This window comes from Cryobacterium sp. RTC2.1 (assembly GCF_035018685.1).
In the GTDB taxonomy this organism is placed as follows: domain Bacteria; phylum Actinomycetota; class Actinomycetes; order Actinomycetales; family Microbacteriaceae; genus Cryobacterium; species Cryobacterium glucosi.
In genome coordinates, this window is the sequence record NZ_JASJXJ010000009.1 from 1 (window position 1) to 43,797 (window position 43,797).

A 43,797-nucleotide genomic window follows, 5' to 3' on the forward strand; every position below is an offset into this window, starting at 1 on the left:
GTCGGCGAGCCGGATGCGGCCGGGCTCGCGGCCGGGCTCGCGGCCGGGCTCGCGGCCGGGCGGTGCCTGCTCCGGACGGCCCCCGTCGCCCTCGCCCTGCTCGACGACCCCGTGGCGCTCGCCGAGGCCGCGCGGTTGGTGTCGTCCGTGCGCGGCACCGCGCTGAACCGCACCGCACCGACCGACTCGGGACGCCCCGACGCCGACCCGGGCGCCGGCGACGCGGGCGTCCTCTTCGCGCTCTCACTCCGCGTGGCGGTCCTCGAGGGGCGCCTCGATCCCCGGGCCGGGTTCGAGACCCTGCCCGCAGAGGCGCGTGCCGCCTGGGAGGCCCACCTCGCCGCGGCCGGGCGGGGCCGCACCGTCGACGTGCAGCGTGTGGGTCCGGTCGGCTGGATTCTGCAGGGCGCGTGGGCGGTCCTCGGCGACGCGGGCGCCGTGGATGCTTCCCGCGTCGAACCGGTCATCTCCGCTGCCGCGCACAGCGGTGCCGATCCCGCCAGCGTGGCCGCCGCCGGCGCGCTGCTCGCGGGACGGTGGGGACTCGAGGCGGTGCCGGCCACCTGGCGCCGCCGCCTGCATGGACGGCCTGACCTGTTCGGCATCGACCTCGTGCGTCTCGGGATGCTGTCCGCCCGGAGCGAGGTGCCGCACGATCCCGACGACCCGGCCCGGATGGACGTGCTGCGCTGAGGTTCGGTAGCGCTGAGGGTCTGAAGCGCCCGGGGTTTTGTAGACTCGACTGGGCTCCGCTCGCCGAATTCCCTGGGCGTCCCTCGAGAGGACAGCAGTAATGAGCCTGATCAGGCTGAATGACGTCAGTGTTCGATTCGAGAAGACGCAGATCCTGCGCGACGCCTTCTTCCGGCTGGAGCCGGGCGACCGGGTCGGCCTGATCGGCAAGAACGGGTCGGGAAAGACCACGATCCTCAAGCTCATCCTCGACCAGGTGGCACCGGACTCCGGCACCGTCACGCTCGAGAGCGGTGTCTCGATCGGGTACTTCTCGCAGTTCTCCGAACTGGACGGCTCCTCCACCATCACCGAGGTCCTGCACGGCCTCTTCGCTCCGATCAAGGCCATCGAAGCCGAACTCGCGTCGATCGACGCGGCCATCGCCGTGGCCACGGACTTCGACGCCCTCCTGCACCGCCAGGCCGAACTGTTCGAGGACATGGACCGGCTCGGCGGCTGGGATTACCCGCGCCGGATCGACACGGCACTCAGCACCCTCGGTTTCAACGAGGCCCACCGCGTCTGCGCGATCGACGAGCTCTCCGGCGGCTGGCGCAACCGGGCGGCGCTTGCCAAGATCCTGCTCGAGGACCCCGACGTCCTGCTCCTCGACGAGCCCACCAACTACCTCGACGTCGCCGGCGTCGAATGGCTCGAGGCCTGGTTCCGGGACTTCCACGGCGCGGCGATCATCGTCTCGCACGACCGGAAATTCCTCGACGCCGTCGTCACCCGGATCATCGAGGTCGAGAACTTCCACCTGCACGAGTACCCCGGCAACTTCGGCGAATACGTCATCCAGAAGCAGTTCCGGCTCAAGACGCTCGAGCAGCAGTTCGTGCACGAGTCCGAGCTCCTCGCGTTCGAGTCCGAGGGGATCTCCGACCGCAGGGAGGCGGCGAAGGCGGCGAGCCGCACCCTCGACGGCCAGCTGGCGCAGATCAAGAAGGCGAGGGCGCCGCGCCCGGTCGACCAGATCATCACGGAGATCTATCGTGGCCTGCACGTGAAGGACGTGCTCTGCCGGGTCGAGGGCCTCAGCAAGTCCTATGGCGACAAGGCCCTGTTCTCCGACCTGAGCTTCGAGGTCCGGCGCGGGAACAGGATCGTGGTGCTCGGCGCCAACGGCAGCGGCAAGACGACCCTGCTGCGGGTTCTCGACGGCGAGGAGATGGCCGACTCCGGGTCTGTGACCTGGGCGGGCGGCATCGCGCCGGTCTCCTACAACCAGGTCCTCGCCGAGCTCGACGAGAAGGACACCGTCACGCACGCGGTGAACGCCATGCCCGGCAGCCTCGCGTTCACCGCGACCCGCAAGTCGGTGAACCGCTTCCTCGCGATGTTCCAGTTCTCAGAGGCCGACCTCAAACAGACGATCGGCAACCTGTCCGGCGGGCAGAAGGCGCGCGTCGCCATGGCGCAGTGCCTGCTCTCCGGGGCTTCGGTGCTTCTGCTCGACGAACCGACCAACCACCTCGACCTGTCGAGCACCCAGGTGATGGAGCGGGCCCTCGTGCACTTCCCCGGCGCTGTCGTCGTGGTCAGCCATGACCGGTTCTTCACCGACAAGATCGCCAACCGGTTCCTGGTCTTCGGCAGTGAGGCCGCGGAGCCGGGCGAGATCGAGGTCAGGGTCGCCTGACCCCGCCGGAAACGACCCGCTTACATCAGGCCGAGCGCCCCGAGGGCGAAGCGGATGGCCGGGGCGATGTGGGTCGAATACGCAGGAGTCATGTGCACGGTGTCGTACTTGGTCGGAATCGTGCCCGCGAACGCCGGGCAGGCGCCGTTGTAACAGCTGAACGGCAGCGAGGACACGAAGAAGCTGCCGGATCCGTTTAACGCACTGGTCGCCGCCGCGAAGTCCTGCCAGGCCTGGTCGATGCCCGTGTTGCAGTTCTGCGGGCTCGACACCGGCGAATAGCACTGGCCGAGGCTGGCCCCGAGGGGCGGCGGTGCGAGGTAAACGATCCGGCCGGCGGCGTTGTACACGGCCGCCTCCGCGGCCGTCGACGCGACGAGGGTCTCCGCGGAGAGGGCGGTCCGGTCGGGCGTCTTGCCGAGCGCGTATGCGTTCGAAATCACGACGAGCCGCGGGTTGTCGGCCACGATGCGCTGGGCGACGTCCTGTTTGCGCTGGGGGCAGGCATCCATCACGCCGGCGCCGTCGTTCTGCACGGGCACGGCCGTGAACCGGCAGCCGTACAGGCCGATCGTGGTGATCTTCCACTGCCCGTTGCTGCCCTCCGCGATCGCCTTGAACGCGGGGGCATAGGCAAGGGCCGTCGAGTCGCCCACGAGGTACATGTGATTCGGGGCGTCCGAACTGCCCCAGGTGCAGCCGTCGAAGCTCGGCGTGCTTCCGACATCGAAGCAGCCCCTGGCCGGGTTGTTCTTCGACGTCGTCGCGATCGCGTCGTCGAGGGTGGGGGAGAGGTTCCCCGGCCACTCGGTTGACGAGGCAGCCGCGCCGAGATCCGCCTGCAGCTGGGCTGTCGGGTCCTCCACCGGGCCGGGCGCCGCGATGGGTGCTGCCGGGGAACTCGTGCCGTGCAGGGTGACCTGGGCGCTGACACCGATCACGGTCGCGATCACGAACAGGCTCAGCCCGGCAAGAATGAACTGGGAGCCGAACTTCTCCCGCCAGGTGCGCCAGGCGAGGCGGCTGGATTCCGCTGAATCGCCGAACCGGTGCAGCCACGGTGACCGGTGCAGTGGCTGCTCGATGAGGTAGTACGACACGATCGAGAGTGCGAGGATCATGCCGAGGATGACCTGCACGCTGAGCGTGGGGTCGGCCATCAGCAGGAACACCATCACCGGGAAGTGCCAGAGATACAGCGAGTACGAGAGGTCGCCGATCCAGACGCTGAGCGGGTTCGTGAGCGGGAACAGGTAGTGCTGCGGGCCGGTGATGCCGCCGATGATCACGAGGGCGGTCGCGGCGACGGGGACGGCTGCCCAGGGCCCTGGAAAGGCGAGGGCGTCGTCGATCAGGAAGAAGCCGGCCAGGATCCCGAGCAGTCCAGCCCAGCCGAGGAGCCCGCGCAGGGCGACGGGGATCCGGGGGAAGACCGGGGCGGCCGCGGCGAGCAGGGCGCCGACGCCGAGCTCCCACACCCGGGAGAACGTGGACAGGTAGGCGGCGGACGGCGTGGTCGCGCTCTCACCGAGGGCATGACAAAAAGACACGACAATGACGACGACCATCACCAGGCCGAGGACCACCCTGCCGCGGCGGGCGCTCCGCAGGCGCTTCGCGCCCACGGTGAGCACGAGGAGCACCACGATCGGCCAGACGAGATAGAACTGCTCCTCGACCGAGAGCGACCAGTACGGCTGCAGCGGCGAGGCCGGGTCGGTCGCATGGAAGTAGTCCGTGCCGATGGCCGTGAAGTGCCAGTTCGCCGCGAAGACGAAGGCCCAGGCGGCATCCCAGAGCGTGGAGAGCGCCCGCGTGGTGTTGAACAGGAAGTGGGCGAGGACCGCCGTGGCGACCAGTACGGTCACCGCGGCCGGAGCGATCCGCCGGATGCGCCTGGCGTAGAAAAGCCGGAGCGAAATCGTGCCCGTCGTCTCATGGTCGCGGAGCAGGATCCCGGTGATCAGGAATCCCGAGATGACGAAGAAGATGTCCACGCCGATGAAACCGCCGGTCGGCCACATGATCACGTGGTTGAGCACGACCGCGACGATGGCGACGGCCCGCAGCCCCTGGATATCCCGGCGCACGGTGGTTTCGCGTGGCGGCGCCGGAGCAGGTCGCTCGGTCTTGAGTGTCGATGTCACGGGTCTCCCTGGTTCTGAATGCCCGGGGAGTTTACCGGAAGGATGTGTCATCGCGGATGCGTGCGCGGCTCCCGGAACGCGCGCGGACTCAGGAACGCAGCGCCAGGGCGAACGGGAGCACCGCAGAGGTGCCCGCCCGGCGCAGCAGCCGCCCGGCGACGGTGAGGGTCCACCGGCTGTCGGCGAGGTCGTCGATCAGCAGGACCGGCTTGCCGGCGAAGGGCGCCAGGGACGCGGCGAGTTCGGGCCCGACCTCGAAACGGTTCCACACCGCGGCGAGGCGATAGGCGCTGTTCCCGCCGCTGCCGCCTGCGGGCCCGCCGCCGACGAGGTCCAGGGAGCCGAGCCAGGGCAGGCGCCCGGCCTCCGACAGGGCGCGGGCGACCGAGGCGACGAGAAGCGGATGCCGCCGCGACGGCATGCTGATCACCGCGGCCGGTCGTTCGTCCCAGTTCCAGTCGGCGAGCACCCGTACGCAGGCGCTTGTCATCGCGGCGGTCGCAGTGGCATCCGCCGCCTGGACTGCGAAGAGGTCACGGAGGGGTCCGCCCCAGCCGAGGTCAGTGAGCCGGGCGAGGGCGCGGCCCGGGGCGAGACGCTCGCCAACCGGGATGTTGCCGCGCACGTCGACCCCGAGGCTCGCGACCCCGGTCGGCCACTGGGCACGGGGTTCGAGTTCCACGCCGACCCGGTCGAGCGAGGCGGCGGCTGCCGAGGCCGCCGCCACGGCGACGTCGGACGGGTACCATGCGGTCGTGCAGGTGTCGCACCGGCCGCAGGGCACCGCGGTGTCGTCGTCGAGGGCGCGCTGCAGGAACTCCATCCGGCAGCCGGTCGTGCGTTCGTAGTCGATCATCGACTGCTGTTCGGCGAGCCGGGCGGCCGCGATGCGCTCGTAGCGCACCTGGTCGTAGACCCAGGGCTGCCCGGTCGACACCCAGCCGCCGGTGACCCTGCGCACGGCGCCGTCGACGTCGAGGACCTTGAGCAGCAGTTCGAGGGGGGACCGCTTGAGGTCGACGCGCGCCTCGAGCGCCGGCGTCGAGAGAGGGCGACCACCCGCGTCGCCGAGGGCGCCGAGCACGGCCTCAGCCTTATGCTCGCTCGGCATCGACGAGGTCGCGAAGTACTGCCAGATCGCCTCGTCCTCGATACCGGGGAGCAGGAGCACGTCGGCGTTCTCGGTCGCGCGCCCCGCGCGACCGACCTGCTGGTAGTACGCGACGGGGGAGGAGGGGGCGCCCAGGTGCAGCACGAAGCCGAGGTCCGGCTTGTCGAAGCCCATGCCGAGGGCACTTGTGGCGACGAGGGCCTTGACCTCGTTGCGCTTGAGCATCCCCTCAGACTCCTCGCGTTCCGCGGTGTCGGTCTGGCCGGTGTACGCGCGCACGGCATGGCCGGCCTCGCGCAACAGGCGCGCGGTGTCCTCGGCCGCTGAGACGGTGAGGGTGTAGATGATGCCGCTGCCGGGCAGCTCGTCGATGTGGCTGAGCAGCCAGGCGAGCCGGGCTCGCGAGTCGGGCAGCCGAAGCACGCCGAGCCGCAGGGAGGCTCGGGCGAGCGGCCCGCGGATGGTGACGACGCCGGGCCCCGCTGCCTGGCCTGTTGCCGGCGCCGCGGGTGCGAGCTGTTCCGCGACGTCCGTCACGACGCGGCTGTTCGCCGTTGCGGTCGTCGCGAGGACCGGCACCCCGGCCGGCATCGTCGCGATGAGGTCGCGCAGCCGCCGGTAGTCCGGACGGAAGTCGTGGCCCCAGTCGGAGATGCAGTGCGCTTCGTCGACGACGAGCAGGCCGACGCGACTGATGAGCGCGGGCAGCTGCTCGTCGCGGAAGGAGGGGTTGTTCAGCCGCTCGGGGGAGACCAGAAGCACGTCGACCTCATCCCTCCGCAGCTGTTCGAGCACCCCGGCCCACTCGTGCGCGTTCGAGGAGTTGATCGACACGGCACGCACGCCGGCGCGCGCCGCCGCGGCGACCTGGTCCCGCATGAGGGCGAGCAGCGGCGAGACGAGGATGGTGGGGCCTGCGCCCTGGCGGCGCAGCAGCAGGGTCGCGACGAAGTACACCGCGGACTTTCCCCAGCCGGTGCGCTGCACGACGAGCGCGCGGCGGCGGTCGTCGACGAGGGTGGAGATGGCCTCGAACTGCCCCTCGTGGAAGTCGGCGTCGTCGCGCCCGACCAGGGTGCGGAGAATCTCACGGGCGGATGCGCGGGTATCGGTCCGGGTGTCGGTCATCGTCCCAGCTTCGCAGGTGTCGCTGACAGTTCTGCGGGGACGCTCGGTAGGCTCGCAACGTGAAGGTCACCCAGGAACTCGAATCCCGCATGCACCCCGACGCGATCGCCGGCTTCCGGCTCATGCTCGCCGAGGCCCGCGTGAGGGACACGATTCTGCTGCCCGAGCGGGCGATGCAGCGGATGGTGGGACACGTGCAATGGATCCTGCGCCGGGTGGGTGCCGACGGCATCCGCCTCACCGATGCCGGCTACCTGCCGCCGGTCGATGTGCTCGCGGCGACGACGGAGCTCGACTGGGGCTGGCCAGTGACGGTCAACCGTGAGGTGCACATGCTTCCGTTGCAGGAGCTGCGTGACCACCTCCGTCGGGTCGGGCTGCTGCGGGTGAGCAAGGGTCGCCTCATGCTCACGAGCAGGGGTCGGGCACTCGCCGAAAACCCGCGTGAACTCTGGTGGCACCTCGCGCGCACCATTCGCACGAGCCGCTCGCCCGTCGAGGCGGACGCGACGAGCCTCCTCCTGGTGCTCATCGCCCGGCGGGGTTTCACCGAGGCCGCCCTGTTCAAGCAGGCGCTCGCGCTCGGTCTCGAGACCATCGGCTGGGGGCAGAAGAACGGCGAGCGCCTTTCCGCGGATGCCGCGTTCCAGGTCGTGCTCCCCAAGTGGCGCCTCTTCAACCACCTCGGCGTCTTCGAACGGAAGCCCCGCGACTACCTGAACTGGACGATCACCCCGGGCGGGGCCGCCTTCGCCCGCGCGGCCCTGCAGAGCGAGGTCTAGCCGCGGAACACACGCGCTCGCCGGCTGCCGCTCAGGCCGCGATGCCCGACCCGATCGTCGTGAGGAAGAGCGGCACGAGGGCGGCGAACTTGGCGAAGGTGACCAGCGTCGTGACGACGACGATGCCGGTCCAGACCCAGATCGGGGTCAGGCCGCGGCCCGCCTGGTTACGCACGACGATCGAGCGGCCGATCACGTAGATACCGGAGGAGAGGAAGGTCCAGGCCCAGTGGAACGGGCGGGTGAACCCGTCGGCGAGCAGCCGGCGCCGGTCGAAGTAGGCGAGGGTGACCGACGCCGCGTAGACGGCGATGCTGAGGAGCTGGCTGAGGACATCCGTCGCCGACGTCGTCGTGCCGGTGGAGCCCTCCGACAGCCCCCGGTTGAAGTCCGCGGTGAGGTCGGTCGACGCCACGTTGATGAGCGACAGGAGCGGCAGCAGCGTGATGATCCAGATGGCCGCGGTGTAGACGGGCGTGTCCGGTGAGAGGACCCTGGTCGGAGCGAGGCGCCCGTAGACGGGAGGCTCGGGATAGTGCAGGTCCATGGTCCAGGCCGCGCCGTTCCACCAGCGCTGGCGAGGGGAGTCTGCGGGGTCCGGATACCAGCCCGCCGCGGGAGCCGCCGCGGGCATCGGAATGTAATTGCCTGATCCGTCGGTCATTGTGCCCCCACCTAGTCGATTGCGGTCAGTCTAGGGCCTCCGCTACGGGACCAGGGGGAAATCGCGGACCTGGCCCGGGGCGAGCCAGGCGTCCTGGCCCTCCACCCGTACCCGGATCGGCGGGGCACCGCCGGCGCTGAGTGTCACGCGCAGGTTCGTCGACGTGAGCTCGAGCCGGATCGGGTGGTCCCGGTAGTTGATGCTGAACGAGAACGCACCGAGCTCCGCGGGGAGTACGGGGTGGAGCCAGAGGATGTCGTCGCGGATCTCGAGGCCGCTGTAACACCGCACCATCATGTCCACGGACCCCGCCATCGCGCCGAGGTGGATGCCCTCGTGGGTGGTGCCGCCCTGGATGTCGGCGAGGTCGCTGTCCAGGGCCCTGGTCAGGAACTGCCAGGAGCGCTCCCGGTCGCGACGGGCCTCCACCCAGGAATGCACGACGTTGCTCAGGGTCGACCCGTGCGTGGACCGGGACCCGTAGAAGTCCACCGTGGCGACGACGGCCTCCGGCGGCAGCGGGTACCCCAGCCCGTGCAGCAGCCTCCGCAGTTCCTCGGCCGAGAACAGGTAGAGCAGCATCAGCACGTCGGCCTGCTTGGACACCCGGTAGTTGTTCGTGCTGTCGCCCTCCGCGTTGAGGATCAGGTCGAGCCGGCCGAGGTCGCCGTAGCGGGCGCGATACCCCGCCCAGTCGAACTCGGGGAGCGCCTCGTATCCGTCGAACTGGCTGGGCACCCCTCCAGCCAGGAACGACAGCCGGAGCCGGCTGCCGATGTGCCGCCAGCGGTCGACCTCGCCCGGGCGCAGGCCGAGCCGGTTCCAGAGCGGCCGGCAGCTGCGCCCGTTCAGCACGGCGACCATGTCGACGGCCCGCGCCATCAGCCAGGCGGTCATCACGTTGGTATAGGTGTTGTTGCGCAGCCCCGTTCCCGGCGCTCCGGGGGCTCCATCGTGGAATTCGTCCGGTCCCATGACGCCGGTGATGTCGAAACGGTCGGCGCTCTCGTCGTACGTGGCCAGGGCCGCGAAGAACCGGGCGACCTCCAGCAGCAGTTCGGCACCCTGGTGGATGAGGAAGTCGACGTCCCCTGTTGCCTGGTAGTACGTCCACACGCTGTACGCGACGGCCAGCCCGACGTGGCGCTGGTTGTGGGAATGATCGGGCATCCACTCGCCGGTGCGCGGGTTGAACAGTTCGGCCGGGGTCACCTCCCGCCCGTCGATGCCGCTCTGCCAGGGGAACATCGCGCCCTCGAGGCCGGCGGCCGTCGCGGCCGCCCTGGCCTCGGCGAGGCGCCGGTACCGGTAGCCGATGAGCGCCCGGCTCAGGTCGGGGCGGCGCAGGGTGAGTACCGGGTAGACGAAGACTTCGTCCCAGAACACGTGCCCCCGGTAGCCCTCCCCGGTGAGCCCACGGGCGGGGACGCCTGCGTCGAGGTCGGCGTCGACGCCGGCGAGGGTCTGCAAGACGTGGAAGGTGTTGAGGTTGAGCGCGAGGGACTGGTGCTCGTTGTCGTCGAGGTTCACCGCGAACTCGTCCCAGAGCCCGCGCCATTCACGTTCGTGCGCGATGAGAAGGTCCGCCGGGTCGGCAACCCGGCGCATCCACGCGGTCACGGCGAAGGGCGCCGACACGACGGCACGGTCCCTCGACGTGCCGACGATGACGGTCTTCTCCACCCGGACCGGGCGTCCAGGCTCGAGGTGCAGCTCGAACTCGTGCGCGACGGAGCCGGGTTCGCTCAGGAATCGTCGGGCCACCGTGATCTCCCGGGGTGGGCCTGGCCGATCCGCGCCCGCAGGGTCGGCCTCGAAGACCCGGGTGCGCGCGGCCATCGCTATGTGCACGCCCGAGACGGTGGTTTCCATTTCGAGCAGCACGGTGCGGTCATCGACCTCGGTGCGGGCACGTGGCATCAGGTGCCTGTTCGTGAGCGCGGCATCGGCCGCCACATTGCGGTTCGCGACGCGGCCGTCGACGGCCGAGCGCACCGTCACAGGGCCGGACCAGCCCTCAGCCTCAAAGGTCGTCTCGAGCACGGCGACGTGCGGGTCGGACTGGGACACGAAACGCCGCGAGGTGACCGTTGTCGTGTGCCGGTCGGCGTCCCGAAAGCGGATGACCCTGGTCAGCAGGCCGCGCCTGAGGTCGAGTTCCTGCCGGTAGTCCAGGACTCCGGGATCCTCTGGCCGGAACCAGTCCGCGGTGCCGATGCGGAACGACAGGGCGAGCCAATTGGGGGCGTTGACCATGTGCTCATCGTCGCGGGAATGGCTGCCGAGCTCGGTGTGAACCGGGTTGTAGACGCCGGCGAGGTAGGTGCCCGGGTAGTGCACGGCATCCGCCGAAGCCTCTGGGGCAGCGCCCCGGGTGCCCCAGTAGCCGTTGCCGAGGGCGCAGAGTGCTTCGCGGACGCCCTCGGTGGCCGGGTCGAAGCCCTCGAAGCGCAGCACCCAGGCGTCGGCAGCCGCGTCGCCGCCCGCGACGGCATCCGCGACGGTGCTCGGCGGGCGCCTCGGAACGGTGCTCGCATCGGCGGTGTTGCTCGGCCGGACGGTCGGGACCATGGCGCACCCTTCTGCGGTCATCCGTCCGGCGAAAGCCCTCGTGCATGCCCGTCGCCGGCCGGTGCTTGGATAGGGGGATGACCTTTGCACCGGATTCGCACCCAGAGTACATCGACGACCTCGCCGGCTTCATCGCAGCGTCGCCGTCCTCGTACCACGCCGCCGCGGAACTCGAACGAAGGCTCGAGGCCGGTGGATTCACCCGGCTCGACGAACGCGATGAGTGGCCGGGCAGCGCGGGCAGCACGGTCGGCGCGAACGCGGCCGTGGCCAGGCGGCACTTCATCGTGCGCGACGGCGCGGTCGTCGCCTGGGTGCAGCCGGCAGGGGTCGGCCCGGTGTCGCCGTTCCGCATCCTCGGTGCGCACACCGATTCGCCCGGCTTCAAGCTCAAGCCGAAGCCGACCATCGGCAACCGGGGCTGGCTGCAGGCCGGCGTCGAGGTCTACGGCGGCCCGCTGCTCAATTCCTGGCTCGACCGCGAGCTCGAACTCGCCGGGCGCCTCGTCACCCGAGACGGCACGGAGCACCTCGTGCGCACCGGCCCGTTCCTGCGCATCCCGCAGCTCGCCATCCACCTCGACCGTGACGCCAACAACGGCCTCACCCTCGACCGCCAGCGCCACCTGAACCCGGTCCACGGGGTCGGCGACCTCGATGCCGCGGACCTGCTCGCCCACCTCGCCGGCCTGGCCGGGCTCGAGGCGGCGGATGTGGCCGGTTACGACCTCCTGACCGCCGACTCCGCGGCCCCCGCGCGCTTCGGCCTCGGCAACGTGCTTTTCGCCGCCGGACGCCTCGACAACCTGTCGTCCGTGCACGCGGGACTCGTCGCGCTCCTCGCGGTCACGGACGACGACACGGCCGGTCTCGACGCCGCCGCGGGCGTGGTCCAGAGCACGAGTGTCCTCGCCGCCTTCGACCACGAGGAACTCGGTTCCCAGACCCGTTCCGGCGCGAGCGGACCGCTCCTCGACGATGTCCTGACCCGGATCGGGGCCGGACTCGGCGCATCCGCCTCGGACAAGCTGCGTGCGTACGCCGCCTCGTGGTGCCTCTCGGCCGACGCCGGACACCTCGTGCACCCGAACTACCCAGAGAAGCACGACCCGGTGAACCTGCCGGTCCCCGGCGCGGGCCCGCTGCTCAAGATCAACGCGACGCAGCGCTACGCCACGGATGCCGCCGGTGCCGCCCTCTGGGCCCGCACCTGCGCGCAGGCGGGCGTTGCCTACCAGGAGTTCGTCTCGAACAACACGGTCCCGTGCGGCTCGACGATCGGCCCGCTGACCGCGACCCGGCTCGGTATCCACACGGTGGACGTCGGCATCGGGCTCCTGTCGATGCACTCGGCCCGCGAACTCTGCCACGTGGCCGACCCGGTCGCACTGAGCGCGGCGATCGGCGCCTTCTTCGCTCCCGGGGAGTGACGGCGGCCCGACGAGGGGGTAGCGGATACTTCCACTATCGGATATTCTCACTATCAGATAGTTCATGTATCTGATCGGATGGTCGTGTGCCGTCCCGAAGGAGAATTCCATGGCCACCCAGCTTGTCGTCGGCGCCGGTTATCTCGGCAGTGCCCTTGCCCGTGCCCTCGTCGAGCGCGGAGACACCGTCGCTGTCGCCACCCGTTCCGGCACCGCCGTTGCCGGCGCCACCGCCCGCATCCTGGACGCCGCGGACGCCGAGGCCTTCGCCGCGGCGGCCGAGGGCGCGGCCACGATCTTCCTCACGACCGGACCGCGTCAGTACAACCGTTGGCCGGAGCTCTGGCCGCCGATGTTCCGGGCCGCCATCGTTGCCGCGCGCCGATCCGGGGCCCGGCTCGTGCTGATGGGCAACCTCTACGGCTACGGAGAGGGCAGCCCGATGCCGATGACCGAGGCGACGCCGCAGCATCCGACCGAGCCGAAGGGCCGGGTGCGCACCGAGGGCTGGGAACTCGCCCTCGCCGCCGCGAAGCGCGGGGAGATCCAGGTCGTGGAGGTGCGCGCGAGCGACTACTTCGGCCCGGGCGCTGGCAGGACCTCCCAGCTCGGGAGCGCCTTCTTCGGTCCGCTGATCGCCGGAAAGACCGCGCGCGTGTTCGGGAGCCCCGACGCCCCGCACAGCTGGTGTTATCTGGCCGATATCGTCGCGACCCTCCTCGCGGCGGCGGACTACCGGGGGTCGTGGGGTCGCGCCTGGCACGTGCCGGCGGCCGAACCGCTCTCTCGCACAGAGCTCGCCGCCCGCGTCAACGCACTCACGGGCAACCGCGGGAGCCTGGCCAGGCTCAGCCCAGCGATGTTGCGCGTTCTGGGGATGTTCGTGCCGTTCATCCGCGCCGCCAACGACTCCGACTACCAGTTCACCGCCCCCTTCGTCGTCGACGCCGCAGAGACCGAACGACTGCTCGGTGTGGCTGCGACACCCTGGGAGGAGTCCCTTCCCGAGGTCATCGCGAGCTACCGTGCCCTCGAGGCCGCCGGACTGCAGGCCCAGGACGAGCGATGAGAATGGCAGAGCTGAGCACCCGGAGCGGGACCGCCGTCGCGACGATCAAGTATTACCAGCGTGAGAACCTCCTCGCCGGCGGGGAGCGTTCCGGACCGAACCAGGCGCTGTACGCGGAGTCGCACCTCGAGCGCATCCGCCTCATTCGCGGCCTCACCGAGGTCGGCGGGCTGAGCGTCGCGGCCGTCCGGCGGGTGCTCGAGGCCATCGACTCCGAGCTGTCGCTGCCGGAGACCTTCGAGATCGCCCAGCACTCGGTGTCGGCGACGATCGATGAGTCCGCGGTGAGCGCGAAAGCCCTGGCCCGGGTGGACGCCCTCACCGCCGGCTGGCATGTCTCGGCGGCGAACCCCGGCCGACTGGCCGCGGCCCGGGTCGTCGACACCTTCGCCGAGGTCGGCCAGACCGACGCTCGCGGCTGGTTTGACCGGTACGCCGCCGCCGCCCTGCTGGCCGCCGAGGCCGACATCGACGAACTGGATGCGCGGGTCGACCGGGCCGCGAAGGGCGAGACCGTCGTGGTCGGCACCGTTCTCGGCGACAAGCTCTTCTCCGGCCTGCGCCGCGCCGCGCAGGAACACATCGCCGCCCTTCGCTACGGCATGCCTCCCGAAGCGGCGCCCGAGCCCGCGCCGGGGTCCGCACCCGAGGCGGCACCCGACCACACCCCCTGAACATCGCACGAGAGCACGAGAGCACGAGAGCACGAGAGCACGACAGCACGAGCTACCGCACCGCCACGCCCGACCGACAGAACAGGGAGCGCCCCATGAACACCCCCGAGTTTCCAGAGACCCCGGCGTCAGGCACCACGGCACCGCCGGCATCCGCCGACAACCGGCGAGCGATCACCGCGTGGCCCGCGCTGCGCACCCTGGCCTGGCATCGACCGCTGCTCGCGGCGACCGCGGCCATGGCGGTGCTCGTGGTGGTCTGCCTGGTCGGCCTCCTGGTCGATCCGCGCAGCCTCACCGGCGCGCCGGTCTGGGCCAAGCCGCTCAAGTTCTCGATCAGCGTGCTCGTCTACGCGGCGAGCCTCGCCTGGCTGCTCGGGATCCTTTCGGCGCGTCGTCGCCGACTGGCCTGGTGGATCGGCACGGTGTCGACGATCGCACTTGTCATCGAAATGGTGATCATCGTCGGCGACGCCGCCCTCGGCATCACGAGCCACTTCAATGTGTCCACCCCGGTGTCCGCGACGCTCTGGTCGGTGATGGCATTCTCCATCGTGCTCGTCTGGATGGCCGCCCTCGTCACGGCGCTCCTGCTGTTCCGTACGGACCTCGGCGATCCGGCCCGGGCGCTCGCGATCCGGGCCGGCACCGTGATCGCCGTGCTCGGGATGGGCCTCGCCTTCCTGATGACCGGGCCGACCGCCGCGCAACTCGACCACTTCCAGGGCATCGCCGGCGCCCACACCGTCGGCGTCCCTGACGGTGGCCCGGGGCTGCCGCTCCTCGGCTGGAGCACCGTCGCGGGTGACCTGCGGATTCCGCACTTCGTCGGCATGCACGCCCTCCAGGTGATCCCCCTCACGGCACTGCTCCTCGAGGTGCTCGCCCGACGGGTGGCGCTCGTGCGCCCGCCGACCGTGCGGTTCCGGCTGCTCTCTGTCGTCATCGCGCTCTACGTCGGAGTTCTCGCGATCCTCACCGGCCAGGCGCTCGCGGGCCAGTCGATCGTGCGCCCCGATGCGCTCGTGACGACCCTCACCATCGCGCTCGTCGCTGCCGTCGCCGTGGCGGCGACGCTCGTGCTGTCCGCAGCCTCCCGCGCCGCGATTCCGCCCACGGATGCCGCCGCGCCGTGAGGTGTCGCAGATCGAGGTTAACTGGGCCCGGGAACGTCGATCTGCGACACCTCAGCGTCGGGCTCTGGCGCGACGCGAGCACGGGCGATGCGGTCGATGCGGGTCCGGGCCGCGTCCTCCGACGTCGACGACGCGCCGAGCAGCATCCGCACGATCCCGAGAACCGCCCCGGTCGCCCACACGACGGGGAACACCGAGCGGCGCAGCCCGAGCAGCCGCCGGTACTCGCGGGGGAGCGATGCGACCGCACCGGCGAACATCACCCGGTAGAACGGCAGCATCCCGCGCCGCAGCGGCGGATTGCGGATGAAACGCACCGCCTCGGCGACGCGCTCGTCGCTCTTCAGTACCCCGGCATCCGTGAAGGCGGCCAACTGGGCGGCGAGCTCCGCCGCCGACCGCGGCGGGTGCTGCACTCCCACCAGCTCGCCGGCCTTCGCCCACTCGCGCACGTACCCGTCAGCGCCACCCGGGATGCTGCCTCCCCACAGCTTGTGGGACTCGAGGAAGGCATCCGTGAAGACGATGTGCACCCAGGAGAGCAGCTCGGCGTCCCCGGCGGCGTAGGGCCGCGAAACTCCCGCCGCATCGAGGTAGGTGCCCGTCACCCGGTCGTGGAAACGCCCGACCCGCGTCGACTCGTCGGTCGCGACGGTCGTGTCGGCGAAGGTGACCGTCACAAGCCACTGGATCGTCCCGGAGAGGCGCCCGAGCGGGTCCTCCCGGTACCGCGACCAGTCGTGCACCCCGGCCATCGCGCCCGGGTGCAGGGTCTGCATCAGCAGCGCGCGGATCCCGGCGACCATCGTCGCCATCCCGCCGTGCACCGCCCACGCGGCCGACCCCGGTCCGAAGAAACCGGCGTCCTCGCCGAGTTCCATCTTCTCCACCCACGAGGGCCGTCCCTCGGAGTTTCCGGACAGCGTCGAGAGGAGATGCGACCGCCAGCTGTCCGTGAACCTGCCCATACCCGAGGTTAACCGGCGCCGGCTGGGCATCCGCCCCGAACGGCACGACCGGCGGAATCTGATGCGCTTGCCCGGCTCTAGAATCACGACCATGCCGGTGCCCCGATTCCTGTTCGCCGACCAGCTCGGACCGCATTTCGATGACGGCGGACCGATCGTCCTGGTCGAGGCCGTCGGGGTCCTTGGCCGCCGGCCGTACCACCGGGCGAAGGCGCACCTGATCCTCAGCGCACTGCGGCACCGGGCGCGGGAACTCGGCGATCGGGCGGAATTCCTGCGCGCGGAGCACTATCGCGACGTGCTCTCCGGACGCCCGCTCGAGGTGATCGATCCCACCAGCTGGGGGGCGCGGGCGCTCGTGGCCGAACTCGGGGCCGACGTGCTGCCCAGCAGGGGTTTCGTCACGAGCGAGGCCGACTTCGCGGACTGGGCGGCGGGCCGACCGGCCTCCCGGCTGGTGCTCGAGCAGTTCTACCGCTCGGTGCGCGCCCGGACCGGCGTCCTGATGCGCGGCCCAGACCCCGAAGGCGGCCGGTTCAACTTCGACCACGACAACCGCCGCCCGCCGCCCCGTGGGGCCGTCGGCCTCGGCCTGCCCGACCCGTGGACCCCGGTCGAAGACGAGATCGACGCCGAGGTGCGCCGCGACCTCGACCGGCTCCAGGCGGATGGCCGGATCACCCTGATCGGCCGGGACGGACCGCGACGCTTCGCCGCGACCCGGGCCGAAGCCCTGGCCGCCCTCGACGACTTCATCGAGACCCGGCTGAACGACTTCGGTCCCTTCGAGGACGCGTCGCTGCGTGGAGACGATGCGATGGCGCACTCCCGGTTGAGCGTTCCGCTGAACCTGGGGCTGTTGCACCCGCGGGAGGTGATCGATGCGGTCGTCTCGGCCCATGCGAGCGGCGCGGCGCCGCTGCAGAGCGTCGAGGCGGTCGTCCGCCAGCTGATGGGCTGGCGGGACTGGGTATGGCACCTCTACTGGCACCTCGGACCCGACTACGTCGGCGACAGCAATTTCCTGGGCGCCCACGAGCCGTTGCCCCGGTCGTTCCGTGAGCTCGACGGCTCCGGCGTGCGCGCGGCGTGCGTCAGCCACGTGCTGAACGCCGTTGCCGACACCGGCTGGGCCCATCACATCCAGCGCCTGATGATCCTGGGCAACCAGGCCATGCAGCGCGGCTATCACCCGGGCGAGCTGAACGACTGGTTCATTGCGGCGTTCGTGGACGGCACACCGTGGGTGATGCCGGCCAACGTCGTCGGGATGTCCCAGCATGCCGACGGCGGCATAGTCGCGACCAAGCCATACGCGTCGGGCGGCGCATACATCTCGACGATGAGCGATTTCTGCGGCGGCTGCCCGTTCAACCCGAAGAAACGACTCGGCGAGGATGCCTGCCCATTCACGGCCGGCTACTGGGCCTTCCTCGACAGGGTCGAGCCGCGCATCCGCGGCAACCACCGGATGAGCCAGCCGCTGGCCGGACTGCGACGTCTCGCCGACCGTGAGGCCGTCGTCGCGCAGGAGCGCTCTCGCACGGTGTGGTGAGCTCCCGGGTTCTTTCGAAGCGTTAGATTCAGGGGGAGGGCGCTCGTGGCCGGGGCGCGAGACGGAGGAAACCGGGATGAAGATCGAGAACATCGAACTGCGTCGGGTGCGCCTCCCGCTCGTCAGCCCGTTCCGTACCTCCTTCGGCTCGGTGTCCGAGCGCGAGGCCCTCCTCGTGCACGTGACAACGGCGGATTCCGAGGGCTGGGCCGAATGCGCCGCGGAGGCCGAGCCCCTCTACAGTTCGGAGTTCCTCGACGGCTGCGAACTCGTGATCCGCGACCACCTCGCCCCGCGGCTGAACGCGGCCGGCGAACGCCTCACCGCCGAGCGGGTCGCACCGGCGCTCGCCGCGGTCAAAGGGCACCGGATGTCGAAGGCCGCCCTCGAGACCGCGATCCTCGACGCCCAGCTCCGCACCTCGGGAGTCTCGTTCGGGGGCTACCTCGGAGCGGTGAGCGACCTCGTCCCCGCCGGGGTCTCCGTCGGGATCATGGACTCGATCGACCGGCTCCTCGCCGCCGTCGAGGGCTACCTCGACGAGGGGTACCTCCGGATCAAGCTCAAGATCGAGCCGGGCTGGGATCTCGCCCCCGTGCGTGCCGTGCGCGAGCGCTTCGGGCCCGACGTGCTGCTCCAGGTCGACGCGAACACCGCATACACACTCGCTGACGCCCGCCACCTCGCCAGGCTCGACCCCTTCGACCTGCTCCTGATCGAACAGCCGCTCGCAGAAGACGACATGCTCGGGCACGCCGCCCTCGCGACCCTCATCCAGACCCCGGTCTGCCTCGATGAATCGATCGAGTCGGCCAGGGACGCCGCCGCAGCGATCACCTTCGGCGCGTGCAGCATCATCAACGTCAAGCCCTCCCGGGTCGGCGGCTACCTCGAGGCCAGGCGGATCCACGACGTCGCGGCCGCCCACGGCGTTCCGGTCTGGTGCGGCGGCATGCTCGAGACCGGCATCGGCCGGGCGGCGAACGTGGCGCTCGCCGGGCTGCCCAACTTCGTTCTTCCGGGGGACACCTCCGCCTCGAGCCGCTACTACGCCCAGGACCTGACGAAGCCGTTCGTGCTCGAGGACGGCCACCTCCGGGTTCCGACCGGGCCGGGCATCGGCGTGGAGGTGCTGCCCGACGTGCTCCACGACCTCACCGTGTCGAGTTCGGACATCCGTTTCTGATCCAGCGGCACGAGAAGTCCTCGACCTGCGCGGTCAGGCGGAGTAGCGTGAAATCGGTGGCGGGTCCACTGCCCCAGAAGCCGGAGTCGCCATGTCCTCGCTCTCGAACTACGGGCAGGTGATCGCGGCCACGACTGTGGCGCTCCAGTCGATGCTCGCCGGGTCGCCCTTCGGACTGAACGTGACGGCGCGCAGCCTCGACGTCGCACGCACCGGGGTCACCGGGTCGTCGATCAACCTGTTCCTCTACAGCGACAGCCTGATCAGCTATCGCGAGGCGAGCGCACAGCATGGGCCCAGCCGGGTCATCGCGGAGTTGCGCTATCTCGTGAGCGCCTTCGCGGCCGACATCGAGGACACCGACGCGGCAAGCCACCGCGACTTCGGCACCGCACAGGCCGCGATCGAACGGCATCCGGTACTCACGGTTCCCGTGACGTCGAGCGAGAAACTCCAGGTCTGGCTCACCCCCTCTCCGCTCACGACCGAGGTGCTCACCTCGCTCTGGCAGGCATCCGCCGCCCCCCTGCGCGTTTCGTTCGCGGTGATGGCGTCATTCACACTCGACACGACGGAACGGGTCACGAAGCTCGGAACGATCCGGGACGTCGTGAAGCTCGCGGGCGCCGGGGCGATCGCCGTGTTCAGCGGCACGGATGCCGGTGCGAAGGCCGCGGCGGCGGCATCCGCTGCGAGCGAGCTCGGCAAGGCCCTCGTCACCGTCGGGCTCGACAGTGTCGTCGCGTCGTCCCCCGAGGAGACCGATGCGACGCTCGATCGGCTGTTCGAACGGGTGAAAGAAGAGGGCGCCGTACTCCTGGTCGACGACGCCGACGCCGTCTTCGGCGTGCGCCCCGAGGAACTCGACCCCGACGACCCGTACGCCGCGATCGACGTGGGAGCGGTGCTCGACCGGCTCGGGAACGCCCCGAGCGTCGTGATCATCGCGCTCACGGATCTCTCCGGCGACGAGCTCGCCGATCGCGCCCGGGTCGAGGTGCGGTTCCCCGCTCGCTGAAGCCCCGCTTACGCTGAGGGAATGCCCTCGTTCCGGATCACCATGACCATCGGCAGCCTGCAACCCGGGGTCGCCCCCGACTCCGTCCTGCCGGCTGCTGCGGCCGCCGCGGCCGAGCTCACGACCGTCGAGGCGTCCGACCTGGCCGTCGTGGCCGGTTCGGCGCGCGCGACCGTGCGCTTCACCGCGGACGATGCGGCCTCAGCGGTCCGAATCGGCGCGCACACCCTCGCGGGCACCCGCGTCCGCGCGGGAGTGATCACGTGGCAGGTCACCGAGCGCGTCCACGGCCGCTGGCTGCCCGTCCACTGACCCCGCTAGATCAGGGTGCGGAGCGCGTCCTCAACCGTCAGCCCGAGGCGCGCTGCGTGTGCGGTGAGGCGGGCGTGCTGCTCGGCGGTGAGCGTGAGGGAGACCTCATGTGCGGCGGCGGGGTCTGCGGCGTCGTCGAACGAGAACAACTCCGGATGCGCCGCGCGCGCGGGCGGAGCGGAAACGGCCCGGCGCACGGCCGGCTTCTGCTCTCGCGAGGCGGCACCGGCTGCAGGGCCGACCGCAGGAACCGCAGGGGCCGTCTGGGCCGCCGGTGCCGCCGGGGTGCCCGCGCGCACGAACCCGGGACCCTTCGGGATCGGCCCACCGCGCTGGTACGCCTCGGAGACGGCCCTGGCCCGGGCATCCGCTGCCTCGTTGAGCGGGTGGTTCGCGTGTCCCTTGACCCATTCGAACCGGTAGCGACGGCCGGCGAGCGCCGCGTCGATCTCCTGGAGCAACTCGAGGTTCAGCACCGGCTTGCCGTCGGCCTTGCGCCAGCCCTTGGCCTTCCAGCCGCGCATCCACTTGGTCACCGAGTTGATCACGTACTGGCTGTCGCACAGCACGAGGAGGTCCTCGTCGAGGTGCGCGGTCGCGCGGAAGAGCTCGAGGACGGCCTTGAGCTCGCCCTGGTTGTTGGTGGCGTGCTTCCAGCCGCCGGCGTCCCAGCAGGAGTCGTCGACGTACCAGGCCCAGCCGGCCGGTCCCGGGTTACCGAGGGCCGAACCGTCGGCGGCAGCGGTGATGGTCATGGTGGCCTCTCCTCGGGGAGCGGTCTCGCTCCCCGGTGTTCTTCCCTATTTTCGCATTGACCGGGTGAAGCTAGCCGACGACGCAGTGCCCGGGCTCGACGGAGTCTGTGAGCGATGCGGCCTCTGCGGCGACGGGGGTGACGGACTCCATCGCGAGGGCGTAGCCGATGTTGGCGGTGACCGTCGACTTCGCGAAGACGACGCCGACGACCTTGCCGTCCTGATTGAGCAGCGGCCCGCCGGACTCGCCGTGCTGGATGTCCGCCGCGAGCGTGTAGATCGACCGGGAGGTCGGATTGTCGCCGTAGATGTCACCGACGACAGCCGGTGCGACCGCGACGACCTCCGCGGGTCCGGTTTCGAACGGTCCGCCGTACGGATAGCCGTCGCTCACGGCCAGGCTTCCTGTCGCGAGGTCCGCACCGAGGCCGAGAGGTTCGGCATCGAGCCCAGCGACGGCGATGACGGCGAGGTCGGCCGCCGGGTCGAAGTACACGACGGTTCCCGCGCGGGCCGTGCCGTCAGCCGACTCGACGACGGGCTCTGAGACGCCCGCGACGACGTGCGCGTTGGTCAGCACCCGGCCCGGCGCGATGACGAAGCCGCTCCCGGACTGATTCTGCCCGCAGGCATATGCCGTCCCGACGATCTTGAGCACGGAATTCTGCGCGGCGAGCAGTTCGGCGCTCGTGCCGGTGACGACGGGAACCGTGGGCACCGGCCCGTTGAAGGCCTCGATGACCCGAGGGATGCCCTCGGTGACGACCATCGCACGCAGCTGGGCGAGGAAGGCCTTGACCGGATCGGGCGTGAGCGAGTCGATCGACCGCACCACCGTCGACGAGGCGATCGCGGGCGACAGGACCGGCACCCCGAGCGACCCGATGCTGAAGGCGAGCATCGACACGATGCTCGCTGCGACGACGACGGCGATGCCGGCGCCGAACACCCGGTCGACGACGAGCAGCCGTCTTCGGGCCGCTCGGGGACGGAGCACCCTGCCGAGGGTTCCGCCGATCGACAGGCCGCCGAGCAGGAGGACGGCGGCGGTGGCGAGGGTCGCTGCGGTGCGCCACTCCGCTGCAGGCACCCAGGCTCCGACGAGCGGAACGAGGAAGTATGCGGCGATACCGCCGGCGACGAGGCCGGCGATGCCGCTCAGGCTGCCGATCAGGCCGCTGCGGTAGCCGGAGACGACATAGCCCAGCAAGAGCAGGACGAGGAGGACGTCCACGATGGTCGAAATGGGCATAGCTCCAAGACTACGTGGGGAGTTATGCACAGGTTGCGTTCCTTGCGCGAGTTATGCACCGATCCCCAGCGAGCGCACCCGGGGAGGGAACGCCCCGGGAGAGTGTCCGCATGACACCGACCATCGTGAAGACCAAGGAAGCCCACGACTTCCTCGCCCTCGTGCCACAGCTCGCCGGGTTCCAGCCCGAGCGCAGCGTGGTCCTCGTCGCCTTCCGCGGCAACCGCACCTGCGGAGCCCTGCGCTTCAACCTGCCGGAACCCGACCTCGCACGCACGGTCCTCCGCCGCGTCGCGACCACTCTCGTCGGCACGCTGTGCAAGATCGAGGGGGTGGACGCCGTCGTACCCGTCCTCTACACCGACGAACGGTTCGCGGACGTGCCGGGCATCCCCGGTGAGCGCTTCGCGGAAATCCTGGGCCGCCGGGCCGAACTGTCCGGCTTCCTCGTCCGGGATTCCCTGTGCGTCGCCGCAGACGGCTGGGGTTCCTATCTCGACCCCGCCTGCCCGGCGGGCGGGCGGCCGCTGTCCGAGATCGCGGAGTCCCCGGTGAACCGCGACCTGCCGCCGGAGGCCCGGCGTGAACTCGGGCACCTCGTGAGCCGGGCCGACCTGCCGAAGGTCGACCTCGCGCTCCGGGACCGCTGCGCCAGGAGGCTGACCCGGTACGAATGCCTCGGGTCCCAGGTTCCCGACGCGCCCGACCTGCCCGAACTCGTGGCCATGGTCGGGGACATCCTCGACCCGGTGTCGACAACGGAGGCCGCGCTCGAACGGGACCCCTCCGCTCTCGACGCCGAACAGGCAGCAACCCTGCTGTTCCTGCTGAAGAGCCCGGCCCGGCGCGACCAGGTCATGCTGCAGATCGCGTTCGGCGAGGAGATCGGGCGGGTGACGCACGAACTGAACGAACGGTATGCCGCGATCCAGCGCGAGACCGGCCGCAGCATGGACGACATCGTCGCAGAGGAGCAGGCCGGATCCGGCGCAACGGGGGACCTCGCGCAGACCGGCGACCTCATGCTCGGATCCGTCTCGCAACGTCCTGACCCTGAACGGATCGAACGCGGTATCGACCTCCTGAAGACACTGGTCGCGCTAGCTCCGAAACGAGTGCGCCCCGCGCCACTGTGCATGCTCGCCTGGCTGTCGTGGGCGCTCGGGCGCAGCTCGGTCGCCGGGATCTTCATCGACCAGGCCCTGGCGATCGACCCGGAATACGGCATGGCCAGGCTGCTGCTCACCGTCGTCTCCGCCGGGCACCTGCCCGAGTGGGCGTTCGCGGTGCCGGCGGATGACGCCGGTGACACCTGATCGACCACGCGAGCGGCACTGCGGGGTCGAACGCGGGTGCTCCGCCGTTCCGCCGGTGGTGCACCACAAGCGAAACGGCGGAACCCCAGCGCTCGGTGTCCTGCCCGCGACTCCTACAGGTACTTCGGGGCCTCCGCGAGCACGCCGTAGAGGATGTCGCCGATCTCGCGGAACTCGGACGGACCGATGGTCAGCGGGGGAGCGAGCTGCACGACGGGGTCGCCGCGGTCGTCGGCGCGGCAGTACAGCCCGGCGGAGTAGAGCGCCTTGGACAGATAGCCGCGAAGCAGGCGTTCGGATTCCTCGTCGCTGAACGTCTCCTTCGTGCCCTTGTCCTTGACGAGTTCGATCCCGAAGAAGTAGCCCTCGCCGCGCACGTCGCCGACGATCGGCAGCGCGAGCAGCTTCTCGAGCTCGGCGCGGAAGATCGGCGAGTTCGTGCGGACGTTCTCGTTGAGCCCTTCTTCCTCGAAGATGTCGAGGTTAGCGAGCGCGACCGCGGAGGAGACCGGGTGCCCGCCGAAGGTATAGCCGTGATAGAACGTCGTGTCGCCGTGCTTGAACGGCTCGTAGATGCGGTCGGAGACGATCGTCGCGCCGATCGGCGAGTAACCGCTCGTCATGCCCTTCGCGCAGGTGATCATGTCCGGTTCGATACCGAAGGTCGTCGAGGCGAACATGTTCCCGATCCGGCCGAACGCGGTGATGACCTCGTCGGCGACGAGGAGCACGTCGTACTTGTCGCAGATCTCGCGCACGCGCTTGAAGTAGCCGGGGGGCGGCGGGAAGCATCCGCCGGAGTTCTGCACGGGCTCGAGGAACACGGCGGCGACCGTCTCAGGCCCCTCGAACTGGATCATCTCCTCGATCCGGTTCGCTGCCCAGAGGCCGAACTTCTCGATGTCGTCGCCGAAGCCGGAGCCCATCTCGTCCGCCCGGTAGAAGTTCGTGTTGGGCACCCGGAGGCCACCTGGGGTGACCGGTTCGAACATTTCCTTCATCGCGGGGATACCCGTGATCGCGAGGGCTCCCTGCGGCGTGCCGTGATAGGCGACATTGCGGGAGATGACCTTGTGCTTGGTCGGGCGGCCCTGAAGCTTCCAGTAGTACTTGGCGAGCTTGAACGCGGTCTCGACGGCCTCGCCGCCACCTGTCGAATAGAAGACGCGGTTGAGGTCGCCGGGAGCGAACGAGGCGAGCCGGTCGGCCAGCTCGATCGCGTTCGGGTGCGCGTACGACCAGATCGGGAAGAACGCGAGTTCCTCCGCCTGCTTGGCGGCCGCCTGGGCGAGGCGCTTGCGCCCGTGCCCGGCATTGACCGTGAAGAGGCCGCTCAGGCCGTCGATGTACTTCTTTCCGTTCGAGTCCCAGATGTGGTGTCCGAGGCCCTTCGTGATGATCGGAACGCCCGTGCCGGATTCGACGACCGACTGGCGTGAGAAATGCATCCAGAGGTGGTCCTTGGCCTTCTGCTGCATGGCCGCGTTCTCGGCGTCCGTGTAGACGGTGGGCCCGGCATCCTCCGGCGTAGCGGCGGCATCCGCACCGGTCGCGTCAGCGCTGACGACCGCGGGCGAAGCGGGAACGGATTCGAGCAAGGGTTCTGAGAGTGTCATTTTTTACCGTGTTCCCCAGTTGTAGAACTGTTTGTGGAGTTTGAGATAGACGAATGTTTCAGTGGACCTGACCCCGTCGAGGTTGCGGATCTGGGAGTTGAGCAGGTCGAGGAGCTCATCGTCGTCCTCGCAGACGACCTCGACGAGGATGTCGAAGGAGCCTGCTGTCAGCACGACGTAGTCAACGGCCGGCATCGCGGCGAGCAGTTCCGCCAGTATCCGGGTGTCTCCCGAGGCACGGATGCCGATCATGGCCTGGCGGAAGAAACCGAGCTGCATCGGGTCGGTGACGGCCACGACCTGCATGACCCCGCCATCCGTGAGCTTCTGCACCCGCTGGCGCACGGCGGCCTCGCTGAGTCCGACGGCCTTGCCGATCTCCGCGTACGACCTGCGCCCGTCGACCTGCAGCTGCTCGATGATTTTCTTCGAGACGTCATCGAGGGGTACCGGCTTGCCCGGCGTGGTACGTCCGTTTGCGACCATCCAGCGATTATGCCAGCGAGACCCTCCCCCCGCAAGCGATTCCGCAGCTTTTTACGGCAAATGCTGCGGATTCCATACCTCGGAGGGTTTTGCCGGTGCGTGGGGTCTCCCCGCGCCGCACGGCGGATCCGCGTACTCGGGATACGGTGAAGATCCTAGGAGGACGAAGGGAGTCCCATGGACCCAGAGTGGATGTTCGTGGCCGGCCGCTCCTTCGTCGCCGCGGTCCCGACCGACGCGCCCCGTGGCCTCGTCACGGCGCTCTCGAGCAGGGCCGGAGACGCCAGCGTCTCGGCAGAGGCCCTCGTCGGACTGTTGCCGCTCGGTGGCTCCGATGCACTCGAGTCCTTCGCGCTCGTGATCCGTGCAGCAGCGGATGAGTCCGCCGTGACCGTCGTCGTGCGCGGACAGATCGCCGTCGACGTGTTTTCGGTCGGCGGATCACGACGCTTCACCGACCAGGGCATCCGGCCCTGGAACCTCGCCGATTTCTCCGCAGTGACCGTCGTCGTGATCGGTTCCCCGGACACGGCGGCGCCCGCCGCCGTACCCGCTGGAAGCGGAACCGGGAACGAACAGGGCACAGTGGTCGGCCGGACGGCGCGCTGGTCGCCAGGCGGCCTGGCGGCCGAAACGGACGACACCGCGATGCGCCTGCCGAATGACACGGTGATCCGCAGGCCGGACGACACGGTGATCCGCGGGGCGGACGACACGGTGATCCGCGGGGCGGACGACACGGTGATCCGCAGGCCGGACGACACGGTGATCCGCGGGGCGGGTGACACCGTGATCCGCCAGCTCGAGGAGACCGAGGACACCGAGGACACCGAGGACACCGAGGACACCGCGACCGGCGCAGCCCTCCGTCCGCCACTCGCCCGGTTCCGGCTGTCCGACGGCCGTGAGTTCCCTCTCGACCGTCCATATCGGCTGGGCAGGCGCCCCGCACAGCCGCGCATCCCCGTCGGGCCGGGCATCACTCTCGTGGCCGTCGTCTCTGCCGGCTCGCTCGTGTCCGCGACCCACGTCGACATCCGGCAGGTGGGGGACGTCATCGTCGTCACTGACGCGGGCTCCCGGAACGGCACCATCGTGGTCTCCGCGGACGGGCGCAGGGAGCGGCTCCGTCCCGGCGATTCCCGAACTGTGCCTCCGGGTACGAGAATAGACATCGGGGACGATAACATCATCGAGATCATCCCGGCGAGCGGCACCGAGTCGGCTCCGTATTTCCCAGCACATCGTGGAAGGCACCACCCGTGACCCAGATTGGTCAAGGCTCAGGCGGATTCGAGGTCGCTTTCCCCTCGGTGAAGAAGACGGTCTCGCTCGCGTGGGCCGCACTCACCGACACCGGGCATCGCCGCGAAGTCAATGAAGACAGCCTGATATCCGCGCCGCCCATATTCGCGGTCGCGGACGGCATGGGCGGGCATTCCGCTGGCGACGTCGCGAGCGCGGCCGTCGTGCACCGGCTCGCCGAACTTGCCGGGCGGGACTCGCCGCAGAATGCGGCCATCAACGCGGCGCTCGGCCTCGCGGTCACGGACATGGCGTCCGGAGTCGGCGTGACCGACCTCGGCACCGGGACCACGGTGACGGGAGCCGCACTCACCCTCGTGTCCGGCGCTCCCCAGTGGGTCGTGTTCAACATCGGCGACTCCCGGGTCTACCTGCTCACCTCCGGTGTGCTCGAACAGATCACCATCGACCATTCCGTCGTGCAGGAACTCGTCGACGCGGGCCGGATCACCCGCGACGAAGCGGATGTCCATCCGCACGGCAATATCATCACCCGCGCCGTCGGGTTCCACGAGGCGCCGATCCCCGATTACCGTGTGCTGCCTGTGCACCCGGGGATGCGCCTCCTGATCTGCTCCGACGGGTTGACCAAGGAACTCACCGCATACGGCATCCGGCATTTCCTGATCTCGAACCCGGACCCGGACGACGCCGCGAAGGCGCTCGTCGAGGCCGCGCTCGAGAACGGCGGTCGTGACAACGTGACGGTGATCGTCCTCGACGTCCTCGATATCGAAGACAGCGAAGACCGTGAAGAGGACCTGGGAACCGGCGGCCCGTCCGCCTCGCAGGACGCCGACACCGGCCCGCTCGACATCGGCCATCTCGACACGCACTGATTTCGACACCCCCTGAGTTGGGGGAGCAGCATCCCGGACACGTGCGGGGCAACTGCCTAAACTTGAGTGACGCCAGTCGTGATACCCGTTCGATGCGCGTTCACGGACCAGTCCAGGGACCATTGGCGAGAGCGAGACGGGGAGGCCGCGATGCAGCGACGATTACCGTCGACGCCCCCGAACCTGCCGGGGTTCTCCTACCTCCGGGTGCTCGGCTCCGGAGGCTTCGCCGACGTCTTCCTCTACCAGCAGGACCTTCCGCGCCGACAGGTCGCGGTCAAGGTGCTCCTCGCCGAGGTCGTCAACGACCAGGTCCGGCAGCTGTTCCAGGCCGAGGCCAACCTGATGGCCTCGCTGAGCTCGCACCCGTCGATCCTGACCGTTTTCCAGGCCGGCGTCTCGGCCGACGGACGCCCATACCTCGTGATGGAACAGTGCTCTCCGGCGCTCAGCCAGCGCTACCGCACAGAGCCTCTCGGCGTCCCTGAAGTGCTCCAGGTCGGCATCACCATCGCGAACGCCGTCCAGGCCGCGCACCAGGCCGGCATGCTGCACCGGGACCTCAAGCCCTCGAACATCCTCGTCACCCGCTACGGGCATGCCGTTCTCGGCGACTTCGGCATCGCGGCCACGGTGAGCGAGGCCAGAAACGTCGAAGCGGTCGGGCTGTCCATCCCCTGGTCCGCTCCGGAAGTCCTCCTCGACGAGGTCTCCGGCTCCGTCGCCTCCGAGGTCTGGTCCCTCGGCGCCACCCTGTACTCCTTCCTCGCCGGTCATTCGCCGTTCGAGATTCCCGGCGCCGAGAACAGCTCGGCCCAGCTCATCTCCCGCATCAACAAGGCCAGGGTCCCGGCGATCGGCCGCTCGGATGCCCCGGGCAGGCTCGAGCTCATCCTCCAGCGCGCGATGTCCCGGCGTCCGGAGTCGCGCCAGGGCAGCATGCTCGAGCTCATCAGGGAGCTGCAGTCCGTCGAGGCCGAACTGGGCCTCCTCCCCACCCGGCTCGAGGTCGCCGACGAGGACTGGGCCGCTGAGAACGGCGTCGACGACGACGACCGCACCCGCATCTCCGCCGTGAATTCGATCAATGCGTACCAGGAGCCGCGCCGCCGCCGGGTGCATCAGGCGCCACGAGGGCGCCGTTCGGCGGCCGGCGCGCTCGCCGACACCTCCGGCGCGCGCAGCCCCTCTGGGTTCGACGGTTCGGCGGGGACTGCGGGCAGCGCGGGCACGGCCAGGGGCAGGTCCCGCGGCACAGCCAGGGGCTCGGTGCCGGGGGTCTGGCGGCGTTCGGTGCTCGTCTGGGCGCTCGTTGCGGCATCCATCGTCATCGTCGTTCTCGCCGTCGTTACGGCGTCGGCGCTCTCGCACCAGGCGACGCCAGGGCTGCCGACCGTGAGCAATGTCTCCGGGGAGCTGCGGGACGGCATGGTCGTGTTCGGCTGGGCTGACCCGGGCATCGCCCGGGGGGACAGCTACGTGATCACCCTCCGCACCGGAGAGAGCAGCATCCAGAAGGGCACTGAGTTCAGCGTCGACCCGCACGGACAGGCCAGGGTCTGCGCAAGTGTCGCCGTGAACCGGGACGGGCGCACCGGGGGCGCGAGCGGCGAGAAGTGCGTCGACGCCGGTGGGTCCGTGACCGGAAGCACGCGCGGTGACCTGACCAGAGGCGGCGACGCTTCGTGATCCGTCTCTGGGTCTCCCGCCAGTTCGCTGCGCACCGCTCGGCGTGGGCGACGGCCCTCGGCGGAACGCTCGTCCTGGCCCTCGTCGTGACGACCGCTGTCGTGTCGGGCGGGTACACCGCCCAGCGTCTTGACCTCGGCGATGCCGCCGTCTGGGTCACCAACGAGACCCGCCAGGCTGTCGGCCGGGCGAACACGGCCGTGATGGAACTCAACACGGTCGTGACGAGCGAGAGTTCCAATCTCGACGTGCTCCAGTCCGGAGCGACGGTCCTCGTGCTCGACACCGGCAACAGCTCCCTCGACATCCTCGACCCGGCCACGGCAACGATCGTGCGCAGCGTTGCACTGCCGCCCCGGGCGCCCGCCGTGTTCCTCGCAGGAACCCGCACCCTGATCGCCTCGAACGGCGAGGTCTGGGAGACCCCGACGAGCCGGCTCGCGAGCTTCGACACGGCGACCGCGCCGACCCTCTCCCTCGGCGCCGGCTCGGTCGTGAGCGTTGACGACACCGGAACCCTGGTCTCATTCACTCCCGCGACGGGCGCCCTCGCCCAGGCGCCCTCCGGAAGCGGAACGGTCACCTCGAGCCAGACGCTCAGCGCGGGGTCGCCGGGCGACGATTATCAGCTGACGAGCGTGAACGGCGCCTGGGCGCTGCTCAACGCGACCTCGCGGCACCTGTTCCTCGATGGCAGGGACGTCGACCTGTCCGGGTTGATCGTCGACGGCGGCGCCCCCGCCCTGCAGCAGCCGAGTCTCTCCGGCTCCCGCGTGCTGATCGCCCACGAGCAGGGGCTCGTCGCCGTCCCGCTCTCCGGCGGCGCCCCGACCGTGCTCGTCAGCGGCCGGAACGGCACAGCGGCGGCCCCGGACACCGCCGGACAGTGCGCCTATGCCGCCTGGTCGGATGGCACGGCCTGGCGCGACTGCGGCGACGCCGGGTCCGGCGGCTCGGCGTCGGGAGCGTCCGGAGGCTCCCGTGGAACGCAGTCCGGCACGACGACGACCCTCACCGGGCTCAACGACAACGCCAGGCTCGCCTTCCGGCGCAACGGCACCGGGCTCGTGCTGAACGATGCGCACAACGGTTCGACCTGGGCGGTCCAGCGCGACAACCAGCTGATCGACAACTGGGCCGACCTGATCGACACGACCCCGGACACCCAGCGCATCGAGACCAACGGCGATGACACCCCTCCGGTCTACGACAAGGTGCAGGCCCCGCCCGTCGCCGTGGACGACTCCTTCGGAGCCCGGCCCGGCCGGATCGTGACCCTCCCCGTGCTCCTCAACGACTCCGATCCGAACGGGGACGTGCTCGTGATCGAATCGGTCACACCGATCGATGCGACCGACGGCCGGCTCGACCTCGTCGGCAACAACCAGCAGGTGCAGCTCACCGTCGCGGAGGCGGCAACCGGTCAGCTTCGCTTCGGATACACGATCAACGACGGCCGTGGCGGGAGCGCATCCGCAACCGTCACCGTCACTCTCAGGGCGCCGGGGGAGAACTCCGCTCCCGAGCAGGTGCGGACCACCCACGCGACCGTGCGTGCCGGCGGCCGGGTGACAAGCCAGGTGCTCGGCGACTGGATCGACCCCGACGGCGACCCGGTCTACCTCGCCTCAGCGTCCGCCGCGGGCCCCGACCTGCTGAGCTTCACCCCCGCAGGCGCCGTCGTTTTCACGGATGCCGGCACGAACGCCGATGACAAACGGGTCGGCCTGAGCGTCTCCGACGGCCGCCTGCTCGGCACGGGCTCGCTGACCGTCTCCGTGCGCGCGAGCGGCGCCGTGCCGATCGTTGCTGACTCCTTCATCGTGCTCGCGACCGCGGGGGCCGAAGTCTCGGTGTCCCCGCTCGACCACGCCCGCGGCGGGTCGGCGCCGCTGCGGCTTTCGAGCGTCCCCGCCAAGCCGGATGCCACGATCACCCCCGACTTCGCCTCCGGTGCGTTCCGGTTCCTGAGCAGCACCCCGGGGGTCCACGAGATCGAGTACTCGGTCACCGACGGGCAGCTCACCGCGACGGGAAGGGTGCGCGTCGACGTCGCTCCCGCCGCCGACGCCAACAGCACCCCCGTCACCGTTCCCCACACGGCCTTCATCCGAGGCCAGCAGGCCACCCTCGTCGACGTGCTCGCGAGCGACTTCGACCCTGCGAACGGAGTGCTGCTGATCACCGGGACGATGAACGTGCCGGCGTCCAGCGGCATGCGGATCGAGATCCTCGACCAGCGGATCCTCCGGGTCACCCTGACCCGTCCGCTGCCGGACGGCGGGCTCAGTTTCGGGTACCGGATCAGCAACGGGCTCGCCGATGCCGAGGGCACCGTCACCGTCGTCGAAATCCCCGCGCTCGGTCAGAAACAGGCCCCGATCGCCGTTGCGGACACCGCGACCGTCCGGGTCGGCGACACCATCGACATCCCGGTCCTCGCGAACGACGAACAGCCGGACGGTGACTCGCTGACCCTGGACCCCGTCCTCGCCTCCGGCCTGCCCCCGGGCGCAGGCCTGCTCTTCGCCGCGGGAACCGTGCTGCGTTACCTCGCGCCGGCCACCCCCGGCACGTATACCGCGGTGTACCGGGTGAACGCCCCCGACGGCCAGTATGCCAACGCGGAGGTGCGCATCTCGGTGCGCGAAGCCGACCCGAGCACCAACAATCCGCCCGTCCCGAAGACGGTGACCGCGCGGGTGCTCTCCGGCGGCACCGTCGAAGTGTCGATCCCGCTCACCGGGATCGACCCTGACGGCGACTCGGTCCAGCTCGTCGGCCAGGAGACCAACCCGGAGAAGGGATCCGTCACCGCGGACGGGACGGACACGTTCCGGTACCAGGCCGGGGAATACTCTGCAGGAACCGACACGTTCAGCTACGCCGTCGTCGACGCCCTCGGCGCTCGGGCGATCGGCACCGTGCGGATCGGGATCAGCCCGCGCCTCGACGGCGCCCGCAACCCTGTCGCGGCCCCCGACGACGTCGTGGTGCGTCCGGGAAGCACCGTCTCCGTTCACGTGCTCGCCAACGACTCGGACCCCGACGGCGGCCGGCTCACGATCAGCGCGGTCGAACCGAGCGGCACCCCTGCCGACCTCGCGGCCGACCACGGCACGGCCATGATCGCCGGGGACACCATCGCGGTCACGGCTCCTGCGACACCCGGCCGGTTCGGCTTCATCTACGAGATCAGCAACGAGCGCGGCGGTACCAGCTCGACATTCCTCACCGTCGTCGTGCGTGCGGATGCCCCGCGTGCCAGGCCAGAGGCCAGGGACACCCACCTGACCCTCTCCGACGTGCTCGCGGGCGGCACCGTCGACGTCGACGTTCTCGCCAACGTGACCTTCGCCGACGGGCCGGCCCGCGGCCTGGCGCTGAGCGTCCCCGAGTCCTGGGCCGACTCCGCGAGGGTCACAGACGCCAAGCGCGTCCGGGTGACCGTGCACGCCACGAGCCAGATCATCCCGTTCCAGGTCGCGAACCCCGACGACGCGAGCATCACCGCCCTCGCGTTCATCTGGGTGCCGGGGTACACCGACGCCCTGCCGCAACTGCGGAAGGGCGTTCCCGCGCTCACCGTCGCGAGCGGCGCCAACCTCACCATCCCGATCAACGACTACGTCGTCGCCGTCGGCGGCAAGCAGGTGCGCCTCACCGACCGGAGCCTCGTGCACGCCACCCGGTCCAACGGTGCAGACCTCGCCACCTCGGACACGAGCATCGCCTTCACGAGCGCGGACCAGTACTACGGTCCGGCCTCGGTGTCGTTCGTCGTCACGGACGGCACCGGCGCAGGAGACCCGGATGGCCACACGGCCACGATCGTTCTCCCGATCACGGTGACGCCGCAGGCGAACCAGCCGCCGGCCTTCGACGGCGCCGTACTCGACTTCGAACCCGACCAGACCAAGGTCATCGACCTGTCCAAACTGACGTCCTACCCGTACCCGAACGACCAGGCCTCCCTCGTGTACTCGGTGCTCGACCCGAAACCGGTCGGATTCGACTACTCGCTCGATGGCCAGCAGCTGACACTGCACGCCAGGACCACGACGCTGCCGGCCTCGGGTGGGCAGGGCGGCCACGGGTCCATCACGATCGGCGTCTCGGCCGGCGGTACGCCCGGTCGGGCCGGGCGCATCGAGATGAGTGTCGTCGCGTCCACCCGGCCGCTCGCCATCCCGGCGGCGGATGTCGCGATCGCCCCCCGCGGCCAGACGACCGTCGTCGACGTGCTCGCAAACGACGGCGCGGCCAACCCGTTCCCACAGGTCCCGCTCCGGGTCGTCGCCGTGCGCGGACTCGGCGGTGCCGGGATCCCTGCCGGGGTCAGGATCACCCCGAGCGCCGACAACAGCACACTCAGCGTGCAGGTCGCAGCGAACGCCGCTGCGGCGGACACGAACCTCGAGTACGAGGTCGCCGACGCGACGAACGACCCGAACCGGTACGCCTGGGGCACCGTGCGGATCTCGGTTCAGGACCGGCCGGACCCGGTGACGAGCCTCTCCGTGACCGGGTTCTCGGACACCCGTCTCGCGGTCGCCTTCAACCCCGGCGCCGCCAACAACTCCGCCGTCACCGGCTACGAGATCACCCTCGTGAATGCCGTGACGGGCGCAGCGATCAGCACCACCACCTGCCAGGCGACCTCGTGCACGGTCCCGACCGGCGGCAACGGGCGGGCCAACGCTGTCCGCGTCTCTGTCGCAGCGCGCAACGGCCTCGGCCTCGGCGCGACGACCGCGCTCGCCGACACCGTCTGGTCCGATGTCGTGCCGTCGGCGCCCGGAAATCTCGCGGCCGCGCCGCTCAACGGCGGCTTGACGATCAGCTGGGCACCCGTTCCGAACGGTGCGGGTTCCCCGATTACGGACTACCTGGTCACCGTCAACGGCACGGCCCAGCCCGCCGTGAACGCGACGGGTCCTGGCTGCGGGGCCACCCGGTGCTCGCTCACGGTGAACGGCCTCGCCAACGGCGCGTTCGTTCCGGTGAGCGTGAGCGCCCGCAACGAGTCATATCCCGCCCTCTCAGCGTGGACATCCGCTTCGACCCAGGGCACGCCTTACGGTGCGCCGACGGCCGGCGCGGTCTCCGCATCGGCCGGTGCCGCCGGCACCGTCCACGTCGCGTGGGATGCCTTCTCCGGTTCCGGCGACCCCGTCGGCGGATACTTCGTGCAACGCCTCACGAACGGAACGGTGCCGACGGGGAACCAGGCGTGCACGGTCACCTCCCCGGCCCCCGGCACCGTCGTCGTTCCCCACACCGGCGCGAACGTCGCCGAGCTCAGGAACCTCGGAGCAGGCGCCACGAGCGTCGACTTCACCGGACTCACCTCGGACACCGCTTCGTACTCTTTCGTGGTCTGGGCATACAACAGGGCCGGCTGCACCAATAGCCAGGTCACCACCGTTCAGGTGCAGTCGACTCCCGGCGCGGTCACCGACCCGGGAGCCTCGATGGGGATGCACGACACGGCATACGACCTGCAGATCACGCCGGTCAGCCCGGGCGCCGGCGTCACGGGCTATGAAGTCCGGGCCGTCGACGCCGCGACGGGGACCCCCGGCGCGAGCGCGACCTTCACCGCGACCGCCCTGCCACGCCAGCTGCTGACCCCGACGGTCTTCGGCGCACCGTTCAGCTATCAGGTGCGCGCGTGCGACACCTCGGCCACCTGGGGCACGTGTGGGGCCTGGTCCGCGACGATGACGGCACCGGCGGCATCCGTCAGCCTCGCCGTGACCGGCCTGGCCTACGACCCGGCAACCGGCGTCTTCGGCTGGACGAACGGCCCGGACAACGGCGCATACACGACCGGATACAGCTGTTCGGTGCCGACGGACCCGGGTACGGCGCCCGTGGCAGGTGGCCCCACCAGCTGCACTATCGCCGCTCCCGCAGCAGCAGGCACGGCCCGCCTCGCTGTTTCCGTCGACCTCGGGCTCGGCACGGGCAACCCGGTGTACAACTACGACCGATGAGATCGATGAAACTGTTGAGACTGTTCCCATGAAGACCCGAAAGACACTGAGATGACTATCCGAAGGACCGGCCCGATGAATGCCCCGACGAACTCGACCGAGCAGGCGGCCGCCGCCACGATGACCGCAGGGGAGGCCGCGCAATTCGCCGAGGTCTTCGAACGGCTCGTCTCCGGGGTCGAACGGGTGCTGCTCGGCAAGCACCACGTCATCCGGATGGCTTTCACCGCGCTGCTCAGCGGCGGTCACCTGCTGCTCGAAGACGTGCCAGGCACCGGCAAGACGAGCCTCGCCAGGGCGATCGCGCAGAGCGTCCAGGGCACCAGCAACCGGATCCAGTTCACCCCGGACCTGCTCCCCGGCGACATCACCGGTGTCAGCATCTACGACCAGCGCAACGGCGCCTTCGAATTCCACCGCGGTCCCGTGTTCGCGAACATCGTGCTCGCCGACGAGATCAACCGCGCGAGCCCGAAGACCCAGGCGGCGCTGCTCGAGGTGATGGAGGAGGAGCAGATCACCGCGGACGGTGTGACGCACCCCGTTGCCGAACCGTTCATGGTGATCGCCACCCAGAACCCGATCGAGCAGGCGGGCACCTACCGGCTGCCAGAAGCCCAGCTCGACCGGTTCATCATGAAGGCCTCGATCGGCTATCCCGACCACGCCTCGACGATCCGGATCCTCGAGGGTGCCGGACGGCGTGCGCACGCGGTCGTCATCCCCGCCGTCGTCTCTGCCGCGACGGTCGTCGAACTCGCCGCGCTCGCCAGGACGGTCCACGTCGACCCCTCGATCAACGACTACGTCTCCCGCCTGGTCGACGCGACGCGCACGACCACCGAGGTGCGCCTCGGCGCGAGCGTGCGCGGGGCGCTTGCCCTCATCCGCACAGCGAAGACCCTCGCCGCGGCCAACGGGCGGCACTACGTCATTCCCGACGACGTGAAGCAGCTCGCAGAGGCGGTCCTCGCGCACCGGCTCCTGCTCGATCCGGAGGCCGAGTTCGACGGTGTCACACCCTCGAGCATCGTTGCGCGCATCCTGATCGAGACGCCTCCGCCGGGAGACCGGCAGGCCGCGTGAGCGATCTGGGCGGCGCACGTCCGAACGGCCTCGGCGAGGACACCGCCGACGGTCGTCTCGCCGTGCTGCTCGTGCACTCGGTCCGTGCCGTCCTGGCGACCGGTGCGCTGCTGACGACGACCTGGCGGCTCGCCACTGCCGTCGTCACGGTCCTCGGCTGGAGCGTGCTCGCATCCGCCGCCGTCGCCCTCGCGACCGGCTACCTGCTCGGCTGGACCGAACTCGTGGTGCTCGGCTGGGCTGGACTCGCGCTCGTCCTGGCTTCCTTCGGCTTCCTGTTCGGGCGGACCGCGTACCAGATCCGGCTCAGGGTTCCCGTGGACCGGGTCGTCGTGGGGGAACGGGTTCCCGGTGAACTGATCGTGCGCAACCCGACCGGCCGCCGGCTGCCTGGCGTCGGGGTCGAGGTTCCCGTCGGCCTCGGCCTCGCCGAGTTCGCCATGCCCGGGCTCGCCAGGGGCGCAAGCTTCGAGGACGTCTTCATCGTCCCGACCGTGCGGCGCGGGATCATCCCGATCGGGCCGGTGCGGACGGTGCGCGCGGACCCGGTCGGCCTCGTGCGCCGGGAACTCGTCTGGGCGGAACGTGTCGATCTCTTCGTGCACCCGCGCACCCTCCCGATTCCGAGCATGAGCACAGGGTTCATCCGTGACCTCGAGGGAAACCCCACCCGTGACCTCACCAACCTCGACATGTCCTTCCATGCCCTGCGCGAATACGTGCCGGGGGATGAACGGCGCAGCATCCACTGGAAGAGCACCGCGAAGACCGGCCGCCTCATGGTGCGCCAGTACGAGGAGTCCCGGCGCAGTCACCTTCTGGTCGCACTGAGCCTCGCCGCAGACGACTACGCCGACGACGAGGAATTCGAACTCGCCGTGAGCGTCGCCGGTTCGCTCGGGGTGCGGGCGATCCGCGACGCACGCACGGTGTCCGTCGTCACGAGCACCGTTGCACCCGCCGCAGCCCGCACGGGTGCGGCCGGCCGGGACCAGGTGCAGCACCGGCCGAACCGGGCAGGCACGAAGCGGCGTCCCGCCGCCGAAAGGCTCAGCACCCTGACGATCACCCGCCTGCTCGACGACCTGTGCCGAGTGGATCGCACGGCGGACGCGTTGCCGCTCGGCGCGCTCGCCCAGTCCGCAGCGGATGCCGTCGCCGGTGTTTCCGTCGCCTTCCTCGTGTACGGCTCAACGGTGAGCCTCGCCGAGCTGCGCGCAGCGGCGACGCATTTCCCCGGCGGGGTCGAAGTCGTGGCCGTCGTCTGCGCGACAGAGTCCGTGCCGAGCCTCCGGCGCGTCGCCGAGCTCAGCGTTCTCACCATCGGCTTCCTCGAAGACCTGCAGCAGAGCCTCGCCAAGGGGGTTGCCGCGTGACCGGGAGAGTGCAGCCCCGCGCATCCGCCGCCTTCATCGTCGGGAACACGGCCGCGCTGCTGCTCGCGACGATGGTCGCGGCCGTGACTCTCTGGCCGGTCTACGGGAACCGCGAATTCGTGGTGCTCGTCGTCGTCACCGCGTTGCTCGGTTCCGGCATCGCGATCCTCGGTACGGTATTCCGCTGGCGGGCGTGGCTGGTCTCGCTCGTCACGATCGCGGTGTATTTCCTGGTCGGCGTGCCGCTTGCGATCCCCGGCGAGGCGACCGGGGGCGTCCTGCCGACCCTCGCCGGGCTCGGGGACCTCGCCGCGGCGACCGCACTGAGCTGGAAGGAGCTCGTCACGATCGTGCTCCCGGTCGGCTCGTACCAGGCCCTGTTGGTTCCGGCCCTCATCCTCGTCCTGTCGAGCACCGTCGCCGGACTCTCGATCGCCCTCAGGGCACGGGTCGGCGAGCTCGGCGCGTTCGGTCCGATCGCGCTCTATGTCGCCGGGATCGGCCTCGGACCGACCGTCGGATTAGCGCCGATCGAGACCGGTCTCGCTCTCTTCGTCGTGCTGCTGTTCTGGCTGCTCTGGCAACGCGCGGCACGCCGGCGGGCGCTCCTCGCCCTCTCCGGTGCCCGGCAGTCCGCGCGCACCCGCGAATCGCGGGCCGGTCGCCGGCTCACCGCGGCCCGCGGGGTGCTCTCGGCCGCGCTGATCGCCGCCCTCGCGATCGGGGTCGGCACCGCGGCGGCCGTGGCCTTCCCTGTGCAGGTGCCCCGGGATGTCGTGCGGGCCCGCGTGCAGCAGCCCTTCGACCCGAATGATTACCCGAGCCCGCTGAGCGAATTCCGCAGTTACCTGCAGCCCGGGCGGTCCGATGCCGTGATGCTGTCGGTGACCGGCCTGCCGGCCGGGGGACGGCTGCGACTCGCGGCCCTCGATTCCTACAACGGAATCGTCTATTCCCTCGACGGCGCAGCGAACTTCTTCACCCGCCTGCCCGACCGGCTCGACCAGAGCGGGGTCTCCGGCGACCCCTCGTCGATCGACGTGACCATCGACGATTACGCGGGCGTCTGGGTCCCGGGTACCGGGCAACTCGAACGCATCCGCTTCAGCGGGGAGACCGGGACGGCCCGGGCCGATGCGTTCTACTACAACGACGGCACGGGGACCGCTGCCGTCCTCGGGGGACTCGCCTCCGGCGACACCTACACGGCCACCGCGGTCGTGCCACGGGTTCCCGGGTCGCTCGCGACGCTGACGCCGGGCACGGCCGCCCTCCCGGCCCTCGAAGCGCTACCCGACTCCGTCGAAGGGGCGCTCGCGGGATACGTTCGCGCCGGGGACCCGCCCGGCGTGCAATTGCAGGCCATGCTGGACGGGCTGAAGGCGAATGGTTACGTGAGTCACGGCATCGGTGAGGACGAGCCGGTGAGCCGGTCTGGCCACGGTCTGGACCGGATCAGTCAGCTTTTCACCGATGAGCCCATGCTCGGGGACGCCGAACAGTACGCCGTCGCGGCCGCGCTGTTGGCGCGGCGGCTGGGGTTCCCGGCCAGGGTCGTCATGGGATTCGCCCCCCAGGCGCTCGGAGCCGCCGACGCGTCGGAAACGCCGGTGATCGTGCACGGGGCCGACGTCTCCGCCTGGATCGAGGTCCAGACGGCAACGGAGGGCTGGGTGACGATCGACCCCACTCCCGCCGTGCGCGACGTGCCGGAGAAGCAGCCGGACCGGCCCCAGATCGTCTCGCGACCGCAGACCGTCGTGCCGCCGCTCGTCCCGAGTGTGACGGAGCAGCGGGATCCCGCCGCTCCGGAGAATGCCGCGGAGACGCCGCCGGCACCGCTGTCGCCGTTGCTGGCGCTGCTCGTCACCGTGCTGACGATCACCGGTTGGACGCTGCTCGCCGCCCTCGTCATCGCCGGCCCGTTCCTCGTCGTGATCCTCGCGAAGGCCCGTCGGCGCAGGCTCCGCCGCGGGAGGGGCTCAACGCTCGACCGGGTGCGCGGCGGCTGGCGCGAATTCGCGGACACCGCGGCGGACTTCGGCATCGATGTGCCGGTCGGCGCGACCCGCCTCGAACTGGCCGAGGCGGTCGGCGGGGAGCCGCCTGTTGCGGCGGCGGTCGCGGTGGACCGGGCTGTTTTCGCGCCCGGACGGCCGAGCGACGGCGTCGCTGACCAGATCTGGAGAATGGTCGAAGACCTGCGGTCCGCGCTCGCCGCGGGACGCACCCGCAGGGACCGGTTCCGAGCCCTCATTTCGCTGCGCTCGTTCGCTCGCTACGCTGGAAGGGCATCCGTTCCACCTGCGAATCGGGGCACGCCGAGCGGGCACCGGGTTTCCACACCCGACCGGGACCGGCGAAAGGAAGGAGTCGTTTCGTGAATTGCCTGATCTGCGGGGCACCGCTGAGCGCGGGCGCCATGTTCTGCGGTGAGTGCGGCAGTTCTACGAAGGCGACCCCGAAGACCCGCAAGCGTCACGACCCGCGTCCGAACGACACGACGATCATCCAGCCGCTGCGACCCCGCCCGACCGTTGTCTCGATTCCGGTGACCACCGCTGCGGCCGGTCCCGGCGTGCTCGGTGAGCCTGGGGCGTCCGGCCCGCCCGTCGCCGTGCCGGCACCCGAAGCCGAAGCCGAAGCCGAAGCCGAAGCCGAAGCCGAAGCCGAAGCGGAAGCCGAGATCGAATCGTCGTCGCCGTTCGCGCCGGGCCGTCGCCTGCACCCCGTTACCCCCACGCGTCCGTCCCGACAGGGCGCGCACACCCACGGTTCCCACGTCGCCCTCACCGGCGGTGGCGCCCCGACAACGGGCGGTGCCTTCGTGCTGCAGTTCAGCACAGGGGAGGACCTCGAAGTGCGCGGCACCGGCCTGATCGGACGCCGGCCGATGCCGCAACCGAGCGAGCACTTCGACCGTCTTGTGCAGATCATCGATCCGGGCATGTCGGTGTCGAAGACCCACCTCGAGTTCGGCCAACATGACGGCGAGCTCTGGGTCAGCGACCGCTTCTCCGGCAACGGCACCATCATCCGCCGCCCCGACGCGACGATGGTGCGGTGCGAGCCCGGCCGCCGCTATCTCGTGCCGCGCGGATCGCGCGTCGAGATCGGTGACCAGTACTTCCAGGTCAGCTGAGACGTCCGGCCAGTCCGGCCACTCCGGCCTCTCCGGCCTGTCCTCGACGCTCCTCACCACCCGGGCCATCCGGTCCCCGGTGCACGGATGCGGTCGGCCGCCTGTCCTGATCTCGTTCCGGTGCTCTGCTACCCGGGTGACCGACTTCTTCCTCGCCGACGAAACGCTGTCGCTGCCCGCGTCCCCGACGGAACCCGTTCCCGCCGCGTTTCCCCTGATCGCCTCGCTGGCACCCCTCGTGGCGGCCGGCGTGATCTGGCTCGTGACCGGTTCAGCGTTCGTGCTGGTGTTCGCCGTGCTCGGCCCGGTGATCGCCGTGGCGAGCGTGGTCGACGGGCGCCGAGCCGCACGCCGCACCCGCCGCCGCGATGCCGCCGCGCACTCCGCGGCTCTCGCCGAGCTGCGGAACGCGGTCACCGAGCGCCACACCGAGCTGCGGCTGCGGCGCTGGCAGGAGACCCCGTCGGCGGCGCAGCTCCTCGAGACGCCGGACCGGGCATCCCGCTGGAGATCCCGGGCCGGGGGCGCAGTACCCGTGGTGCTGGGATCGGGTAGCACGGCGAGCGGTATCCGTCTCGAGGGAACCGGCTCGGAGCGGGAGCTGCGAGCCTGGGCCGCCACGCTCCTGGACGCACCCGTCACAGCGGATGCCTCTGGCGGCGTCGCGCTCGTCGGGCCCACCGCCCTCGTGCGCGCGTTCGCCCGGGCGCTGCTCGTGCAGCTCGCATTCGCCCTGGCACCCGACCGTTTCGCCCTGGAACCGGTCGTTTCGGATCAACCGGACGACGACTGGGCGTGGACAGGGGCCCTGCCGCACACGACCCGGGCGGGCGGCGTGGCAGACGCGGGTCCCGCGGAGACCGTTGGGCCCGCGGACCGCAGAGGCCCCGGGGAGGCAGCCCGGAAGGTCGTGCTGCTTCGGTTCACCGACATGCCGGTCGCAGGCAACCACGCTCCCACCGTCGAACCGCGACAGGGACACCGGCGGGTGCCGTGGCTGCTGCTGGCCACGGACCTCGTCGACGTGCCGCCCGGTTGCGCGACGGTCGTGCGTCTTCACAGTGCAACGAAGGCCGAGGTGCTCTTCCTTGCGGAATCCGAGCACCCGGGGAGCCCCGGGAGCCCGGGGAGCTCCGCGGGTCAGGGGTCTCGTCGGGGGTCGTCCCAGCGCCCGGACTTCCGGCCTGAGTTCGTCACGAGGGAACAGGCGATCGGCTTCGCCCGGCTGCTCCGAGAGCGTGCGGCAACGGCGGGTCTTCTCGGTGGGCATCGTTCGCTGCCCGCCCGGGTGACGCGCGCCGAGCTGGCCGCGATCACCGGGCATCCGCTCGCCGCGGTGGCGGCGGACCGGGACGGTCTCGCGTGCGCGATCGGTATCGGCGCCGACGGGCCGGTCACGCTCGACCTCGTCGGCCAGGGTCCGCACGCCGTTGTCGGCGGCACCACCGGGAGCGGCAAGAGCGAACTGCTGGTCAGCTGGGTCAGCCAGATCGCCGCGGATCGCTCGCCGGACGAGGTCACCTTCCTGCTCATCGACTTCAAGGGCGGTGCCGCGTTCCGCCCGCTCGCTGTTCTCCCGCACTGTGTCGGGCTGGTCACCGACCTCGACGGGCACCGGGCGGAGCGCGCCCTCGCGAGCCTCGCAGCGGAGCTTCGTCACCGCGAGCGGGTGCTCGCCGCAGCGGGTGCGAGGGATCTCGCCGAATGGCGTTCGCTCGGCGGGCCGGCGTCGCCGGAGAGGCCCGCGTTGCCGCGGCTCGTGATCGTCGTCGACGAGTTCGCGACCATGCTCGCGTCGTTTCCGGAACTGCACGCGCTCTTCGTCGATATTGCGGCCAGGGGACGCTCGCTGGGTGTGCACCTCGTGCTGTGCACGCAGCGCCCCGCCGGAGTCGTACGGGACGCGCTGCTCGCCAACTGCACGCTCCGGATCTCCCTGCGCGTCAACAACGCGGCGGATAGCCAGGCGGTGCTCGGGACAGATGCCGCGGCCGCCATCGCCGCCGCCGTTCCCGGTCGCTGCCTGATCGCGCTGGGGGATGGCGGCCCAGAGGCCTGCCAGGTCGCCGTCACCTCGGGCGCGGAGATCGAGGCCCTGGCTGCGGTCGCGGGCTCAGCCAGGGACGGAGGCGTCGTGCCGCCCCGGCACCCTCGCCGACCGTGGCTCGATCCGCTCCCCGCCGTGGTGGCCCTCGCCGACCTCGCCGACCTCGAGGGGCTTCCGGACCTCGGCAGGCCCGATTCGGAGCTCCATGCGCCGGACAGGACCCCGGGCGGCGAACCGGAATTCCGCTTCGGACTGGTCGACGAGCCGGACCGGCAACGGTACGGCGTGGCCCGGTATGGTCCAGGGGACGGCAACATGTTCGTCCTCGGCGGAGCGCGCAGCGGCAAGACCTCGGTGCTCGCCGTTTTCGCGTCCCAGGCACGCGCCGCGCACTCGTGGGTCGGTTGGCCGAATCCCGACGTCGAAGCGGTCTGGGACGCCCTCACCGAGGCGCGCCGCTGGATCGACCGGGGAGGCGCGGGCCGGGTTCGCACCGCTCAGGCCGGTGCAGGCCCGGACCGCCGCGCCCGCTCGAGGCTCCTGTTCCTCGACGATTTCGATTCGGTCTGCGCCCGCTGGGAGCCCGACCACCGGCAGGCGGCGCTCGAATGCCTCGCGAGCCTTCTTCGCGACGGACTGCCGGTCGGACTGCGCGTCGTGGTCACGGCGCAACGCCTCACCGGGCCGCTTCAGAACCTGGCGGCGCTGTGCCAGGAACACCTGTTGCTGCGCCTGCCCGACCGGGCCGAACACCTCGCCGC

General features: G+C 70.4%; 29 protein-coding genes and 1 pseudogene. 21 read left to right on the top strand and 9 right to left on the bottom strand.

Annotation, left to right across the window (positions count from 1 at the left end; all coding sequences use genetic code 11):
* Together QN357_RS02415 and QN357_RS02420 are read left to right on the top strand one after the other, a co-directional pair.
* Positions 1-693 (top strand): annotated as a pseudogene (locus QN357_RS02415) (hypothetical protein); the annotation flags it as partial.
* A gap of 100 nt (positions 694-793) precedes the next feature.
* Positions 794-2,377, top strand: a complete 1,584-nt coding sequence (locus QN357_RS02420; RefSeq protein ID WP_323504393.1) for an ABC-F family ATP-binding cassette domain-containing protein — start codon at positions 794-796, stop codon at positions 2,375-2,377.
* A gap of 20 nt (positions 2,378-2,397) precedes the next feature.
* Here the strand turns inward: QN357_RS02420 and QN357_RS02425 are convergent, their stop codons facing one another.
* Positions 2,398-4,524 (bottom strand): acyltransferase family protein, encoded by a 2,127-nt coding sequence (locus QN357_RS02425; RefSeq protein ID WP_323504394.1) that lies wholly within the window; start codon positions 4,522-4,524, stop codon positions 2,398-2,400.
* Positions 4,525-4,612: 88 nt separating this feature from the next.
* Positions 4,613-6,763 carry a RecQ family ATP-dependent DNA helicase gene (locus tag QN357_RS02430; RefSeq protein WP_323504396.1) on the bottom strand — a complete coding sequence of 717 codons (2,151 nt, stop codon included), beginning with the start codon at positions 6,761-6,763 and terminating at the stop codon, positions 4,613-4,615.
* Between the two features lie 59 nt (positions 6,764-6,822).
* Here QN357_RS02430 and QN357_RS02435 point away from each other — a divergent pair, with 59 nt between their 5' ends.
* Positions 6,823-7,545: a hypothetical protein gene (locus tag QN357_RS02435; RefSeq protein ID WP_134445897.1), complete on the top strand. Its 723-nt coding sequence runs from the start codon at positions 6,823-6,825 to the stop codon at positions 7,543-7,545.
* Between the two features lie 31 nt (positions 7,546-7,576).
* On the opposite strand, the gene QN357_RS02440 is transcribed toward QN357_RS02435, so the two are convergent.
* Positions 7,577-8,209 carry a DUF2510 domain-containing protein gene (locus tag QN357_RS02440; protein ID WP_323504398.1) on the bottom strand — a complete coding sequence of 211 codons (633 nt, stop codon included), beginning with the start codon at positions 8,207-8,209 and terminating at the stop codon, positions 7,577-7,579.
* A 42-nt stretch (positions 8,210-8,251) separates the two neighbouring features.
* The gene (locus QN357_RS02445) at positions 8,252-10,780 is read right to left on the bottom strand and encodes a glycoside hydrolase family 65 protein (protein ID WP_323504399.1); all 2,529 of its coding nucleotides are present in this window, start codon (positions 10,778-10,780) and stop codon (positions 8,252-8,254) included.
* A gap of 77 nt (positions 10,781-10,857) precedes the next feature.
* On the opposite strand from QN357_RS02445, the gene QN357_RS02450 reads away from it, so the two are divergent.
* From QN357_RS02450 to QN357_RS02465, 4 genes are all read left to right on the top strand, one after another.
* Entirely contained in the window at positions 10,858-12,210 is a 1,353-nt protein-coding gene (locus QN357_RS02450; RefSeq protein WP_323504400.1) for a M18 family aminopeptidase, read from the top strand.
* A 109-nt stretch (positions 12,211-12,319) separates the two neighbouring features.
* On the top strand, positions 12,320-13,279 hold the full coding sequence (locus QN357_RS02455) for an NAD-dependent epimerase/dehydratase family protein (protein ID WP_166791048.1): 960 nt from the start codon (positions 12,320-12,322) through the stop codon (positions 13,277-13,279).
* Positions 13,276-13,953, top strand: coding sequence for a MerR family transcriptional regulator (locus QN357_RS02460; protein WP_134445892.1), 678 nt, complete (start codon positions 13,276-13,278; stop codon positions 13,951-13,953). Before QN357_RS02455 ends, QN357_RS02460 begins: the two co-directional genes overlap by 4 nt.
* Before the next feature lie 95 nt (positions 13,954-14,048).
* Complete coding sequence (locus QN357_RS02465; protein WP_323504401.1) at positions 14,049-15,089, top strand: hypothetical protein; 1,041 nt, start codon at positions 14,049-14,051, stop codon at positions 15,087-15,089.
* A 17-nt stretch (positions 15,090-15,106) separates the two neighbouring features.
* Here QN357_RS02465 and QN357_RS02470 read toward each other — a convergent pair whose 3' ends face one another.
* On the bottom strand, positions 15,107-16,057 hold the full coding sequence (locus tag QN357_RS02470; RefSeq protein WP_134445891.1) for an oxygenase MpaB family protein: 951 nt from the start codon (positions 16,055-16,057) through the stop codon (positions 15,107-15,109).
* Positions 16,058-16,148: 91 nt separating this feature from the next.
* Here QN357_RS02470 and QN357_RS02475 point away from each other — a divergent pair, with 91 nt between their 5' ends.
* The 4 genes from QN357_RS02475 (at position 16,149) to QN357_RS02490 (ending at position 20,128) form a co-directional block, all read left to right on the top strand.
* On the top strand, positions 16,149-17,612 hold the full coding sequence (locus tag QN357_RS02475) for a cryptochrome/photolyase family protein (protein ID WP_323504402.1): 1,464 nt from the start codon (positions 16,149-16,151) through the stop codon (positions 17,610-17,612).
* A 76-nt stretch (positions 17,613-17,688) separates the two neighbouring features.
* Complete coding sequence (gene menC / locus QN357_RS02480; protein ID WP_323504403.1) at positions 17,689-18,798, top strand: o-succinylbenzoate synthase; 1,110 nt, start codon at positions 17,689-17,691, stop codon at positions 18,796-18,798.
* Between the two features lie 91 nt (positions 18,799-18,889).
* A complete protein-coding gene (locus tag QN357_RS02485) occupies positions 18,890-19,816 on the top strand; it encodes a Pvc16 family protein (RefSeq protein WP_134445889.1) in 927 nt (308 codons plus the stop codon).
* A gap of 21 nt (positions 19,817-19,837) precedes the next feature.
* On the top strand, positions 19,838-20,128 hold the full coding sequence (locus QN357_RS02490; RefSeq protein ID WP_134445888.1) for a hypothetical protein: 291 nt from the start codon (positions 19,838-19,840) through the stop codon (positions 20,126-20,128).
* Positions 20,129-20,133: 5 nt separating this feature from the next.
* On the opposite strand, the gene QN357_RS19505 is transcribed toward QN357_RS02490, so the two are convergent.
* Both QN357_RS19505 and QN357_RS02500 read right to left on the bottom strand, forming a co-directional pair.
* Positions 20,134-20,883, bottom strand: a complete 750-nt coding sequence (locus QN357_RS19505; RefSeq protein ID WP_134445887.1) for an RNase H family protein — start codon at positions 20,881-20,883, stop codon at positions 20,134-20,136.
* 70 nt (positions 20,884-20,953) lie between these two features.
* Positions 20,954-22,135, bottom strand: a complete 1,182-nt coding sequence (locus QN357_RS02500) for a MarP family serine protease (protein ID WP_323504405.1) — start codon at positions 22,133-22,135, stop codon at positions 20,954-20,956.
* Positions 22,136-22,245: 110 nt separating this feature from the next.
* Between QN357_RS02500 and QN357_RS02505 the strand changes: the two genes are divergently transcribed.
* Entirely contained in the window at positions 22,246-23,451 is a 1,206-nt protein-coding gene (locus QN357_RS02505; RefSeq protein ID WP_166787222.1) for a DUF4192 domain-containing protein, read from the top strand.
* Between the two features lie 113 nt (positions 23,452-23,564).
* Here the strand turns inward: QN357_RS02505 and QN357_RS02510 are convergent, their stop codons facing one another.
* Together QN357_RS02510 and QN357_RS02515 are read right to left on the bottom strand one after the other, a co-directional pair.
* Positions 23,565-25,067, bottom strand: a complete 1,503-nt coding sequence (locus QN357_RS02510; protein WP_323504406.1) for an aspartate aminotransferase family protein — start codon at positions 25,065-25,067, stop codon at positions 23,565-23,567.
* A gap of 3 nt (positions 25,068-25,070) precedes the next feature.
* On the bottom strand, positions 25,071-25,553 hold the full coding sequence (locus QN357_RS02515) for an Lrp/AsnC family transcriptional regulator (RefSeq protein WP_134445884.1): 483 nt from the start codon (positions 25,551-25,553) through the stop codon (positions 25,071-25,073).
* Positions 25,554-25,730: 177 nt separating this feature from the next.
* On the opposite strand from QN357_RS02515, the gene QN357_RS02520 reads away from it, so the two are divergent.
* The 9 genes from QN357_RS02520 to QN357_RS02560 form a co-directional block, all read left to right on the top strand.
* A complete protein-coding gene (locus tag QN357_RS02520; protein ID WP_323504408.1) occupies positions 25,731-26,819 on the top strand; it encodes an FHA domain-containing protein in 1,089 nt (362 codons plus the stop codon).
* Positions 26,816-27,697, top strand: coding sequence for a PP2C family protein-serine/threonine phosphatase (locus QN357_RS02525; RefSeq protein ID WP_416347604.1), 882 nt, complete (start codon positions 26,816-26,818; stop codon positions 27,695-27,697). The genes QN357_RS02520 and QN357_RS02525 overlap by 4 nt, the downstream gene beginning before the upstream one ends.
* 150 nt (positions 27,698-27,847) lie before the next feature.
* On the top strand, positions 27,848-29,386 hold the full coding sequence (locus tag QN357_RS02530) for a serine/threonine-protein kinase (RefSeq protein WP_323504410.1): 1,539 nt from the start codon (positions 27,848-27,850) through the stop codon (positions 29,384-29,386).
* Positions 29,383-35,385: an Ig-like domain-containing protein gene (locus QN357_RS02535; RefSeq protein ID WP_323504412.1), complete on the top strand. Its 6,003-nt coding sequence runs from the start codon at positions 29,383-29,385 to the stop codon at positions 35,383-35,385. Before QN357_RS02530 ends, QN357_RS02535 begins: the two co-directional genes overlap by 4 nt.
* Positions 35,386-35,460: 75 nt before the next feature.
* Positions 35,461-36,471 carry an AAA family ATPase gene (locus QN357_RS02540; RefSeq protein ID WP_241975398.1) on the top strand — a complete coding sequence of 337 codons (1,011 nt, stop codon included), beginning with the start codon at positions 35,461-35,463 and terminating at the stop codon, positions 36,469-36,471.
* Positions 36,468-37,847 carry a DUF58 domain-containing protein gene (locus QN357_RS02545; RefSeq protein ID WP_134445880.1) on the top strand — a complete coding sequence of 460 codons (1,380 nt, stop codon included), beginning with the start codon at positions 36,468-36,470 and terminating at the stop codon, positions 37,845-37,847. Before QN357_RS02540 ends, QN357_RS02545 begins: the two co-directional genes overlap by 4 nt.
* Positions 37,844-40,231, top strand: a complete 2,388-nt coding sequence (locus QN357_RS02550; protein WP_134559518.1) for a transglutaminase domain-containing protein — start codon at positions 37,844-37,846, stop codon at positions 40,229-40,231. Before QN357_RS02545 ends, QN357_RS02550 begins: the two co-directional genes overlap by 4 nt.
* Positions 40,228-40,989 (top strand): FHA domain-containing protein, encoded by a 762-nt coding sequence (locus QN357_RS02555; RefSeq protein WP_323504415.1) that lies wholly within the window; start codon positions 40,228-40,230, stop codon positions 40,987-40,989. The genes QN357_RS02550 and QN357_RS02555 overlap by 4 nt, the downstream gene beginning before the upstream one ends.
* Positions 40,964-43,797: FtsK/SpoIIIE domain-containing protein (locus tag QN357_RS02560; RefSeq protein ID WP_323504417.1), on the top strand; the 2,834-nt coding region annotated here is incomplete at its 3' end. The genes QN357_RS02555 and QN357_RS02560, both read left to right, overlap by 26 nt.

Excerpts from the sequence above, each read along its gene's own strand:
- QN357_RS19505 (WP_134445887.1), bottom strand. The coding sequence starts at position 20,883 with ATGACCATCACCGCTGCCGCCGACGGTTCGGCCCTCGGTAACCCGGGA.
- QN357_RS02455 (WP_166791048.1), top strand. The coding sequence starts at position 12,320 with ATGGCCACCCAGCTTGTCGTCGGCGCCGGTTATCTCGGCAGTGCCCTT.
- QN357_RS02510 (WP_323504406.1), bottom strand. The coding sequence starts at position 25,067 with ATGACACTCTCAGAACCCTTGCTCGAATCCGTTCCCGCTTCGCCCGCG.
- QN357_RS02515 (WP_134445884.1), bottom strand. The coding sequence starts at position 25,553 with ATGGTCGCAAACGGACGTACCACGCCGGGCAAGCCGGTACCCCTCGAT.
- QN357_RS02530 (WP_323504410.1), top strand. The coding sequence starts at position 27,848 with ATGCAGCGACGATTACCGTCGACGCCCCCGAACCTGCCGGGGTTCTCC.
- QN357_RS02540 (WP_241975398.1), top strand. The coding sequence starts at position 35,461 with ATGAATGCCCCGACGAACTCGACCGAGCAGGCGGCCGCCGCCACGATG.
- QN357_RS02470 (WP_134445891.1), bottom strand. The coding sequence starts at position 16,057 with ATGGGCAGGTTCACGGACAGCTGGCGGTCGCATCTCCTCTCGACGCTG.
- QN357_RS02440 (WP_323504398.1), bottom strand. The coding sequence starts at position 8,209 with ATGACCGACGGATCAGGCAATTACATTCCGATGCCCGCGGCGGCTCCC.
- QN357_RS02490 (WP_134445888.1), top strand. The coding sequence starts at position 19,838 with ATGCCCTCGTTCCGGATCACCATGACCATCGGCAGCCTGCAACCCGGG.
- QN357_RS02505 (WP_166787222.1), top strand. The coding sequence starts at position 22,246 with ATGACACCGACCATCGTGAAGACCAAGGAAGCCCACGACTTCCTCGCC.
- QN357_RS02465 (WP_323504401.1), top strand. The coding sequence starts at position 14,049 with ATGAACACCCCCGAGTTTCCAGAGACCCCGGCGTCAGGCACCACGGCA.
- QN357_RS02485 (WP_134445889.1), top strand. The coding sequence starts at position 18,890 with ATGTCCTCGCTCTCGAACTACGGGCAGGTGATCGCGGCCACGACTGTG.
- QN357_RS02430 (WP_323504396.1), bottom strand. The coding sequence starts at position 6,763 with ATGACCGACACCCGGACCGATACCCGCGCATCCGCCCGTGAGATTCTC.
- QN357_RS02500 (WP_323504405.1), bottom strand. The coding sequence starts at position 22,135 with ATGCCCATTTCGACCATCGTGGACGTCCTCCTCGTCCTGCTCTTGCTG.
- QN357_RS02520 (WP_323504408.1), top strand. The coding sequence starts at position 25,731 with ATGGACCCAGAGTGGATGTTCGTGGCCGGCCGCTCCTTCGTCGCCGCG.
- QN357_RS02450 (WP_323504400.1), top strand. The coding sequence starts at position 10,858 with ATGACCTTTGCACCGGATTCGCACCCAGAGTACATCGACGACCTCGCC.
- QN357_RS02445 (WP_323504399.1), bottom strand. The coding sequence starts at position 10,780 with ATGGTCCCGACCGTCCGGCCGAGCAACACCGCCGATGCGAGCACCGTT.
- QN357_RS02420 (WP_323504393.1), top strand. The coding sequence starts at position 794 with ATGAGCCTGATCAGGCTGAATGACGTCAGTGTTCGATTCGAGAAGACG.
- menC (WP_323504403.1), top strand. The coding sequence starts at position 17,689 with ATGAAGATCGAGAACATCGAACTGCGTCGGGTGCGCCTCCCGCTCGTC.
- QN357_RS02475 (WP_323504402.1), top strand. The coding sequence starts at position 16,149 with ATGCCGGTGCCCCGATTCCTGTTCGCCGACCAGCTCGGACCGCATTTC.
- QN357_RS02460 (WP_134445892.1), top strand. The coding sequence starts at position 13,276 with ATGAGAATGGCAGAGCTGAGCACCCGGAGCGGGACCGCCGTCGCGACG.